Genomic DNA, 55,428 nt, shown 5'->3' with positions numbered 1-55,428 from the left:
TGGCTGGCGGCACGCTGATTGCCACGCCGCTGCTTGGCGCGGACGGATCGGTCTATGCGGTGGCGCAAGGGGCTGTGGCCGTTTCAGGGTTTTCCGAAACAGGCCAAGCCGAGAGCCTGCGCCAGGGCATTCCGACAGTCGGGCGCATTCCCAATGGCGGCATGATCGAACGCAATCTGCCGGACCGTTTCGCCAATATTCCCGGACTGGTGCTGGAACTGTCCAACCCGGACTTCCGCACGGCGGTGCGGGTTGCCGATGCCATCAACCGCTACACCAAGACCACCTATGGCGTTTCGTCGGCCCGTGAAAGAGATCACCGCTCCATCGACCTGACCCCGCCTGCGAAGGTCAGCCTCACCCGTTTCATGGCGGAAATCGAGGGGTTGATGGTGCAGCCGGATCAGTCGGCGCGCGTTGTCATCGACGAGCGGACGGGAACGGTGGTGATCGGCCGCGATGTGCAGATTTCAACCGTTGCCGTCACCCATGGCAATCTGACGGTGCGCATCACCGAGGCGCCGGAGGTTTCTCAGCCGCAGGCCTTTGGCAATGGTGAAACGGTGGTGACGCCGCGCACCTTCATTGATGCGGCTGAAAATGGCGGGCAGCTTGCCATCATCGGCGGCACAGACCTGCAGACGCTCGTGCGCGGTCTGAACCGCATCGGCCTCAAGCCGACCGGTATCATCGCCATCCTTCAGACGATCAAGACGGCAGGCGCCCTGCAGGCGGAGCTGGTGATCCAGTAGGCCCTGCACGGTCAGCAATCCCGAATTCTCCCGGCAGCCCCCTGCCCACACAGCTCCGGGGGAGGGCACGGTCCGCAGCCAGATGGCTGTGGACCGTGCTGCATTTCAGCCTGCCGCTCCCGTCCGCAAGCCTGTCTCTTCCGCAAGCCTGCGCTGCCTTCACGGTATCTGGCCAAGCCCCGCACAAGCCTCGGCCATCATAGTCGGGCCAACAGCGACTGGAAGGATTTCCTGCCCATGATCCCGTGCATGACCCCGGCTGGAGCCCTGCGCCCCCTGTTCCGGCGTTCTGTCTGCCGCATCCTGACTGTCTCCTGCGTGCTATCGCTGGCAGTGCCGGGCGTTGCGGTCCCGGCTGGTGCCCAGACGGCCTCCAACCTGCGCAACGCATCGGCTGCAGCTCTCCCTGTGCCGGCCCCCGCCGAACCTGGAGACGCGGGGGCGCCGAGCGATGCGGCGCTCTACTGCCAGAACATGGGGGCAGCTGCGAGTGATGCCCGTCTTGCCTGGCAGACATGGAATCTCATTGCGCTGGAAGAACGGCTTCAGAACCGCATCCGCGAGCTGGAGCAGAAGCGCGCCGAATACGAGGAATGGGTGCAGCGGCGTGAGAAGGTCCTTGGCGAAGTCGAGGGGCATGTCGTGTCGATCTTTCAGCGCATGCGGCCCGAGGCAGCTGCAGCCCAGCTGGCGACGCTGGATGAAGATACGGCCGTTGCCGTGCTTGTGAAGCTCAATGCCCGCGCCGCCAGCCAGATCCTGGATGAAATGGACCCCGCCCGCGCGGCCCAGCTGACCCATTCCATGGCCGGCCTTTCGAAATCCGAAGCACAGGGGAGCCTTTGATGCGCCTGTTGATCCCTTTCGCACTTTGTCTTGTGTCAGCAGGTTGCGCAGGTCAGATGAACGATGTTGGCCGCGAACCGGCGATGACGCCCGTGGGCTATGGCCTCGCGTCGCAGCCAGCCGCTGTCTATCCGCTCAACACCTTCAATCCGAGCGGCCGCAAGGACTACAACTCGCTCTGGGTTTCAGGCCGCGATGATTTCTTCTCCGATCCCCGCGCCCGCCGTGTCGGGGATGTCATCACCGTGCTGATTGCCATCAACGACAAGGCAACGCTGAACAACAATTCGGCGCGCGGTCGCGACGGCAAGCTCGGCGTCGGTGGCGGCTTCTCGGCCAATGCCGGCGGTTCCGGAACCTCCGCAGACATTTCCTTCGACACCAAGTCCGGTTCCTCCTCCAACTCGCGCGGGACCATCGACCGCAAGGAGGAGATCAAGCTGCAGGTGGCCGCTGTCGTCACTGACCGCCTTCCGAACGGCAACCTCGTCATCTCCGGTTCGCAGGAAGTCCGGGTCAACTACGAGATGCGCGTTCTCAACGTGGGCGGCATTGTCCGTCCGCGTGACATCGGCGGTAACAACACCATCGATTACAGCAAGATTGCAGAAGCACGCGTGTCCTATGGCGGACGCGGGCGCATCTCGGAGATCCAGCAGCCTGCCTGGGGTCAGCAGGTCATCGACAATATTTCACCCTTCTGAAGACCTGTTGAGGAGGCGTTTCCATGGCTGATCTTGCCAATGATCCTGACGGGCGGGAGGGCTCATCCGGCGGCTCCATCGGAAGCTTCATCCTGATCCTGCTTCTTCTGACGCTGCTTGGCGGAGGCATCGGAGCTGTTGCCGGCCTGCATTTCACGGAAACGGTCCGCAACGCTGTCGCCGGTAAGGCGGCGGCTGCTGCGAAAGAGACTGACGTTGAGCAGATTTATCTTGCTCCCGTCAGGCTCAGGGCGCTCAAGCCGCTGGTGACCAATCTGGCCGCCCCGCGCGAGGCCTGGGTGCGGCTTCAGGCCTCCGTGGTGATCGATCAGGAAGGCATCGACGATGTCATCGTTCTCCTTGGCTACATCGAGGAAGACGTCCTGGCTTACATGCGCACCGTCACACTCGCCCAGATCGAGGGAGCCGCAGGCCTTCAGCACCTGCGCGAAGATCTCAATGAGAGAGCCCATGCCCGTTCCGGCGGCAAGGTGCGCGAACTGATCCTTGAATCCCTGGTGGTGCAATGACACGCAGGCTGCTGACCGCCGTTCTTCTGCTGCTTGCAGGCACCGTTGCCGCCGGTGCGCAGGCCTTGCCGGATCTGTCTTCGCTGCTGCCCGCCGGGGAGGCCAGCGCCAGCGGCCGCATCGTGCAGGTGATTGCGATGCTCACGGTGCTGTCGGTTGCTCCGGGCATTCTCATCATGGTGACGAGCTTCACCCGCTTTGCCATTGCCCTGTCGTTTCTGCGCTCCGGCATCGGTCTGCAGACGACGCCGGGCAACCTGATCCTGATTTCCCTTGCCCTGTTCATGACCTTCTATGTCATGGCACCCACGTTCGACCGGGCGTGGAACGAAGGCGTCAAGCCGCTTCTGGCCAACGAGATCACCGAAGAGGTTGCCTATGAGCGGATCACCGATCCGTTCCGCGACTTCATGCTGTCGCAGGTGCGCGAGGCGGATCTGGTGCTGTTCGATGATCTGGCGGCCGGGCGGGTGACCAATGAAACCGCCGTGACGCCGGACAAGGTGGAACTGCGGGTCCTGATCCCGGCATTCATGATCTCGGAATTGCGCCGGGGCTTCGAGATCGGCTTTCTGATCGTGCTGCCTTTCCTGGTGATCGACATGATCGTGGCCACCATCACCATGTCCATGGGCATGATGATGCTGCCGCCCACGGTGATCGCCCTGCCGTTCAAGGCCTTGTTCTTCGTGCTGATCGATGGCTGGAATCTGCTGGTGGGCAGCCTCGTGCGGTCGTTTTTCTGAGAAAACGGACAGACGTGCTTCAAGGCATGGCGCGCCTCGCGCCGTGCCTTTTTGGTCTGAAGCGCGTGTTTTTGCCTCTTGGCAACGGTGCTTTTGTGGTGCTAGCTTCTGGTCAGCTTCACGCAAGCCACATGGTCTAGCGTGAAATTCACAGCAGGTTGAGCCGTCCCACACTTTGGGCTCAAAGGCATGAAGCCGCCCTGCTGTACCGGTGAAAACCCGGTATGTCCCCTTCAACTTTCGATATGAAAGGGACTTGCTATGTCCAGCCTTCTGACTAATGCCTCCGCCATGACGGCGCTGCAGACCCTGAACAAGACCAACGCGTCCATGTCTCAGGTGCAGAGCCGCATCTCCACCGGCCAGCGCGTTTCTACCGCTCAGGACAACGCCGCTTACTGGTCGATCGCGACCACGATGCGTTCCGACAACATGGCTATTTCGGCCGTGAAGGACGCTCTGGGTCTCGGTGCTGCTACTCTCGACGTGCAGTATACCGCCATGGACAAGGCCAAGGATCTCGTCAACGACATCAAGAAGAGCCTCGTTGCTGCACGTCAGCCGGGCGTTGACCGCGACAAGATCCAGCAGGCCATCACTCAGGCTCAGGGCCAGCTCAAGACCTTCGCTGACGGCGCAACGTTCAACGGCGAAAACTGGCTGTCTGTGAACTCCGGTGCAGCTGACTACAACGCCACGAAGTCGACCGTTGGCTCCTTCACCCGTGTCGCCGGTGCGATCGCGATCGACACCATCGACATCAACATCGACACTACCAAGCTGTATGACAGCAATGGTCAGATCGGCATCATCGACAAGGATCGTACCCTCGCCAGCGGTGGTACCATCAAGGTCTCGACGATCAACATTTCGGCTCTGACGGACTCCGCAGCTGACGTGACGACCCTGGAAGAGACGATCGCTGCTGTTGACGATGCTCTGAAGGAGATCACCGACGCAGCCACCCTGCTCGGTTCGGTCAAGACCCGCGTTGACGGCCAGAAGAGCTTCGTCGGCGCTCTGAGCGACGCGATCGACCGCGGCGTTGGCCAGCTGGTTGATGCTGACATGAACGCTGAATCGACCCGTCTGCAGGCCCTTCAGGTCCAGCAGCAGCTCGGTATCCAGGCTCTGTCCATCGCCAACTCCTCCACGCAGAACATCCTGTCGCTGTTCCGCTGATTTCAAGCCGCCAGCCGGCCTGAAACAGGAAGCCGCATCCTCCCGGATGCGGCTTTTCTGCTTTTGCGCGCCCGCAAGCCTCACGCCAGCCAGACCCGCGATAGTCAGGGCACGATCTCATCGACCTAGCACAGGGGTGTCGAATGCCGGGCCGTGAACATGCAGAAAAACTCTGGGCAAACCTTATGGAACTGGGCGTCAGGCGCCTCGTTGCCCTTGCACTCATCGGCATTGCCACGGTCGTCACGGTGGGGCTGGGGGCCTACTATCTCAGCCGCCCGCAAATGACGCCGCTCTATACCGGTCTTGAAGGGGACGACGTGAGCCGCATGGGCCAGGCCCTGCAGGACGCCGGCATCCTCTTCGACGTCAGCGCGGACGGGACCTCAGTCCTCGTGAGCCCCAGTTCGGCACCGCGCGCCCGCATGCTTCTGGCAGAGCGCGGCCTGCCCCGCGGCACAGGAACCGGTTATGAGCTGTTCGATAATCTGGGGTCGCTGGGCCTCACCTCCTTCATGCAGGACGTCACCCGCCTGCGCGCCATTGAAGGGGAACTGGCCCGTACCATTCAGCTGATGCAGGGTGTGCGGGCGGCGCGCGTCCACATCGTCATGCCGGAAAAAGGCTCCTTCCGCCGCGATCAGCAGCCGCCGTCAGCCTCTGTGGTGATCCGCGCGGATAACCGGGACGATGTGCGCACGGCAGATGCCATCCGGCACCTTGTGGCTGCAGCCGTTCCTGGGCTGACCTCGGACAAAGTGACGGTCCTCGATACCTCCGGCACGCTTCTGGCCTCGGGCGCCGATCCTGCCAATGCCTCCGCCGGCCAGATGGCCAGCCTCGAGACTGCTGTCAGTGCCCGCATTCAGGAGAGCATCCGCAAGACCCTCACTCCTTACCTCGGTCTGGACCATTTCCAGGTCAGTGTCGCAGCGACCCTCAACACTGACAGGCGCCGCGTGGCCGAGACGATCTTTGATCCGGACTCCCGCGTCGAGCGCTCCACCCGCAGCATCCGCCAGAGCGAAGCCTCGCAGAACGCCAGCACCCAGACCCCGACAACTGTGGAGCAGAACCTGCCCGACGAGCAGGTCCAGGCCGATGGCGGCGAGCGCTCGAGCGAGGAAAACCAGCGCCGTGAAGAGACGGTCAACTATGAGATTTCCAGCAAGGTGATCGAGACTTCTCAGGAGGGCTACCAGGTGGAGCGCCTGTCCATCGCCGTTCTGGTGGACCGCGCGCGCCTTGTCGAGGCACTGGGCGGCAATCCGGATCAGAACCAGATTGATGATCAGCTGCAGGAAATTCAGGAACTGGTCGCTTCCTCGGCGGGTGTCAGCTCAAACCGCGGGGACACCATCAAGGTGTCGATGGTCGAGTTCTTTGCCGGTGCGCGTGACATGCAGTCCGCGCCGCCGCTGTCGATTGCCGAACTTCTGATCCGCCAGTCTGGCAATGTCATCAATGCCATCGCCATTCTGGGTGTTGCCGGGCTGCTGATCTGGTTCGGCCTGCGTCCGGCGCTGTCCGTCCTGATCCCGCAGAACAGCGAAAAGCCCGCAGAGATTGCCGAAATGGCCATGGACGGCTCTGCGGAAGCACTGGCTGCGCAGTTCGGCGGACAGGCGGCTCTGGGTGGTCCGGACCACTCTCTGCTGCTGGCTGATCTGACCAACAAGATGAACCAGTCGCCGATCAAGAAGCTGGAATCCCTGCTTGAGCTGAATGAGGAACAGTCCGCTGCCATCCTGAAGCAGTGGATGTATGAGGCGGAGCGCGCCTGATGACCCCGAAACCCATCGCCTCGCGCCTGCCGGTGCTTTCCAGTCCCGTGTTCCAGCATCTCAGCAGTGCCGAAGTCATCATGGCGGAGGTGATGCCGGTGGTGGAACGCGCGCCGGAGCCCACAATCGAGGAACGGCTTGCCGCTGAATATGCGCGCGGTGTCCGCGCCGGGCGGGAGGAGGCACGCCTTGCTGCAGCCGAGGATCTGGAGGTCCAGGTAACCGCCCTGCGCTCGGAGGCAGCTGCCGCGCGTGAGGATTTCGAGGAAGAACAGGCAAGTCAACTCGCGGATGGGATTGCCAATGCGGTCGCCAGCCTGTCGCTCCGCATGTCCGAGTCCGTCGAGCAGGTGCTTCTGCCGTTCCTGAAGGACGCTGTCCGGGAGCAGGCGGTCAGCCATTTTTCCGCAACGCTCAAGGAGCTGCTGACGGGCAGCGCTGCCACATTCGAGGTCAGCGGTCCGCGTGATCTTCTTGACCGGGTCATGCAGCAGCTCGGGCCGCTGGCTGGCTCGGTTGTTGTCAAGCAAGGCGATACGCCGGAACTGCAAGCCGTGCTCGGCGATACCATCATCGAGACGCAGATGGCCGACTGGCTGAGACGCCTCAAGACGATCCGGGAGACCGAAGAATGAGTGCAGGTCTGCAGGCAAACGAGATCATCATCGTCCGCCGCCGTGCGTCGCTTGAGACAGATACCGTTAAAGGCGGTGTCTGGAAGATTGCCTTTGCGGACTTCATGACCGCCATGATGGCCTTCTTTCTTGTCATGTGGCTGATCAACGTCACGGACGAGAGCGTGCGCAAGGGCGTTGCCCAGTATTTCAATCCGGTGAAGCTGGCCTCCACGACCCAGACCCGCAAGGGATTGAACGATCCTGATGTGCCGGGGCCCGAGGTTACCAATCCTGCCAAGATCGATGCGCAGATGGAGACCACGCCAGATCCGGATGGCAGCCCCGGTGCTGCAAACGGCTCGGACGCGACCGGTTCAATGCCGCTGCGCGACGGCCTTGTTGCAGGCCGCAGGGCCGGAGAGTTCAATCCCACGCTCTCGGAGGCTCAGCTCTTCAGCGATCCCTATGCCGTGCTGGACGAACTGGTCGGCACGCTTGGGGATCAGCTTGAGGCTGGAGTTGCGCCCGAAACCGAAGGCATCGGGCAGCAGCAGACTGAAGGTGCCCTGGGCGGCGACGCATTCCGGGACCCGTTTGACCCGATGTACTGGCAGTTCCTTCCCGGCCGCAAGACGTCGGTGCAGGAGGGGGGGCCGGCAGCTTCAGTGACGGGCCAGACCGCCATTGGCACGGTTGCCTTTGAAGCCCCGGCCACGGATGAGGAGGGGGGGACCCCGGCCCAGCCGCAGGGATCGGCCGCAGGGCAGATCCCGGAATCCGAGCCCGACGCCCCGCTGACGGCAGCCGCCGTTCCCCAGCCGAAGGAGGGCGTTGCGCCTGCGACAGTGACGGAAGCCGTGGCTGTTGCGCCGCAGCAGGCTCCCGTGGCGGAGGCGTCCACACCGGCGGCGCCGGAAATGGCAAAAGCTGAAACGGCAAAGGTTGAAACGGCAGAGGCAGAACAGGCCGCATCAAGCACGGAAGCGGCCGCTGCCGAAATCCGCGAGGCGATTACCTCGTCTGCCAATGGTCCGCTCGCCGAGACGGCCAGCCGCATTGAAGTTTCGAGGCAGGACGGCGGTGTCCTGATCAGCCTGACGGATGCCGAAAACTTCGGCATGTTCGCTGTCGGCTCTGCAGAACCACGGCCTGAGCTTGTGAAGCTGATGGAACGGATCGGTGCCGTCCTGTCGTCCCGTCCGGGCAAGATCATCATTCGTGGGCACACGGATGCACGGCCCTTCCGGTCGGCCAGCAATGACAACTGGCGCCTGTCCACCTCGCGCGCTCACATGGCTCTCTACATGCTGGTGCGGGGCGGTGTGGAGGCCAGCCGCATCGAGCGCGTGGAGGGCTATGCCGACCGTGAGCTGAAGCAGGCGGAAGATCCCTATGCCCCGGCAAACAGGCGCATCGAAATCTTCCTGATGGAGGAGGGGGCGTGATGGCGGTCTTGTTTCCGTCCGGCCGCCGCCTTGCCCTTGTGCGAAGCACGGCACTGACCCTCCTTCTGGCGCTGCCCCTCGCATTGGCCCTTGACGCGGCAGGCACTCAGGCTGAAGCGCAGGAGGTTGCGGCGCTGCCTCAGGAAAATGCGCCCTACGAGATGGTTCGCACACTGCAGATGCTGCAGGGACAAGTGGCGCAGGGCAACACGCAGGCCCATATGGCGCAGCGCACCCTTCTGCAGCATATGAATGAGGCGTTTCTGGCAGCCCCGCCATCCACATGGGCAGATGCCCGCAATGCCCGCGCTGCCGTCATTCATCTGTTGAGCGGAGGGCATCCCAATGTCATCCGCAAGCTTCTGACGCTGAAGGCTGCACCGGCCGTTGAGGAGGACCTCATGCGCGGCGCGCTGGCCTATGTGGACGGCCGGCCCGAAGAAGCCCGCCGCCTGCTGTCCGGCTACGATCCCATGGACATGGCGCCCAGTCTGGGCGGACAGGTTGCCCTGGTGCGTTCGGCCCTTGAAGTGGCAGACAATCCGAAAGAGGCAATGCGCCTGCTCGCCATCGCCCGGCTGCTCATGCCTGGCACGCTGGTTGAAGAAGCTGCATTGCGCCGTGAGGTCTTTGTTGCCGGCAAGCTGGGCGACATCGAAGGATTTCAGTCGCTTTCCATCCGCTATCTGCGCCGCTTCCGTGGCTCGATCTATGAGGGTGACTTCCGCCGGCGTTTCGGGCTGGCGCTGGATTCGCTCGGCTTCAGCGAGAATGACGACCGCTTTGCCTTGCTGGAAAGTCTCCTCGCGGAATTTGATGAAGACACGCGCCGCGGCTTCTATCTGCGCCTTGCCCGCCGGGCCGTGGCGGGCGGCCATCTGTCGATCGCCCGCAAGGCGTCCGAGCGGGCCATGCCGCTGGCCATGCCCGGCACCTATGACGAGACCCAGCTGAAGCTCTATCAGGCTGCCGTGTCGCTGCGCCCTGAAGACATTCAGAGCACACGCCAGCTGCTCTGGTCGATCGACCGCAAGAGCCTCACGCCGCAGGACCGGGATCTGATGGATGCGGCCTATATCGTTCTCAATCACGTGCGCCATTGGCCTGAGCCGCCACGCGGTGTGATCGGCGAGTTCGGAGCCTATGCCATTCTGCCAGCTCCTGCCGATTCCTCCTGGAGCAAGCCGGTCATGGTGCAGGCAGAGCGGCTGCTGAAGCAGACGGAAGATCTGATGAGCAAACAAAAGGGGAGGTTCTGACCATGGCCATGATTGCAGCTACAGTGGCGGCGCCGGCAGCAGCTTCACCCGCCGCTGCGGGCAAGTCCGGAGCGCAGGAAGATGCCGGCAATGGCTTCTCCGATCTCATGCGCAAGATGACCCCCAAGGACGGCAAGCAGGAAAAGGGCGGTGAGCAGACGCCTGCTCCTGCGGATGGCACAGCCGCCGGGGCCGCGGCTCAGATGCAGGGCGAGCCTGCCCTGCCGGATCTGCTGGCGGGCCTGTTCGACCTGCCGGGTCAGCAGGGCACCGAAGAGGGGCCGGCTCAGCCCGGCAGCGCTGCATCGCTGATGGCTGCGCTGGTACAGCCGGCTGGCGCCGCTGCAGGACAGATGGTGCCCGCCTCCGTGACGGCCGCGCAGACCCCGGCGCCTGTTGCTGCGCAAGGTGGCATGACGCCTGACCTGGCGGGCGCCTGGACACAGGCGTCACAATCCGCCCTGCCGCAAGGAACGGCCCAGATTCAGCCGCAGCCAATGTCCCAGCCTCAGGCGCAGCAGGCCATGCCCTCCGGCCCTGTCATGCCCACCAGCGAGGAGCTTGCGGGGCTGGATGATGCAGGTCTCATTTCGCGCCTGATCCGGTCCGATGGTGCGGCAGAAGGGGAGCCGGTGGATGATGCCGGTGCTCTCAGGGTTGCTGCAGGCATGGGCAAGATCAATGTGACGCGCGAAGAAACGCATTTTGCGCCGTCCTTGCGCCTGTCGCCGGCGCAGCAGATCGGAACCGCAATCGCGTCTGCACTGAATACGCCGCAGCAGCCTGACACGGCCCGCAGCGACGCTGCTGCGGCCGGTTTCCGGGTCCGCCCGGATGCGCCAGCGGTGAAGATGCTGGAGATCCAGCTGCAGCCGATGGAACTTGGTTCGGTGAAGGTGACAATGAAGCTCACCGGCGACACCGTGCAAGTGGTCATGACGGCAAGCAATCCCGACACGGCAGAGCTTTTGAAGCAGGACCGGCAGCTGCTGGATCAACTGATGCGTGCCACAGGTCAAAGAGCGGACAGCATCACCATTCAGGCCGCAGGCGATGACCGCCCGGCCTTTCAGGTGACCGGCGCACAGCCAGGGCAGGGCACGCAGGGCCAGGCCAGCGGCGATGGCCGGGGCGCCATGGCACAGGGCCAGTTCGGCGAAGCCATGGGGGGCAGCAAGGAGGGTCAGGGCGGCAGCTCCGGCTCATCCGCCCGGACGGACAACAGCAACGACGGCACGGAGGGACAGCAGCATGCAACGGCGGGTGATGGCCGCAGCGGCGCTTTGTATCTTTGAGCTTCTTGAGGGCGGCGGCCAGTTTGCCGCCCCCGCGCAGGCGGCCCCAGGGCAGGCCATATGCGAGCGGGAAATGGCTGCTGCAGCAAAGGCTTACCAAATTCCGCTCGGCGTGCTCTATGCCGTCGGGCTGACGGAGACGGGCCGGCGGAACTCGCTCTCGCCCTATGCCCTCAACATCGAGGGAGCGGCGAGGTTTCCCGAGAACGCAAAGGCCGCCGAGCGTGAGGTGGCGGCGGCCCGGTCGCAAGGCAAGAAGCTCATCGACGTGGGCTGCATGCAGATCAATCACCACTACCACGGCGATCAGTTCCGCTCCGTTGCGCATATGCTGGAGCCGCAGGCCAACGTGCGTTACGCGGCAAGATTCCTGAATGAACTGCATGCCCGCCAGGGCACCTGGACCATGGCCGTTGCGCGCTACCATGCCGGGCCCAACAACAATCCGGCGCAGAAGCGTTACGTGTGCAAGGTCATCACCAACATGGTGGCATCCGGCTTTGGCAAGTGGACGCCGGAGGCAAAGTCCTTCTGCAAGTAGCCGCCATTGCGGAGCGGCATTACGAGGCCCGGGAGCTTTTCCGGGCCTTTTTTCCTTCTGGGCCGGGTCAGCCCGCAACCCGGAAAACACGCAGGTTGCCCGGCAACAGCCTCACGCAAGATTGACGCCGTTGAATGGCAGCCGAGAGAGTTGGAAACGGGAGACGTTCCATGAGTCTTTACGGCGTTATGCGCACCGGTGTGTCCGGCATGAACGCGCAGTCCAGCAAGCTTGGTACTGTTGCTGACAACATCGCGAACTCCAATACGACGGGCTACAAGCGTGCTTCGACCGAATTCAGCTCCATGGTGCTGTCGCAAGGGTCGGGCAAATACAATTCCGGCGCGGTGAAAGCCCAGACGGTCTACTCGATTTCCAGTCAGGGTCCGGTGAGCTACACCAGCTCAGGCCTGAACCTGGCCATCGATGGCAACGGCTTCTTTGTTGTTGCCGACGGGGATGGCACGCCGTCCCTGACCCGCGCAGGTGCTTTCGTTGTCGACAAGGAAGGCTACCTGGTCAACACGGCCGGTTACCGGCTGCAGGGCTATCCGGTGGCCAATGGCGCAGAACCCGGCATCGTCGCCAATGGTCTCGGCGGACTGGAAAGCATCAACGTTTCCCAGAACCAGCTTGTGGCAACCCCGACCACCACGGCCAAGCTCTGGACCAACGTGCCGGAAGATGCTGCGATTGTGCCGGCTGCAAATTTGCCTTCCGGCAATACGGCCGGCGCGGCCTACACTTCCAAGACCTCGCTCGTTGTCTTCGACAACCTCGGCAACGAAGTGAAGCTGGATGTCTACTATTCAAAGACGGCGCAGACCGCCGGTGACTCCACTTGGGAAGTCACAATCTTCAACTCTGCCGATGCAGCTGCAGGCGGTGGCTTCCCCTATGCCTCCGGACCGCTGTCGACCCAGACGCTGACCTACAGCCGCACCACCGGCAAGCTGGATGCGGCAAGTGCCACGGCCATCAACGTCGCCATTCCCAACGGCGGTACGTTCGACATTGACCTGTCCGGGTCCACCTCCGTGGCGGCTGGCTTCAGCATCGCCGAAGTGGGCCGCAACGGCAATGCTCCCAGTGCCGTGGAGAAGGTGGAGTTCAGTTCGGATGGCACCCTGAGCGCTGTCTACGGAGACGGCACCCGCCGTGCGCTGTACCGCATTCCCCTGGCGACGGTTCCGAGCCCGGACAAGCTGACGGTTCTGTCCGGCAACATCTATTCCGCATCGAACGACTCCGGCGAAATCCGGGTTGGCTTTCCGGATGAGAGCGGCCTTGGAAAGCTTGAAGTTGGCGCCAAGGAAGACTCCAACGTCGACATCGCCACCGAGCTCACCTCGATGATCGAATCCCAGCGTGCCTTCACGGCCAACTCCAAGGTCTTCAAGGCAGGGTCCGATCTGCTGGAAGAGCTTGTGAACCTGGCGCGCTGACCGCCAGATCAAGGATGGAACTTCTGCCATGAGCCTGTCCGTAGCCCTGAAGGTCGCGCAGTCTGCACTGAGTGCAAGGCAAATCGAGACCTCGACCATCTCGCGCAATATCGCCGGCGCCCAGCAAGCGGGTTTCACCCGCAAATCGGTGATGCTGAGCACCGTCATATCCCAGGGCGGCACCGGCGGGGGCGTGCGTGTCGATGGCATCGCGCGCTCCACGGACAGCGGGCTTTACAAGGCGCTGTCGGGAGCAACATCCATCGCCACGTCGCAGTATGCGATCGCCAACGGGCTGGACAAGCTGGCAGGCACGACGGGTGACACCGAGCTCCTGCGTTCTCCGGCCGCTCAGCTGGGCAAGCTGGAAACGGCGATCCAGAACTATGCTGCAGAACCGGGCAATTCCATCCAGGCGCAGGCCATGCTTACGGCTGCCAAGGATACGGCAAAGCTTCTGAACGACTATACAAGTCTTGTTCAGGGCGTGCGTGCAGACGCAGACGCAGAGATTGGCACATCCATCAACAGGGTGAACGATCTGCTCGGTCAGATCGAGACCCTCAACTCGGTGATCGTCAAGGGCTATGCGTCGGGGGCAGATGTCACCGATGCCATGGACAGCCGCGATCAGGCCCTGCTGTCACTGTCGGAAGAGATCGGCATTTCCACGCTGACCCAATCGGATGGCGGCGTCGTGATCTATACGGACAGCGGCGTGACCCTGTTTGAAACGTCCGCCCGCAAGGTTTCCTTCGAGCCGACGATTTCCTTCATGGCGGGCACGGTGGGAAATGCCATCTACATTGATGGCGTCCCGGTGACAGGCGCTTCGGCCATCATGCCGGTTTCAACTGGACGCCTGCATGGACTGACGCAGCTGCGCGACAATGTGGCGGTCACCTATCAGAACCAGCTGGACGAGATTGCCCGTGGTCTCGTCGAAGCTTTTGCGGAAAGAGACCAGACCGGTGGCGGCGGCCCGCTGCAGGCTGGTCTCTTTACCTGGTCAGGCGGCCCTGCCGTTCCGGCAACGAGCACTCTGTCCACGGGTCTGGCAGGCAGCATCCGCATCAATGCAGCCGCTGATCCCGATCAGGGCGGAAGCCTTGACCTGCTGCGGGATGGCGGCATGGCTGGCGCCAACTACGTCTACAATCCGGCTGGTCTTGCAGGCTACACCGGACGTTTGAACGAATTCGTCAGCGCCATGAACGATCCCTCCCGCGTCTTTGATGCCGGGGTCGGACTGGATCCGACGTCTTCTCTCAAGACCTTCGCCAGTTCCTCGGTGAGCTGGCTGGAGGCCGGCCGAAAGACGGCAGCGGCCAATGTTAAATTTCAGTCCGTCATCGTATCCCGCTCGGCAAGTGCCTTGTCGAACGTCACTGGCGTCAATCTCGATGAAGAGATGACGCTCATGCTCGACATTGAACGAGCCTACGGCGCAGCGGCCAAACTGATGACTGCTGTTGACCGAATGCTTCAGGATCTGCTGGACTCTGTGAGGTAAGCCATGACTACGACCCGTATTTCGACCTACTCCATGGCTGATTCAAGCCGCAGCCAGCTGATGCGCCAGACGACACTGGTCGACAGGTTGAAGCAGGAGATGTCCTCCCAGCGGCATTACGACATTGGTCTTGAGCTGGGGGGGCGGACTGGAGAAGCGGTAACCGTCCGTTCAGAGTTCCAGCGGCTCAAGGGGCTCGTCGATACGAACGCCCTGTTGTCTTCGCGCCTCGGCGTGACCCAGTCTGCCCTCGGCGATGTCCTGAGCTCTGGACAGGACATGCTCAAGACGCTGATCGCCGTGCGCGATGCCGGCGGCGCGAGCATTGGCGCTCAGAATATGGGGCAGGGCAATCTGAAGCTGCTGATCTCCCGCCTCAACTCGCAGCCGGGCGGGGTCTATGTTTTCGGCGGCGTCAACACGGGCGAAGTCCCGGTCACGGATTACTATTCAGATTCCGCACCAGCCAACAAAGCCGCGCTGGACGCTGCATTTCTCGCCGAATTCGGCTTCAGTCAGTCCGATCCTGCTGCGGCAGGGATTTCGGCAGCCGCCATGCAGACCTTCCTCGACGGTGCCTTTCAGACGCTGTTTGATGACCCGCAGTGGGGCAATACCTGGTCTTCGGCAACCGATGACGTGATGAAGAATGCCATTTCGACCGGCGAAACCGCGGATACCACGGTCAGTGCGAATGACAAGGCATTCCGCCAGCTGGCCGCCGCCTACACCATGATCGGCGAACTTGGCATAACGAACCTGAACGCCGTGACTTTGCAGGTGGTTGTCGACAAGGCCATTTCGGTTCTGGGCGGTGCGGTTTCCGGCGTGACGCAGGTCAAAGGCGGCCTGGGCCTTGTCGAGGCCCGTGTGGCCGCTTCGTCCGAACGGTTGAACATGCAAGCCGATGTCCTCAACAAGCGCGTGCTGAACCTTGAGAACATCAATCCGGAAGAAACTTCGGTGCGGCTCAACACCGCGATGACTCAGCTTGAAACCACCTATGCGGTCAGCGCCCGCATGCAGAAGCTGAGCATCCTCAACTATCTGTGATCCATTTTACCGGCGCGGCCGCTTGCGGCCTGCCGCCGGACGGCAGCCAACACCAGAGAGGTGCCATGTACAAGTCCTCCTATGCCCAGACGATGGATGAGTTCGGTAACGATCCGCGTCAGGATGAGCGTGAGGCGCTCGGTGTCGTCATCAGCCAGCTCGAACTGGCACGTGAGAATGGGGTCAGGTCCCGGGAGGCTGTCGAAGCCATTTTCAATGCCCGCCGGGTCTGGACGTTCCTGCTGGAAAGCCTGTCCGAGAACAGCAACGAGCTGCCGGTGGAAATCCGCGCCGATCTGATCTCCATCGGTATCTGGGTGCTCAAGGAACTGGAGCGCCTTCGCCGTTACGAGACGGAAAGCTTTGACGCCATTATCGAGATCAACGGGATCATCCGTGACAGCCTGAGGGGGTGACTGCCATGCACATTGCCCTGAAAGCCGGAGAACGGCTCTACATCAATGGTGCGGTAATCCGCTTTGACCGGAAGACCTCGGTCGAACTGCTCAACAATTGCGTCTTCCTGCTCGAGAACCATGTTCTGCAGGCGCATGAGACGACGACGCCGCTGCGCCAGCTCTATTTCGTGCTGCAGTCCATGCTCATGGATCCGGCCGGAGCTCCGCAGGCGCGTGATCTGGCCAACATGCTGCTGGCCTCCACCCGCAGGACCTTCACAAATCCGGACATTGTCTCGGGTCTTGGGCAGGTCGATGAGCTGATGGCGGACGGGCGGCTGTTCGATGCCCTGAAGACCATCAGGAACCTTTATCCGGTAGAGGCGTCCATCATGTCGGGCAGTCTCCCGAAAGAACCGGCAGCTGCCGGCTTTGTTGCAGCCTGAGGAGGCTAACATGACCACAGTTCCGGGCGTCGGCGGCGCCAGCGCAGCCCAGTCCCAGTCTGCCAGCACTGCAGCACGGGACCAGCTGATGCTGGACTACAATGCCTTCCTGCAGCTGATGATGGCGCAGATGAAGAACCAGGACCCGACCGAGCCGGTGGACAGCACCCAGCAGCTCGCCCAGCTTGCCAGCTTCTCGCAGGTGGAACAGTCCATCAAGATGAACACCAAGCTGGAAACCATGCTGGCGAACATGTCCTTCGGCCAGGTCGACGACCTCATCGGCCGCACGGTGACTGATGCATCAGGCACGACCGGCATCGTCAAGTCGGTGGAGGTCTATTCCGACGGGACTGTTCTCGGCCTCGACAATGGCAAGGGCATTCTGCTCGGCCCTGGCGTGAAGATCACCTGATCATGAACGAGGCCGATGCCCTTGATCTGGTGCGGACTGCGATCTGGACGATCATCACCGGGTCCGCACCGGCCATCATTCCGGCCATGGTTGTCGGGGTCGGGATCGCCCTGATGCAGGCCCTGACGCAGGTGCAGGAAGTGACGCTGACCTTCATTCCGAAGATCGTCGCCATCCTCGCCATGATCGTCATTGCCGGTCCCTTCATCGGGGCCCAGATCTATTCGCTCACGGCCCTCGTCTATGGCCGGATCGAAACCGGTTTCTGACACCGGAAGCCGCTCAGTGCCGGAGCCCTGAACTGGGCTCCAGCCTTGCAGATGCCGTGCTCCGGCGGTCTGCTTCCCGGCGCACCATGTTCGCGCAAGCTTCACCGGGCACAGTTGCTCCAGCGATACAGTGACCGGGAGTGGGTATGTCCGAGACAGTCGTATCAACGAGCGGACCGGATAAGCCGGAAAGCCGCCGCGATATCGGCTTTGCGATTGGCATCGCGCTGATCCTCGCCGTTCTCTTCCTGCCGATCCCGGCCTTCATGATCGACACCGGTCTTGCCCTGTCGATCGCCCTGTCGGTGCTGATCCTCATGGTCGCCCTGTGGATCCAGAAGCCGCTCGATTTCTCGTCCTTTCCGACCATCCTGCTGATCGCCACGATGCTGCGCCTGGCGCTCAACATCGCCACGACCCGTGTCATCCTGTCCGAAGGGCATCAGGGTGTGACGGCCGCAGGCCACGTGATCTATGGCTTCTCGCAGTTCGTGATGAGCGGCGACTTTGTTATCGGCCTCATCGTCTTTGCCATTCTGGTCACGGTGAATTTCCTCGTCATCACCAAAGGCGCGACCCGTATCGCCGAGGTGGGCGCTCGCTTCACGCTGGATGCGATCCCCGGCAAGCAGATGGCGATCGATGCGGATCTGTCCGCCGGTCTCATCGATGACAAGGAAGCTCAGTCCCGCCGCCGGGAACTGGAAGAGGAAAGCTCGTTCTTCGGCGCCATGGACGGTGCATCCAAGTTCGTGCGCGGTGATGCCATTGCCGGTCTCATCATCACGGCCGTGAACATTCTGGGCGGCATTGTCATCGGCACCACGCGTTATGGCATGGACCTGTCAACGGCAGCGGATGTCTTCGTCAAGCTGTCGGTCGGCGATGGTCTCGTCTCGCAGATTCCGGCCCTCATCGTGTCGCTGGCTGCCGGTCTGCTGGTCTCCAAGGGCGGCACCCGCGGCACGGCCGAGAAGGCCGTTCTCGGGCAGCTGGGTGCTTATCCGCGAGCCCTTTTTGTCGGCGCGCTGCTGATGGGCATCATGGCGCTGATGCCGGGGCTCCCGACCATTCCCTTTGCCCTTCTCGGCGGCCTCATGGCCTTCATCGGCTACACCATCCCGCGCAAGCTGGAAGAGAAGCGCAAGATGGCCAAGGCCATGGCAGATGCCGAGGAAGCCAAGGCGCAGCGTGAGAGCAAGGAATCCGTCAAGGAATCCCTCAAGACGGCGGAGATCGAACTTTGCCTCGGCAAGCAGGTCGCCGCTCAGCTTCTGGTCGGCCACAGCGAGCTGGCGCGCCGTGTCGCACGCATGCGCCGAAAGTTCGCCGAGCAATATGGATTTGTCGTGCCCGATATCCGGGTCTCCGACAGCCTGACGCTGCCGCCGAAAGGCTATCAGATCAAGATCCACGGCACGGTGGTGGCAGCGCAGGAGGTGAAGGTCGGCGAACTTCTGGTGATGGCCAGCGACGATCATCCGCTGCCGATGCTGGGCGAGCCGACGCGGGAGCCTGCCTTCGGCATGCCGGCCTATTGGGTGCCGATGGCCTATCAGGACGAGCTGAAGCGCGATGGTTTCATGCCGGCCGACAACAACACGGTGATCCTGACGCATCTGTCGGAAGTGATCCGCAACAACCTGCCGCAATTGCTCTCCTACAAGGACATGCGCAATCTGCTGGACCGGCTGGACCCGGAATACCGCAAGCTGATCGAGGATATCTGCCCCTCGCATATCTCCTTCTCCGGCCTTCAGGCGGTGCTGAAGCTGCTCCTGTCCGAGCGTGTCTCGATCCGCAACCTGCATCTGATCCTGGAAGCCGTCGCGGAGATCGTGCCGCATGTGCGCCGCGCCGAGCAGGTGGTGGAGCATGTGCGCATGCGGATTGCCCAGCAGATCTGCGGTGATCTGGCCGAAGGCGGCCCCTTGCATGTGCTGCGGCTTGGCAACCGCTGGGACCTGGCGTTCCACCAGAGCCTGAAGCGCGACAGCAAGGGCGAGGTCATCGAGTTCGACATCGAGCCGCAGCTGGTCGAGGACTTTGGCACCCAGATGTCCCAGACGGTCAAGGCGCTGGTTGCCGCCGGCAAGCGCTTTGCCGTTGTCGCAGCACCTGATGCCCGCCCCTATGTGCGCATGATCGTGGAACGCATGTTCCCGACCCTGCCTGTGCTCTCACATCTTGAAATCGCGCGAGGGGTGGATGTGGAAACAATTGGCAGCGTGTCCTGACCATGGCGGGGGCGGTCCTTTCCCAGTTCGGCGTCGAAGCGCTGCTGGCCACCTTCATGCTGTTCTGCCGGATTGGCGCCTGCCTGATGGTGGTGCCGGGCTTCGGCAGCGACCGCGTGCCGGTGAAGGTGCGGCTCTTTGTGGCGGTCTCGGCTTCGCTGGCGCTTGCGCCGATGCTGGCGCCTGTGATTCAGGCGGCGATGCCGGCCTCAGATCTTGAGACGGTGGGGCGCTTCATCCTGAGCGAACTGTTCACAGGTCTGCTGATCGGCATCATGGGACGCTGCTTCATTGCCGGGCTGGAGATGATCGGCACCTTCATTGCCATGTCCATCGGCATGTCGAACATGCCGGGGATGGCCATCGAAGGCAACGAGGGTCTGCCACCGATGGCCAGCCTGATGACGCTGACGGCTACAGCGATGATCTTCATCACCAACCAGCACTGGGAGCTCTTCCGGGCGCTGGCGCAAAGCTACAACGCCCTGCCGCCGGGAGCCCCCATCGACCCCGCGGCCGGGCTGGCACAGCTGACGGACCGGCTGTCCGAGGCATTCTGGCTTGCCCTGCGCATCGGCAGCCCTTTCGTGATCTACGCCGTCGTCATCAATTTCGCCCTCGGGCTCCTGAACAAGCTGACGCCGCAGATCCCGGTCTATTTCATTGCCACCCCGTTTCTGATCGCGGGCGGCATGTACTTTCTCTACGTCGTCCTGGGTGAAGCGATCACGATCTTTCTGGACGGCTATGCCACCTGGCTCAGATTCGGTTGAGGCAACAATGTCGAAGAACAGCAAGGAAATCGGGCGCATTCTCAAGCTGCAGCGCCAGATCCATCAGTTATCAGCCTGGATGCTGGTCAATCTCGACCGTCAGGACGAGCAGCTTTCCGAAAAGCAGGACCGCGTGCTGCGCGCCCTGTCCGAGGGCGATCTTGCCCTGCATGACCGTTTCATCCGCAATGCCTCGCAGCGCCTGAAGACCATCGCCGAGGAGCAGGCCCAGCTCTCCGCTGCCAGGGAGAAGGTGGAAACGGAAATGGCCCGCCAGGGCCGGATGCTGAAGGTCACGGAGCGGCGCCTTGAAACGGTGGCCAAGCTTGAGCGCCAGGCGGACGAGCACCTGAGCCTTGCCGAGATTCTGGAGCGTCATGTGGGCGGGGCAACGCAAGCCTCCCGCAAGCTGGACGACCTAGTCTCAAAGGCAATGAAGGCGTAACGAGGACCTTTGCCATGGCGATTTCTCCCATTTCCGACATCGTCCTCGATGTCGCCCGCGCCGCGGATCCGCAGCAGATCCGGGCGGCGGCTGCCAAGCTCGAGAGCCTTGGCTATGCCGCGTCTGGTGACAGCGGCCTGTTTGAGGATGCCATGGCGGCTGCCGGCCTTTCGGGCGGGAGCGGGCAGGATCATTCGCAGTGGCCTGACGACGGCTTTGCGCCTGCCATCGGCTCCACCGGTTCGGCGCGCGTGGCGATGCTGAACGATACGGCCCTCAACGCGCGGACGCTGTCACCCGCCCAGAAGTTTGAGGCGCTGATGATGCAGCAGATGGTGGAAGGAATTCTGCCGGAAGATGCGGAAAGTGTATTTGGCTCCGGCACGGCCGGAGGCATCTGGAAATCCATGCTGGCTGAGCAGATCGGCAATCAGATGGCCGCACGTGGCGGCATCGGTATCGCCGAGCTTATCGCCAAGACCCTCGGCCAGCGGGAAACCGCCTGATGGAGCTGCAGCCTGACATGTCTGATGAAGAAAATGCAGAGATTGCGCCGCCTGCTGCCCTGGCTGCCTATGTGAATGACACATTGATCATGGCCATCATCAAGGCGCATACGGTGGTTGAGGCGGAGACAGAAGCTCTGCGGGAGCAGGGCACTGCCGATCTCCGTGCCTTTGAGTTCCGCAAGAGCCAGGCCCTGCTGGAGCTTGCCCGCGCCAGCCGGACACTGCTTGCGCCCGGCGGTGATGGCGAGCGTGACGTGGCTGTCGCGACGGAACTGAGGCGCCTGCGTGCCGCACTGGAAGCCAACATGCAGGTGCTTTCGCTGCATCTGGACGCGGTTCGCGAGATTGCCGGAATGATTTCCCAGGCGATGCTCGAAGCCGATTCTGACGGCACCTACTCCCTGGATCACGTGAGGGTCCGCCCATGATGCGGCTCCTCTTTGCCGGCCTGTGGGTTTGCCTGACGACGCTTGGCGCCTCCTATGCCGCTGTCTACTGGATGACGCAGGACGGCAACGTGGCAGACGGGGACGAGCGCGTCATGGTCGGCATCGATTACGAGCAGCTTCGGGCTATCAACGTGCCGATCATCGAGAATGGCGCCCTGCAGGGATATGTGGTGGTGCAACTCGTCTTCACGGCGGATGGCGACGCCCTGCGCAAGAGCCCGGTGAAGCCGCAGCCCTTCATCATCGATGAGGCCTTCCGTCTTCTCTACTCCGACGAGACCCTGAATTTCCGCAGGCTCGAACGCTATGATATCGAGGGTCTCAAGACGAAGGTCCGGGATGCGGTGAACACGCGGCTTGGCAACAAGCTCGTGCAGGAAATTCTGGTGGAAGAGTTCAATTACTTCACGAAGTCCGACGTCCTGTCGCATTGAGGCAGAGGCCGGAGCTGTTCAGGCTCCGGGTTACCGGCAAGGCCGCCGGGCCATACTGCCGCCGGCCTGCCCGCATTCGCGGGCCGTGGAAGAGCGCAGCCAAGTCTGCAGGCAATGCCCGCTCCGCTGATACCCAGACTTTGAGATGCCGGCCCGCTACGCCTTGAAGTTTCTCAGGCGCCGCCCTGGCCGAAATCGCCGGGTGCTTTGCCGTCTGGGCCTGGTGGCGGCTGGACAAGCCCGCCCTGTTGCTGCTGCCGGGTGCGCTTGCGCTTGCCATCTTCGCTTTCCTGCTGGCGCGGGTGGTGGGATATTGTCGGCGCAATTGTCATTTTGCCCGGCAGCGCACTGATCATGGCAGGTCCGAGGGGCGCCTGAGAAAGCTCAAGGGGTAATTCTTCCGCGCTGGGAGCCCTGGCCCTATTGAGGCAGCGGCTTCAGGCGTGCATCCGCGAGCGCCTCGATAAGGCGCCGGGTGTTTTCTTCCGGATCTTCCGACGGGTCGGCAAACTCGATGTGGTGGATCTCGACGCTCGATCCGCGCGCGTTCAGCGTCAGGCTGAAATAGATCCAGACGCCGTTGTTGCGGAATTCAAGGTCCAGCCGGACATCGGGCGTCGTGTCCCAATCGGCTTCGACATGAGCGCCGAGGCCATAGCGCAGCGTTTCGTTCTTGAAGAAGAGTTCGGTCGAAGACTTCACAAGGTCAGAGATATTGGCGTGCTTCTCCGTGCGCACAAAGGCGATGAAGTCGGTCACGTCGATCAGACGCAGCTCTTCGGCAACGTCAGAAACGGCCTGTGCAAGAGCTTCTTCCCGCAAGCGCACCGAGCCCGGAATCCGTGGCATCTGGCTGAAGGATCCCATGCTCATGTTGAAGCCCTCAAAACTCTCGTGCATCACACGACCTTCACTGTCTTGCGCGAATACACGTAACAGATGATTTCCGCAACCATTCTATAGAATTGCGGCGGAATCATTCTTTCCAATTCGGTACTCGCATAAAGTGAACGGGCCAGTTCCCGGTTCTCTACGACGGGAATGTTGTTCTCTTCCGCAATCTGCCGGATCTTGAGCGCGATCAGGTCTTGCCCCTTGGCAACGACAATCGGGGCAGCCGTTTCGTCGCGCTCATAGCGCAGGGCCACGGCAAAATGGGTCGGATTGGCGATCACGAGCGTTGCCTTCGGCACGGCCGCCATCATCCGGTTGCGTGCCCTGTCACGGGCAAGCGAGCGCTGGCGGGCCTTCACCAGCGGGTCGCCTTCGGCCTGCTTGAATTCGTCCTTCAGCTCCTGCTTGCTCATGCGCAGGTTCTGCCGCCAGTGCATGCGGGCCCACAGAAGATCGAGGGCGACAAGGAGAATGGTGGCGATACAGATGCCCGAAAGCAGCTTCATCGATAGATGGAGAACGGTTTCCGGCAGGGCGGATGGGTCGGTGAACATGGCATTCACCAGCGCATTGGCGTTCGAGCGCAGCAGCAGGAACGCGACCAGGCTGATGGCTGTGAACTTGAAAACGGACTTGCCGAATTCGACGAGCCCCTGCATGCCGAAAAGGCGGCTCCAGCCCTTCGTGAGCGAAAGGCGCGACAGCTCCGGCTTGATACGGGTGAGAACCACTTTCGGGGCATTCTGGAAGAACGATGCCGCAAGGCCGGCGACCATGAGCATCGCCACGATGGGCGCGAGGAACAACCCCAGATCGAGGCTGAGAGCGTGGGTGAGCTGAATTGCATCCGATCCATTTCCAATGCTGTATCCCCCCGCATTGTCGATGAAACCCGAGAGCCCGGCGCTGAGGCGCTGGACACCCGGCGAAATGACGAAACTTCCAATCAGCAAAACAGCCAGAAAGGCGGAGAGGATCGAGGCCTCCTTGGAAACAGGTATGTTTCCCTTGTCGATCGCATCCCTGATTTTCTTCTCTGTCGGTTCCTCAGTTTTTGAGTCCTTGTCGTCCTGATCTGACATTTACGCGTCCACCGGTTTGCCAGTCTTGTGCCTGCCGCAGGGCAGGGCCATTGCCCCGGCTTCTGCCGGGGAGTATGCGCCGGGCTTACCGGAAGACGGCGCTGTCTTCCTGCTTCGGATTGAGGTCGATCTCTCCGCGGCCTGCCATCTCGAGGGCAAGATCCGTGATGGAGGAACGCGCCTGAAGCACTTCGCGCTGTCCCGCCGGTTCGCCGCCGGCCAGCTCGTGTTCGACGATCTTGCGCGTGCGCGACGTCATCGACGACAGAATGACCTCGCGGAAGGCGCGGTCGGTTCCCTTCAGCGCCAGCACAATCCGGTCCGTCGGGATCTGGTCGAAGATGGCCATGCGCGTGCGGGCATTCAGGTTGATGATGTCGTCGAAGGTGAAGAGCAGACCCTTCAGCAGTTCCGCCGACTTCGGCCGCGCATCCGTCAGGCTCGACAAGGCATCTTCCATGTGGTCGCGGTCCATCTTGTTCAGGATGTCCGCCATGCGCGCATAGGAATCGGCTTCCATCGTGCCCGAAAGATTGAGCATGAAGTCTTCATGCAGCGTCTTTTCCACGTCGCGCATGATCTCCTGGACGATGGCCTTGATCGACAGCATCCTGCGCATGAGCTGGTTGCGCAGATCCGGCGGCAGCTGGCTGAGCACCTTTGCTGCGGCAGCCGGCCTGATCTTCGACAGGATCAGCGCCGCCGTCTGCGGATGCTCCTTCATCAGATAGTTGGCGAGAACGGTCTCGGACACGGTCGCGATCCGGTCCCAGATCGAACGGTTCGAATTGCCCAGAACATCGGACATGATGTCGGAGAGCTGCTCCTCGGGAAGCACACCTTCCAGCATCTTCTCCACTTCATTGGGCGTGCCATACAGGGTGGTGCCGTTGGAGAACTGCGTGATGAAGTCTTCGGCGAGCTGATCGAGTTCCTCCGCCGCCACCGTGCCGAGCTGTGCAGCGGCAACGGTGATCATGCGGATCTCTTCCTGATCGAAATGCTGCAGCAGGCGGCGTGAACTGGGCTTGCCAAGCGCCAGAAGAAGCGCCGCGACCTTCTGCGTTCCCTTCAGGGTGCGCGTTGGCAAAAGCGTTTCGGCAGATGTGCTCGCATTCATTTTTGCGGTCTCTCCTGCAGCTTAAGTCATGCCAAGGCATCTGAGACGCTTGCGCGCCATGCCTTGAAATTGCTCATGCGCCGCACGGGCTGGTGTCAGGCGTCGAGCAGGCTGTTCTGGGCGCTGATGATTTCGGTCAGCGACACGCCGAAGCGGGAGTTGTCGTCTTCCACGACGACCACTTCGCCACGGGCAACCACGCGGCCGTTGACCACGATATCGACCGGCTCACCGACACGGTGGTTGAGCGGAATGACGGCACCGCGGCCAAGCTTCAGCAGATTGGCGACCAGCATCGTGGCCGAGCCCAGCACGACCTGAATATTGACCGGAATGCCGAGGATCGTGTCGAGGTTGCGCTCGTCGCCCATCAGGTCGGAGCTGGTCAGCTTTGCGCTCTTGGATCCGCCGGTTTCAACCTTGGCGAATTCAGCCGCACCTGCGGCCTTGGCGGAAGGGGTCTCGTTCATATCATTGCTGCTCATGTCAGATCATCCTTGCGGTGGATGGAAACGGATCGGAACGGGCCGGTGGCCAGGTCATCGAGGCGGTGCACCTTCATTTCCGTTGGTGCGGCGGGCTCTTGGGGCTCGCTCACCGGCGATGCGGTGTTGCGCAGAACCGTCTCGGCAACCGTTGAACCCATGTCGCTGGCGGGCGGCTCGATATGGCCGGCCTTGGCGCGCATTGCGACTTCGGTCGACAGCTGCTTCAGTTCGGACTTGAGCACCGCCTGCTGGCGCTTGGCCTCCCGGGTGAGGGCGTCAATCTCGGCGATCAATTCCCGAGCATCGTCCATTCTGGCACCAAGCGCGTTGAGCACCTGAGCCCCCCGGACATTGAGCTCCTTCACCGACACCTCGATGCCATCGAGGGCAAGCGCTGTCTGGTCAAAGATCCGCTGGTAGTCCTCATGGTAGGATCCCAGCCGGCGCAGTTCCCGGTACATGGTCACCATCTTGAAGCTCGTGATCGCCAGCGCGATCAGCAGAACTGCATCAACGAGATAGGAGATCATCAACGATGTCCTTTTCCAGATGGATCAGGTCCTCGACCTGAAGGGTGTAGGAGCCATCCAGCTGGCCAAGACGGCAGTTGAAGATGGGCTGCTGGTTGCACTCCAGCTTCACCGGGCTGCGGGGGGTGGCCTGCAGCTCGATGATCTGGCCAATCTTCATGTTGGCGATTTCGCCCAGCGTCAGCTCCCGCTCCTCCAGCACCGCCTGCAGCTTCACTTCCGTGCGTTGGATCTCGGCCTGGAAATGCTGGGTCCACTGCTTGTCACGCCCCGCCATTTCGCCTGACAGCACCTGCGAAAGGCGCTGGCGCAGCGGGTTGAGGGTGGAGTGAGGCATGACCACGAAGATCTCGCCGCCGCGGCCGATGGCCTGCAGCAGAAGGCGTGCGACGACAGCCGGGTTGTTGCGGCGGCCGATGATGGCAAAGTCCATGCGGCTTTCGACACGCTCGATCTTCAGCGTTGTCTCGGCGATGGGGCTGAACGATTCCTGAAGCGCATTGGCCGCCACTTCAAAGACCGTGCGGGCGATACGTGTTTCGATGGAAGAGAAGGAGCGCTCTTCGTCGATCGGCGGCTCGGTACCGTCAGCCCCGAACAGCACGTCGATCATCGTGAAGATGAAGTCACGGTCAAAGCCGATCAGCAGGCGCGTGTCCCATTCCGGCGAATAGAGCACGGCGACCAGGGCGTTGGATTCGTAAACATCCAGCACGTCGCCGATACGCTCGTTGCCGATATCGGAGACGGAAATGTAGGAGGGCGAAGCCGACTTCTGGCGCATCGCATCGGCAAAGACGCGGGCCATGCGGTCGAAGAGCACCGGCAGCATCGGCAGCCGGTCAACGGAGATGCCTGCGGCATCCAGCAGCCGGTCCGTAATCTGGGCGCGTTCCGAATGGAACGAGTTGGCAGCGTGATCCAGCATGACTTACGCCGCTCCCTTCATTTCAGCGGCGCTTTCGCCCACGCCGCCGGAGTTCATGGTTTCGTTCTCGACTTCATCGATGGTGGGGCGGTCCGAGGCGGAGATGGTCTTGCGGCCATGCTCAAGCGCGATCTGGGGAGGTGCGCCATTCATGAAGGCCAGCAGAGACTGCTTCACGATCACGTAAGGGCGCAGCCGCGCTTCACGCACGCCCTTCACCTTGTGGGCAACGGGCGCCACCAGCGCATAGGAGAGGAAAATCCCGAGGAAGGTGCCGACGAGTGCGGCGCCGATCAGCGCGCCCAGGATCTGCGGCGACTGGTCGATGGCACCCATGGCCTTGATCACACCGAGCACCGCAGCAACGATACCGATGGCGGGAAAGGCTTCGGCGACGGCGGACAGGGCGTAATAGGGTTTCATCTGGTCGCGGTGGACCGTCTGCAGTTCCTCATCCATCAGCGCTTCAATCTCATGGGCGCGGGCGTTGCCGACAATGATCAGTCGGAAGTAGTCACACACGAAGGCCGTGAGGTTCCGGTTGCGGTAGACGGTCGGAAATGCGCGGAAAATCTCGGATTCCTGCGGGTTTTCGATATGCGGTTCCACCTCGTTGCGGCCCTTGGAGCGCAGCTCGCGCATCAACGCATAGAGAAGAGCCAGAATATCGAGGTAGTCGCGCTTCTTCGGCACCGAGTTCAGCACCGCTTCCTGCACGGCGCGCATGGTGTCCTTGATCGTCTTCATCGGGTTGGCAACGAAGAATGTGCCGATTGCAACGCCAACGATGATCAGCACTTCGAAGGGCTGCCAAAGAACCAGCACCTTTCCCCCCATGGCGTAGAAGCCGCCAAGGAGTGAAGCCATTGCGATGATGAGACCCAGCATGATTGTCACGAGCCAGCTCCTGCTTGGTGCGTGTGGGATGTCGATGCCCTCACGCTAGGAGACGAGGCTTGCCCGAGGCTGTTGAATTTTGCCGGGTTTTGGCGCTCAGGGATTAACCATGGCTCTCCCGGCAAGGCCAGGTTGCGGCGCGCTCAGTCAGCCCGGCGCAAGCCTTGAGGGCAACACTCTCCGCAAGAGGTGCGCCCTGCGCGCCGATTCCTGTTGCCGAGCTGTCCAGGCGCACCAGAAGGATGCGGCCGGGCACAAGTACTCCGGAGGGGCTGCGCCGATGATAACCACATTGTTCCAGTATCAGATGGTGTCGAGGGATCTGAACCGTACGCTCGAGACCACCGCCAAAGATCCTCAGGTCAAGCGTGAGACAGAATATTATCTGAAGAACATCGGGAACATCAAAACAATTGATGATCTTCTGAAGGATACGCGTATTTTTAAATATGCGATGAAGGCGTTTGGTCTTGAGGATATGGATTATGCCAAGGCCTTCATGAAGAAGGCACTTAAGGAAGGTGTTGATGACAGCCGGTCATTTGCCAACAAGCTTTCCGACAAGCGCTATGCCCAGTTTGTGACGGCGTTTGACTTCAAGGTTTACGAGGAACTCACAACCACTCGTCCTGAGGTGAAGCAGCCGGTTGTGGATGCCTACGTCCGTCAGACGCTTGAAGTGAATTCCGGGAACCAGAATGAGGCCGTGCGTCTTGCGCTCTATTTCAACCGCAAGTCCAGCAGCATCAAAGGGCCATTCGACATTCTTTCGGACCGGGCGCTTACAAAGGTGGTCTACACCTCGCTCGGCCTGCCGGAAAACTTTGCCATGGCAAACATCGACAAGCAGGCGGATTTTCTGAAGCAGCGCCTGAACTTCGATGACTTCAAGGATCCCGCAAAGCTCGACACTTTCCTGCGCCGCTTTGCCACCATGTGGGACTTCCAGAACGGCACCCCTGCAACCTCTTCCATTGCCACCCTCATCATGGCCGGGCCCGGAGCTTCGGCCTCCATCAGTGAGGGCCTGCTCTCCCAGATCCAGTCGCTCAGGCTCGGAGGACGTTGATCCATGCAGTCTGCACTTTATGTTGCCCTGTCGGCCCAGGTCGCTCTTTCCAACAGGCTGGAGACAGTCGCCCGGAACCTTGCCAACATGAATACGGCCGGCTACCGGGCGGATGAGGTGAAGTTCGCCGAAGTCCTGTCCAAGGCAGGGGCTGATCCGGTGAGCTTTGCCACGGCTGGTGAAACCTATATCTCCCGTCAGGCGGGCGGGGTGACCAAGACCGACAATCCTCTGGATCTGGCCGTCGATGGCGATGGCTGGTTTGCCATCCGCGCCGGAGAGACGGTTGCCTACACCCGTGACGGGCGCATGAAGATCGATGTGGATGGCGTTCTGCGCACACTGAATGGCCACGACCTGCTGGATGCCGGCGGTCTGCCGATCCAGCTCGATCTCAATCAGGGCATGCCGCGCATCAGCCCGGATGGAACGGTGACACAGGGCCAGGATATTGCTGGTGCTGTCGGCCTGTTCCGCATTCCCGATGACGCAAAGCTCCGCCGCTTCGAAAACTCGGGTGTCATCCCGGACCAGCCCGCAGAGCCGGTCCAGGCCTTTGATACGGCAAGTATCGTGCAAGGCTACACGGAAAGCTCGAACATCAATCCGATCCGTGAAATGACCAAGCTGATCATGCTGACCCGCGCCTTCGACAATGCGACGAAGATGATCGACACCAGCAATGACACCCAGTCGCAGGCTGTGCGCGATCTGGGAGCAACCTCGTGACGCCGCTGGGCGCTGTGCCCCCGGTCAAGCCGCAAGGCTCTGCTGGCAGCGTCAATTCACCCCGTCAGACCGCAGATGCCGCCACCGCTGAAGCCGGCGGCGGCCTGGGGTTTCGTGATATCGTCGATATCATCAATATCATCAATCCTCTCCAGCATCTGCCTGTCATCGGTGAGGTTTACCGGAATGTGACGGGAGACGGGATCTCGGACGGGGCCCGGCACGCAGGGCATGCGCTTTATGGGCTGGCCCTCGGCGGTCCGCTAGGCATGGCCGGAATGCTGGGCTACGCCATGGCTGGCTCTGCCGTGAGCAACGCCCTGCAGGCGCCTGATGCAGCACAGGACGCAGACGCGGCTGTTGTACCGGTTCCTGATGAGCCGGTGATTTCTTCGGTCAAGCCGCAGACTCCTGAGCTGGCTAATGACAATGCCTCCGCGTCTTCGAAAGCCATCGGCACGGACGATCTGCTGGGCATGCGTGTGGCCCGTTCGCGCGATGAGGCGGCTGCAGCTTCCGCGAACCTCACGCGCTTTCTGACGGATCCGGCAAGCGTTTCCATGCCCCTGTCCAAGCCGTCTTCCGGCTCCGGGACGCCGGAGGCGCGGCCTCAGGATCAACCGCCCGCACTGGATGCGGTTATCCAGCATCCGGCGAACCGTTTGCCGCTCGATGTACTGGAAACCTTGCGCAACCGTCACAAGGATCTGACCCGCGATGCCCGCGCTTGACCGGCTTGCACTTGCCGTCTCGGCAGCTTCCAAGGAAGTTGATCCGGTCCGCATCGGCGGCCGGGTCATTCAGGTGACACCTGGCGTCATCCGTGTCACCGGTCTGTCGCGCTCCGTCTGCATCGGTGATCTAGTGTCACTCGAAGGCAAGGGCGGCGAGCGGCGCGGCGAGATCATCCGTCTCGATGAGGATGATGTCTATGTGAAGCCCTACGGCAATCTCGCTGATATCGGCATCGGCGCCCGTGCCTGGCGCAAGGGCGCACTGACGGTGCATCCGCATCAGGCCTGGAAGGGCCGTGTTGTCAATGCGCTGGGGCAGGCGGCGGATGGCAAGGGGCCCTTGCGCACCAGTGCAGCGGCCATGTCCCTCGACAACGAGCCGCCGCAGATGCTGGAGCGCGCCCGTGCCCGCAAGCCGGTGCGCACGGGCGTCAAGGTCATTGACCTGTTCACGCCGCTTTGCGTTGGCCAGCGTATCGGCGTCTTCGCCGGGTCTGGCGTTGGCAAGTCCACATTGCTGGCCATGCTGGCGGGATCGGGCGATTTCGACACTGTCGTCGTCGGCCTCGTGGGCGAGCGTGGGCGCGAGGTGCGCGAGTTCGTCGAGGATGTGCTGGGCGATGCGCTGGAGCGGTCCGTCGTGGTCGTGGCAACAGGTGACGAGAGCGCCATGATGCGGCGTCTTGCCCCGCGCACGGCGATGAGTGTGGCCGAATATTTCCGGGGCCTCGGCCAGTCCGTGCTGCTGATCATCGATTCCGCGACACGCTTTGCCCATGCGGCCCGCGATGTCGCCATGGCCGCCGGCGAGCCGCCTGTCGCCCGCGGTTATACGCCAAGCGTGTTTTCCGACCTTACCCGCCTGCTGGAGCGGGCCGGCCCCGGAGCCGAAGGGGAAGGGGCGATCACCGGCGTCTTTTCGGTGCTGGTGGATGGCGACGATCATAATGACCCGGTGGCCGACACGATGCGCGGCGTGCTGGACGGGCATATCGTTCTCGACCGTGCGATCGCCGACGCCGGCCGCTATCCTGCGGTCAACATTCTGTCATCCGTCTCCCGCTTGTCCCAGCATGCCTGGACGCCGGAGGAACGGGAGCTGATCCTGCGGCTGAAAGCCATGATTTCCCGCTTCGAGGACACCCGGGACCTTCGATTGATGGGCGGATACCAGGCGGGCAGTGACCCGGCGCTCGACAAGGCCGTCCAGCTTGTGCCCCGGATTTATGAATTCCTGAGACAGGATGCACGCGGGCTGCCATCGCCAGATCCGTTCGGTGATCTGGCAAGGTCGTTGTCCTCGTGAGGTGAACTGCCGCTACGTAAGAAACTGTTCTGCAGAACACTTGCGTTTGACAGTTGGCGTCATTATAACTTCACAAATCGAATGAGATCCTCCCGCTCTGGGCAGGCGAATCAAAATATCTCATTGAGATGGATGTTACGGAGATTGCGATTCTTCCCCCGTGAATTGGCATTTATCTAAAATATTCAACTCCGATATTATGGATTATGCACCAAAAACACGGCTTTCTGAGTCGCCAATGGCACGATACGTTTGACGTAGGCGTCTTATCCCCATACGAATTAATCGCAAGGCTGTGTTGGGGAAAACACCATGTTTGTTATTGTCGACTCGCGTGAAATCGTCACGGCAGGTTATGCCGCCGGTTTCGAGCGTGAAGGTTTTGCCTGTATGGCATTGACCCCGTCCGAGCTTCCGGAATGGGTGAAAACCGCATCAGAAGATGATCTGGCCTCGATTGAGGCCTTTCTTCTCGGCGAATGTGAGGAGCGGCCCGATTTCCCGCGGCTGATCCGGTCATACTGTGATCAGGCTCCGATCCTGGCGCTGGATGAGCGCCCGAGCCTCGACCAGACGCTTGAGCTCTTTGCCTGTGGCGTCGATGACGTGCTGCGCAAGCCGATCCATGTGCGCGAGATACTCGCCCGTGTCGGAGCCATCCGCCGCCGCACCATGACCGAAGCCGACAATCTCGAAGTTGGCCGCATCAAGGTCTTCTTCGATGGCCGGGATGCCTTGGTTGGTGGTGAGGTGTTCGAACTGCCGCGCCGTGAGCGCCGCATTCTGGAATATCTTGCGCGCAACCATGGCCGCCGTGTCACCAAGACCCAGATCTACAACGCCGTCTACGGTCTCATGAATGAGGAAGTCGACGAATGCGTTGTCGAAAGCCACGTCTCCAAGCTTCGCAAGAAGCTCAAGGCGCGCCTCGGGTATGATCCGGTCGAATCCAAGCGCTACATCGGCTACATGCTCAAGGCTCAGCCGCAGGAAACCGCAACCCGTTCCGCCCAGGATGTCCGCCGCAGTGCCACTGCTCCGATGGAACGCGTCTGATTTCTCTCCCTTTTTTCCTCTACACGCCTTATGGCTGCAGGTTGTTAACGGCAATCTGCAGCCGACAGCTTGTGCGAGCCTGATCAGTTTCGCAAACCCCGGCGGGTTGTCCCCAGACCGCTGGTGATTTCCACAGAGCCCTTCTATTTTCTCTCAGCCACAAACAGGGGTTCGATCACGCATGTCTTCCATCCTGATCATTCAGACCGGCACACCGCCCGCGGACCTGCGCTCGCAATGGGGCGAGCAGGGCGACTGGTTCCGCTCTGCGCTGGAAGGGCTGGGGCTGGATGTGTCCGTGGTGCAGCCGCATCTGGGTGAAGCGCTGCCGGAACCTGCTGAGGTGCGGGGCGCCGCCATCACCGGCTCATGGTCCATGGTGACGGACCGCGAGGACTGGAGCGAGCGCACGGCGGATTGGATCCGGCGGGCCATGGCGCAAGACCTGCCGCTCTTCGGCGTCTGCTACGGACATCAGCTCATGGCCCATGCGCTGGGCGGCCGGGTGGATTATCATCCCGGCGGGCCGGAGGTGGGGCAACTGCCGGTGACGCTCTCGGCGGCAGGGCTTGCCGATGCCGCCCTTGCCGGTGTTCCGCAGCAATTCGACGTGTTTCTCACCCATGAGCAGAGTGTCATCGAGCTGCCGGCCGGTGCTGAAGTTCTTGCACGTTCAGCCCATGATCCGCATCAGATCCTGCGCTATGGCCGCAATGCCCTGTCCGTGCAGTTTCATCCGGAGTTCTTTCCGGATCTGATGCGCAGCTGCATCAAGCGCCGCCGTTCGTCCTTCGAGGCGAAGGGAGCCGATGTCGAGGGGCTGATCGCGGCCGTGTCGGAGACGCCGGTGTCCCGGCAGATGCTGCGCCAGTTCTGCGCCGCCGCTGCCGGGAGAGATTGACGGACTGCCGGACGCTTCAGGCGTGCACGTAATGCACGCCGGTGAACTGCCGCCGCAGGGCAGCTGTTTCCGCTGCCAGCGTTTCCGGTTTGCCACCGGTCAGCGCGGCAGCGATCAGTCTTGCGAGGTCCGGAGCGGTGGCTGGCGTCACGCCCCGGCGCACCAGTTCCGGCGTGCCGAAGCGCAGGCCGTTCATGTCCCCCTCGACCGGGGCAACCGGAAGCCCGATGCCGCTGGCAAGGAAGCCTGCCTTGCGCAGTGTCTTGGACGCGGCCTGTCCGCCGCCGAAGCTGGCTGCCTCCAGCGCGAACTGATGGCTCTGCGTCATGCCGCGCGAAGTTTCGAACACGGGCAGTCCTTCTGCCTTCAAGGCTGTGGCCAAGGCAAGTGAAAGCTCCGCCATGGCGCGGGTGTAGGCGGGGCCGAAGTCGCGCCAGTCCAGCATGGTCAGCGCCAGCGCGGCGGATTTTCCGGCATCGAAATTGGCGGTCATGCCGGGGAAGGCGATGTGGTCCAGCCGCTCGGCAATCTGCGCGTCGCGGGTCACGATCAGGCCGCCGGCCGGGCCCCCGAGGCTCTTGTAGGTGCTCATGGTCATGAGATGCGCGCCTTCGTCCAGCGGATTGGCCCAGACGCCGCCGGCAATCATGCCGCATTGATGCGCGGCATCAAAAAGCACATGCGCCTCCACCTCGTCGGCAATCGCCCGGATTTCCCGCACCGGATGGGGAAAGAGGTTGAGGCTGCCGCCGATGGTGATCAGTTTCGGGCGCACCTCCAAAGCGAGTTTGCGCAGGCCTTCCAGATCCACCGTGTAGCCATCGGCCAGCACGGGCGCGGCATGGGTCACAAGACCATAGAGCCCGGCGCAGCCTGCCGCGTGGTGCGTGACATGGCCGCCGATGGAGCCGGGTGGAGCAATGATCACATCACCCGGCTTCGTCAGCGCCATGAAGCCATAAAGGTTTGCCATGGCGCCGGAAGCGGCGCGGATCTCCGCATGGGAGGCCTTGAAGATTTCAGCGGAGAGTTCGGCTGCAATAACCTCGATCTCCTCAATGGCCTCAAGCCCCATTTCATATTTGTCACCGGGGTAACCAAGGGAGGGCCGTCCGCCGAGGCCGCGGGCCTGGGCGGCTTCCGCACGCGGGTTCATCACGTTGGTGGCCGGGTTGAGATTGAAGCATTCCTCGTCGTGGATGGCGAGGTTGCGGCGGATCAAGGCCTCGATCCGTTCTGCCGTTCCGGCGGAAGTTTCCCCGGCCGTGGCGGCTGCGATTTCCAGGACGCGGGTTTCGCAAGGCGCGGGAACCCAGGGGCGGCGGACAAGGCTGGTCATGCTGATATCCTGTGAAGGGACTTCGGTAACCCGAGGCTAGGGCGTCTTGCGGCTTGACGGCAACTCAGATCGAGGAAAATCTAGGCTTAGAAAAATTGAGGCTCAGTATGGCTGTTACGCCGCCAAAACCACGGGATTTGCCGCTCAATGCCCTGCGTGCCTTCGAGGCGGCGGCGCGGCTGGGCTCCTTTGTCGCGGCCGCACAGGAGCTTGGCGTCACGCCCGGTGCCGTGACCGCCCATGTGAAGGCGCTGGAAAAGGCACTGGGGGCAGACCTGTTCGAGCGCTCGCCGCGCGGCGTGAAGCTTACGCGGCTGGGAGAGCGGGTCAGCCCAGCCTTCACGTCGGCCTTTGATGCGCTGGCGGATGCATCCCGAATTCTTCAGGCGGAAGCTGCGCCCCGGCAGGTGCATATTGCCACCTTGCCATCGCTGGCCCAACTCTGGCTCTCCCCGCGCCTTCCGGCCTTGCGCGCGGCGGCGCCCGAAATCTCGATCTCCATCACCGCCATGGAGGAGCCGCCCAATCTCAAGCGCGCACCCTATGATCTGTGCCTCTTCTATGGCGGGGAGGCTGGCGGCTGGCTGGTGCAGGACGTGATTTTCCCTGTCTGTGCGCCTGCTCTCGCTGCGAGACTTGAGGGGGTGGACAGCCTTGCCGGAGTGCCCTGCCTGCAGGATGCCAGCTGGGCGGATGACTGGAGCCTTTGGGCTGGTGCCCATGCGCCGCATGTGCCCTTGCGGGCTGGTCCGGTCTTTTCCCTTTATGCCCTGGCGCTGGAGGAGGCCATCAACGGCGCGGGGGTTCTGATCGGGCATGAGGCGCTGGTGGCGCGGCAACTGGCAGCAGGCACGCTGGTTGCGCCTTTTGCTGGAAGGGTTACTCTCCGGCGCGGGCTGAGGCTGTGGTCCGCCCGCCGCCCGGCACCACGCAGCCCCGCCGCGCGGGTGCGGGACTGGCTTCTTTCCAGCCTTTGAGCGCCTTCGGCCATGCGCATTTACCCTTAAAAACCGCTATGAGAATAAACTGTTCACTGCTATAACAATCTCGATCCACATGGATCGGGAGGGAGGACCCGATGCGTGAAGCAGTGAATGGAACGGATGTCATGTGCGTTGAGGAGCGCGAGGGCATTGCTGTTCTGACATTCAACCGGCCCGAAAAGCGCAATGCCATGAGCGATGCTCTGGTGGATGCGCTGGACCGGTTCTTTTCAGCGCCGCCTGCCCATATCCGGGCCGTGGTGCTGACAGGCTCGGGCGGCCATTTCTGCTCCGGGCTTGATCTGGCCGAGCACAAGGCGCGCTCCGGCGAGGACACGGTCTATCATTCCCGCAACTGGCACCGGGTTTCCGATCTGATCGAATATGGCCGTTTGCCGGTCATCTCGGCGATGACGGGAGCTGTCATTGGCGGCGGACTGGAGATTGCCGCCTCGACCCATGTGCGCATTGCCGAGCCTTCGGTGCGGTTCCAGTTGCCGGAGGGCCGCCGCGGCATCTTCGTTGGCGGAGGCGCAACTGTGCGCATCGGCCGCCTGATCGGCGCAGACCGCATGCGGGAGATGATGCTCACCGGCCGCAGCTATGGTGCGGAAGAGGGGCTTGCCCTCGGCCTTGCCCATTATGTGGTTGGGGAGGGTGAGGCGCTGGACAAGGCGATGGAAATCGCCGCCCGCGTTGCCGCCAATGCGCCGTTCTCGAACTATCTGATGATTCAGGCGCTTGGCCGCATCGATGACATGTCGCGCGGCGACGGCCTGTTCGTGGAAAGCCTGGCGGCGGCCATGTCGGTGACGACGCCGGATGCGCAGGAAGGCCTCAAGGCCTTCCTTGAAAAGAGAGCCCCCAGCTTCCGCTGAGGGTTCAGGAGGAGGAATGCGCCGCAGCCGGGGTCCGGCTGAGGTGAAACGGGAGGAAAGACATGAAGAAGCGTGGACTTGTTGCATTGATGGCCGCCGGGCTCATGGCCCTTTCGGCTCTGCCTTCTGCGGCACAGGAAGTGACCCTGCGTCTGCACCAGTTTCTGCCGCCGGCTGCTCCGGTGCCGTCCAAGATCCTCAAGCCCTGGGGTGAGGAACTGGCCAAGGCCTCCGGTGGGCGCATCAAGATCGAGCATTTCGACGCAATGTCCCTCGGTGGCCGCCCGCCGGAGCTGATCGACCAGGCGCGCGACGGCGTCGTGGACATGATCATGACCGTCGTGGGTTACACGCCGGGCCGCTTCCCGCGCACCGAAGTGTTCGAACTGCCGTTCATGATGACCGATCCGGTCGCCACCTCCGTTGCCTTCTGGACCATGGTCGACAGCGACTTCCAGAACAACGAATATCAGGACGTCAAAGTTCTGGGTGCATGGGTCCATGGCCCCGGCGTCATTCATTCCGTCGATCCGATCGCCAAGCTGGAAGACATGAAGGGCAAGACGATGCGCGGCCCGACCCGCGTCATCAACGACCTGCTGTCCGAACTTGGTGCAACGCCGGTCGGCCTGCCGTTGCCGGGCATCCCGGAAGCGCTCTCCAAGGGTGTCATCAACGGCACGGTGATCCCGTGGGAAGTGACCGCTTCCATCCGCCTTGCCGAACTGGTCAAGAACCACACGGAATTTGGCGGCAAGGAATCGCTCTACACCGCAACCATCGTCCTTGCTATGAACAAGGACAAGTACGACGCGCTGCCGGATGACCTGAAGGCGATCCTGGATGCAGAGTCCGGCGCCAAACTTTCGGCTTTTGCCGCCAAGATCATGCATGAATACGACGCTCCGGCGCGTGAAATTGCCGTCAAGGCCGGCAACACCATCATCACGCTCGATGAGACGGAAGTTGCCCGCTGGAAGGAAGCATCCCAGCCGGTGGTCGGCCGCTGGGTTGCCGACATGCAGACCAAGGGCATCGACGGTCAGGCTCTCATCGATCAGGCCAAGAAGCTGATCGAGGAAAATACAGCCAAGTAACCCTGTTGGACCGGGCGGTTTCCGCCCGGTCCTTCCCCGCCAGCAGGATGACGCACCGTGTATTCTCTCTTCTTCAAGACCGCTGACTGGGTTGCGCGCGCGATGGCCTATCTGGGTGGTGGCGTACTCATCATCCTGACAGTGCTGGCCTGCGTCTCGATCATCGGCCGTATCCTGATCCCTTTCGGCCTGCAGCCGGTCAGGGGTGACTATGAGTGGATCGAGATGGGCGTCGGCTTTGCCATTTTCGCCTTTCTGCCCTGGTGCCACCTCATGAGGGGGCATGCCAGCGTCGATCTGCTGCAGCCCGTCTATCCGGCCGTCATGAACCGGGTGCTTGATGTGCTCATCGACCTGGCGATGCTGGGGGCGGCGCTCGTAATCACCTGGCGCCTATGGCTCGGCATGCATGACAAGATGCGTTATGCCGAGACCACCTTCATTCTGCAGTTTCCTGTCTGGCAGGCCTATGCGGCCGGTGTCGCCGGATGTGCAGCCTTCATCTATGTCGCCGTGTTCTGTGTTCTGCGCTCTGTCCGGGCGCTGACGGGCAGGACAGGGGGAGAAGCGGCAAATGTCTAATGTTGAGCTGGGGCTCTGGTCCTTTCCGGTTTTGCTGGTCCTGATCTTTCTGCGCTTTCCCATCGCCCTTGCCATGCTGGCGGTCGGGCTGGGCGGTGCCTGGATGGTGACGGGCAGCAACATGATGATGCTGAACCAGCTGAAGAACCTGACGTTTGGCACCTTCTCGAACTACTCGCTGTCCATCGTGCCGCTGTTCCTGCTGATGGGCCAGTTTGCGACCCTGTCGGGCATGTCGTCATCGCTCTTCAGTGCCGCCGCCTCCTTCCTGGGGCACCGGCGCGGAGGCGTTGCCATGTCTGCAATCGGTGCGTCCGCCGGCTTCGGCTCCATCTGCGGATCATCGCTCGCCACAGCAGCGACGATGGCACAGGTCGCGCTGCCGGAGCTGCGCCGCTATGGCTATCCGGGCTCCCTGTCCACCGGTGCGCTGGCGGCTGGCGGTACCCTGGGCATCCTCATCCCGCCGTCGGTGATCCTTGTCATCTATGCCATCCTGACCGAGCAGAACATCGCCAAGCTGTTTGTCGCGGCGATGATCCCGGGCATTCTGGCTGCTGTCGGCTATATCATCGCCATCGCCATCTGGGTCCGTGTGTCGCCCAATTCTGCCGCCGTGCAGGAGCGTGTGCCGTGGTCCGGGCGTCTTGCTGCGCTGGCGAGCGTCTGGCCGGTGCTGACCATCTTCCTCGTGGTTGTCGGCGGCATCTATCTGGGCTTCTTCACCCCGACTGAAGCGGCCGCCGTTGGCGCGGCTGGCACCGGTATCGCGGCCGTCGCATCCGGCGGCATGAGCTGGCAGAAACTGCGCAAGGCCATTCTGTCCACCGCGTCTTCGACGGGGATGATCTTCCTGATCGTTCTGGGTGCTGCGGTCTACAACGGCTTTCTGGCCCTGACCCAGCTGCCGCAGATTTCGGCGCAGTGGGTCAGCAGTCAGGGCTTCTCGCCCTGGTTCGTGCTCACCATCATCCTGCTGATGTATCTGGTTTTCGGCTGCATCATGGACTCCCTGTCCATGGTTCTGCTGACCGTGCCGATCATCTATCCGGTGATGGTTGGGCTCGACTTCGGCATGTCGCCGGATGATTTTGGCCTGTGGTTCGGCATTCTGGTGCTGATCGTCGTCGAGGTCGGCCTGATAACGCCACCGGTGGGGATGAATCTCTTCATCATCAACGGGCTCGCCAAGGACATCCCGATTGGCGAGACCTTCCGCGGTGCCATGCCCTTTGTGATTACCGACCTTGTGCGCACGGTCATCCTCGTGCTGTTCCCGCCCATCACGCTGGCGCTGGTCTGGCTCATCTACTGACGGGACCGGCACCTGCCGGACTTGCAAGGACGAACGGCGCGGAGATGATCCGCGCCGTTCGTCTTTTTCCAACGTGGAGCTGACCGGAAGCGTCAGCCGCCTTCGACAGACCGCCGCACCCGCATCAGCACCTCAAGCAGGCTTGCCTGTTCCTCTGGCGTCAGAACCGAGAAGATCCGCTCTTCATGGCTGAATACAGCGGCCAGTGCGCGCTTGTAGACCGCCCTGCCTTCCTCAGTGGTGTGCAGGGCCTGGGCGCGCCTGTCGCCCTCCACCGGCATGCGGCTCAGGAGGCCGCGCTTCTCCATGTCGTCGATGATGGACACAAGGCCCGACCGCTCGATGCCCAGTTGCCGGGCAACTTCGCTCTGCGTGATGCCAGCAGATTCCACGCTCATGGACAGCACGGAGAACATTCGCGGGGAAATGTCGTCATCCGTCAGCACCTGGCGGAAGTCATTCTTAACGAGAATATAAACCCGTTTCAGATTGTAGCCGATCAGCTGGTCAAGCTTTTCCATTGGCTCGGCGGTGCCGGCAGCTGGTTCTGCCCCGCCGTTGCTGTTCTCCCCGTCGCCTGCCATGGGGCGGGTTTCCTCCGGTTCCCGGGCTGCTGCATCCCTTGCGTCTTGCAAGTAAAAGCACCGCCTGCTTATGTTGTTTATGAGGTTAACAATATACACTTCAGCGGAGGAAAGTCCATGCCCCAGCCAGCCAGCGCGCCCGTTGTCCTGCCGGTTCCGCAACTCGTTCATGTCTGCAATCTTGAGGTCGAACTAGCCCCCATCATGGAGATGGGCGCGGGGCGAGCGGGCAAGCGGCGGATCATCCCCATCACCGGCGGAAAGGTGACGGGCCCGCGCCTCAATGGCCGTATCCTGAACCTTGGAGCCGACTGGCAGACGATCTTCGCCGATGGGCTTGCCGAGCTGGACACGCGCTATGCGATGGAGACGGATGATGGCGCGGTGATCGAGATCATCAACTACGGCTTCCGCCATGGTCCGGCCGAAGTGCTGGCCGCCGTTGCGCGGGGAGAAAGCGTGCCGCCGGGGTCCTACTACATGCGCACGCAGGCAAGGCTGGAAACGGGGGACCCGCGCTATGGCTGGGTCAACCGCACGCTGTTCGTGGGCACCGGCGCCCGTCATGCGCAGGCCGTCACCGTTTCTCTCTATGCCCTCGAATAGGCCGAAGTCCGGACCGTCCGGACACCGGCGTCAGAAGCCGCCAGCCTTGCGTTTGACGGTTGCCACCCTGTCAGCCTCGAAGGCAACCTGCCTGAACATCTTCAACAGGCTCTGGTCGATCTTGCGGCCCATGTCGACCAGAATGCCATAGGCCTGACGGGGGCTGAGGGCGGGCTTGTAGGCCCGTTTCTCGGTGAGGGCCGCATAGATGTCGCAGATGGTCAGCATGCGCACGCTGCGGCTGATCTCTTCGCCTTTGAGCCCGTCCGGATAGCCGCTGCCATCGAGATACTCATGATGGTGGGCGGCAATGTCGACCACTTCGTCAGAAATGCCCGGCTGACCGGTGAGCAGCTCGCGCGACTTGACCGGGTGCATCTTGATGGCTGCAAACTCCTCATCCGTCAGCTTGCCGGGCTTGTCGAGGATGGAGAGAGGGATGAAAACCTTGCCGACGTCATGCAGCAGCGCCGCTGCGCCGAGCCGGGCCCTTTCATCTACCGTCATGCCCATCACATCGGCAAAGGCCAGCGCATAGCCCGTCACCAGCATGGAGTGGCAATAGGTATGGCTGTGGTGCATCTGCACGGCGGCCGTCCAGGCGTCCAGTCCTTCCACCCGGAAGGACGACAAGGTCTGGTCGACAGCCCGGCCTATCTGCGCAACCGGAAAGGGCTCATCCGAAATGGCGGAGGTGACGCAATCGCCGAGCGCCCGGCTCACGGCCTGCACAGACTTGCGCGTTGCCGGTGGCACGTCTCCAGGGATCACGGGCGTGCTGTAGGAGCCGAGCAGCCGCTCGACATCCTGCAGGACGGCCTTTACCGGACGGATGCGGGACCACACGAGCTTGGTGCCAAGCGCATTTGCCTGCACTTCGTCCCGGCGGTTGTTGGGCCGCACGAGGGCGGCACTGGTCACATTGCGGGTCTCGGACAGCGCCTGGCGAACCGTTTCCGTGTCGGCGTCGTCTGCCTCCGAGACATCGATGAGCACAAGGTCGGCCGCAAACAGGCCCGCGCGGTGGGCGTCGGCATGCTCAAACAATTCGGCTGGGTACAGCTGACCGAGCTTGTGCATGATAAGGGGGCAATGATCGAGATTTTTAACTAGCAAGACTAGCTTGAACACAGCCCGTCTCTCCCAAAAATTTGCAATCTTTTGTAGATTGGGACTTCTAAATTTCAGTAAATTCGCTTGATGAATTCAAGGTTTCCCCAACGTTCATCCCGCTCGGAGGCTCGTGCATTCTGTGTCGTGTGGCGGGATGCCGGCTGGGGTCACCCGGTCTGCATGCAGGCGATGCAAGCAGCGGGAGCAGGGTCCCATAAGCAGAAAAGCTTCAACGGGCATTGATGCTTGTGCGCGAGATTGGCCCATTGCAAGGCAATGGCTGCAAGCTGCAGATTTGAAGGGAAAAATGCGTTTGCCTCGGCCGGAAGCTTCATGCTGTATCGTCAGGCTTCGCGAAGAGGAAAATCAACCGGAACGGGTTCTCCTCTGTGCGGCTCTGTCCTTGAGAGAGGTGCAGCACAGGGAGTGCGGCGCTTTCGGATCCAGGGGACCCCGGCTTCATAGTTTTGCTGCATCGGTTTGACATGACATCCAGCCAGTTTCAGCTCCAGTTCCTTTCCCGGTTCAGGACGGTCCTTTCCCTTGAAAACGCGGCAGGCCGGGTCAGGCAGGCGTGGTCATGAAAGAGCATATGCGATCCGTCACCGCCGGTCTGACGGCAGGTCTCGACAATCTGGGCACGGGCGTTGCCTTTGCGGCGCTGCTCTTTGCCGGGCCGCTGGCCGCCGGGCTTGGCATGGGGGTGGCTGTGCTGCTGCTCAGCGGTGTCATCCTGTCGGTCTACATCGCGCTGCGCAGTCCCTATGTGGGCAATGTGGCGCTGGTCCAGGAAACCAGCATCGCCATTCTCTCCGCCTCCATGGCCGGCATTCTTGCGGGCATGGAAGGGCAGGAGACGGACCGGCAGATTGCGACCATCCTTGCCATTCTGGGCGTCAGCACTCTGGTGACAGGGGTGATGTTCCTGCTGTTCGGCCGGCTGCGGCTCGGTACGCTGGTGCGGTTTCTGCCCTATCCGGTCATTGCCGGGTTTCTCTCGGGCACCGGCTGGCTGCTGATCGAGGGGGCGCTCGTCATGGTGACGGGGGAGCACAGCCTTGCCGCCATCGCGTCAGTCTTCGCGGCGGATCTGTCTGCCAGCGTGAAAGACCCCGTATTCCTCGGCGCCCTGTTGCCTGCCGTGCTGATGGCACTGGTGCTTGCAGTCAGTCTCGCCCGTCTGCCGCATCCCCTGACCATGCCGCTGGCGCTGGCCGGAGCCATGGCAGCCTTTTTTGCCGTGCTGGCCACTGCCGGAATCTCGACGGATCAGGCTCGTGCCTGGACATGGCTGCCGGATATTCCGGCCGATGCCATGGTCAGTCTGCCGTCACCGCTCTGGATCGCAGGGCAGGCTGACTGGGCAGCCGTCGTTCAGGCGATCCCGCTGATGCTCGGCATCGCCATCCTCAACATCATTGGCCTGTTGCTCAACACCAGCGGGCTGGAGGCGGCTTTCGGCCGGGAGGTGGATGCCAATGCGGAGCTGCGCGAGAGTGGCGTTGCCAATCTTCTGGCCGGGTGTTTCGGCGGCGCGCCGGGCTACACCGGTCTCAGCCTCACCTTGCTCGCTGCCAGGATGCAGGCGGCAACCCGGCTGACGGGCATTGCTGCCGGGGTGATCCTGCTCATCAGCCTCGCCTTTGCCGGGACGCTCGCTGCCGCCATGCCCGGGTTCCTGGCTGCCGGGCTGATGATGTTTCTGGGCGCGGAACTGATTTACCATTGGGCCATCGCAGCCCGCCGCAAGCTGCCGCAGGGCGAATGGCTGATCGTTCTGGCCATTCTGGCCTCCATTGCCGTGCTGGGCTTCCTCTATGGCCTGATGCTGGGGCTCGCCTTCTCGGTGGTCATGTTCGTCTACAATTATGCCCGCCTGCCGGTGGTGCGCATGGCTGCCGATGGCCGCCAGCTGCGCAGCGGCGTGGACCGTTCGGCGGAAGCCGTGCGCGCTCTCGACCGGGAAGGGGAGCAGATCCATGTGCTGCGTCTGCAAGGCTATCTCTTCTTCGGCACGATGGAGCAGGTTGTGGCCCGTGTGCGCAAGCGGGCCGGTCAGGTATCCGGCACACCGCTGCGGTTTCTCATCATCGACCTCAGCGGCATGAGCGGCATGGACTCCGCCGCGGCTGCCGGCTTTGCCAAGATCCACGGCATGACGGAGCGGGCGGGGGTGCGCCTGATCTTCAGCGCCATGCCGCAGAATGTTGCCGCAGCGCTGGCCCGTTCCGGTCTGAACACGGGAACCGGAGCGGAAGACGGCGCACATTGCGTCACCTGTGCCGCCGATCTCGACCATGCACTGGAGCTCTGCGAGGACGTGCTGCTGGTGGAGGAAAAGCTGCTCCCTGCCGGGGCGGAGATATCCCACCATCTGGAATCGATCCTTGGAGCGCATCCGCGCCTTGCCGATCTTGCTGGCGCCATGGAGCGGCTGGAGCTGGAGCCGGGCACGGCCCTGATACGGGCGGGCGACCCGGCGGACGACGTTTTCCTCGTCGGCGAAGGCCGCGTGCGTGTGGAAATGACGCTTCCCGATGGCCGCAGCCTGCGCCTGCGCACCATGACGGCCGGTGCGGTGGTGGGTGAGGTTGGCCACTGCCTCAACGGCAAGCGCACCGCCGATGTGGTGGTGGAAAGCCCCGCCACCGTTTACCGTCTTTGCCGCGCGGATCTCGAGAAGCTGGAGCGCACCGACAGCGAACTCGCCCTCCTCTTCCACCGCCTGCTTGCCGTCACCCTTGCCGAAAAGCTGGTGCTCGCCAACCGGCTGGTGCAACTCGCGCACGGATAAGACAAGAGGTGGCCCCCAAACGCGCGTTTTGAGGCCACCTCTGGAAATGTCCCGTTCCTTCTTACTCTCCGCCGGCCGGAGCCGGTTTGGCAGCTTCCGCCACAAGGGCGGCGAGGCGGAAGAAGCCGTGCACCATCTTGGAGAAGGGCATCAGCAGGAACAGCACCATCACGCAGGCCAGATGAATGGCAAGCAGCGGTCCGGTCAGGTCCGTGCCGGTGGCGGCATAAAGCGCAAGCCCGGTGAGAGCCACGGCCCCCAGCAGCAGGATGAAGGCCATTTCACCGCCCCAGACCCGGACCGCACCAAGCGTGGCATCGGCCCGCAGCTTCAGCCAGGCCAGCCCGGCGGCGCCTGCCACCATCATAACCCCGCCCGGCACGCCGAGCAGTTTGGGCAGGGAGAACAGCGGGTAGGGCGCTTCCCAGCCGAAGGCATAGTGCATGACGGTTCCGCTGGCGGTTGCCGCAAAGCAGAGCATGAAGCCATACATCATCAGCTGGTGGAACACCCGGCGCCGGTTGCTGAAGCGGTCGCCATCCTCGAAGTTGCAGCCTTCGCCGTGGCCGCCTGAGAGGTTCTTCATCCGGGCGGCATTGTCAAAGGCCCGCAGCACATGGATCAGCCGGAAACGGCCACCGCCGGTCTCGCGCCAGTAGTCACGCACCGACAGGGCAATGAGCCCGAGCGGGGCCAGAAACGCGGGCACGAAGATCGCCACCATCGTATTATGCGCCAGATGGGCGTAGAAGCCCGCGCCATCCTGCGGCTTCCAGGCGGCAAGAGCCCAGAAGAAGAAGGCCAGCGCGGCAGCCAGAAGCCCGGCCATGGCAACGCCATGGGTCTGGAACAGCCGTGCGATTGCCTGCGGGCGGGCCAGCCGTTCCCAGCTTTCCACCCTGACTTCGGCCAGAGCCGCCGGGATGTTCAGGTTGAACTCATGCGGCGCGGTGTACTGGCAGGCATAGTAGCAGCCCCGGCAGTTGTGGCAGAGATTGGCCAACTGCGTCAGGTCGCCATCAGCAAAGGCCTTCTGCCGGGTCATGGCCGGAAAAACCGAGCAGAACCCCTCACAGTAGCGGCAGGCGTTGCAGATTTCGATCTGACGGCGTGCCTCGTCGAAGGAAGATGTGGTGTCAAGCGGCATGGGCGGCGGCCTCCTTGCCCGCAATACGTCCGAAAACAGTACCAATTGTCATGCCAAAGCCGGCCAGATAGCCCTGGCCAAGAATGGAGCCAGCCATGATCTCGCCGGCAGCCCAGAGATTGCTGATGGGGCCGGCTGCGCTGTGCACCTGGGCACGGCTGTCAACCTTCAGGCCGAGATAGGTGAAGGTCACGCCGGGGCGCAGCTCGTAGCCATAGAAGGGGGCCGTATCCAGCGGCCGCGCCCAGTTGGTCTTGGGCACATTCAGCCCTTCCGTACGCAAACCGTCGAGTTCGGTCGGGTGGAAGGACCCGGGGCGGCATGCGGCGTTGAACGTGTCGACGGTGCGGCGCACGGCTTCCGGCTCCAGCCCCATCTTTGCGGACAGTTCCTCGATCGTGTCCGCCTTCACCGGCGGGAAGACGGAGGGCATGAACAGGTCGATCGATTTCGCATCAATGAGCGCATAGCCGACCTGATCGGGCTGGGCGGCCACCAGACGGCCCCAGATGGCATAGCGTTTCGGCCAGACATCCTCGCCTTCATCGTAGAACCGCTCGCCATCCTTGTTGAGCACGATGGAGAAGGGCACGCAGTCGAGGCGGGTGACGATGCCGCCGTCATATTTCGGGGCGCGGCCGTCAATGGCAACGGCATGGCACTGGGTCGGGTCGCCAACGGATTCCGCACCCTGATCCAGCATGTCCCGCAGCACGGTGCCGCGATTATAGGGTGTGCCACGGATCAGGAAGTTGCGGGCCGAAGGCCCCCAGGCGCGGGCCAGCCAGTCGATGTCGGCCTGAAAGCCGCCCGAGGCCAGAACGAAGGTGCGGGCCTGCACGGTGACCGGCTGTCCGGCGATCTCCACCTCCAGGTGGCTGATGCGGCTGCCGTCCAGATGCACGTGCTTGACCTGCGCCTCATAGGCGATCTTCACGCCAAGGTCGCTGGCGGTGTTGTAATAGGCGTTCACCAGTGCCTTGCCGCCGCCCAGGAAAAAGGCGTTGGTGCGCGACAGGGACAAGGTACCGGAGAGCGAGGGCTGAAACCGCACGCCATGCTCCTGCATCCAGGGCAGGCACTCCTCCGAGGTGCGGATGGCAAGGCGCGCCAGGCCTTCATCCGTCTTGCCCTTGGTCACCAGCATGAGGTCGTGGAAATATTCCTCTTCCTCGTAGGTGCCGGTGAGGGGAAAGGCGGGTCCCTTGTGCATGCAGCGGAAATTGCGTGTGTGGCGGGAATTGCCGCCCCGGTAAGGCTTTGGAGCGCCTTCCAGGATCAGAACGCTGCAGCCCGCTTCCGCAGCGGTGATGGCAGCGCAAAGCGCTGCATTGCCGCCGCCCACAACAGCAACGTCAAATGTGCCGGGCCAGTCTTTCATACGTCATCCTCCAGCGGAATTTCGCGGCCACGCATGCTGCGGATCCGGGCCGACAAGGCAGCTTCCACATGCGCACGCATTGCCGCTTCAGCGCCCGCGCCATCGCGGGCCTCAAAGGCGGTCAGCACCGCCGCATGTTCGGCCACGGCCAGCGCAGCGCGCTCCGGGTCTGACAGGGTGCTGGGGCCGAGAATGAGCAGGGTCTTCTGCAGGGCACTGATCGACTTCAGGAGAAACCGGTTGCGCGCTGCATCGAACAGGGTGCGGTGAAACTGCCGGTTCAGTTCACGGGCCTGCGGGCCTGCGGGCGCAGCCGCCAGCTCGTTGTTGAGGGCGGCCAGTTCCGCCAGCTCGATGCTGGAAGCCGCGCGTGCGGCCAGCCGCGCCGCCGTGCCTTCAAGCACCGCCCGCATTTCATAAAGCTCGACTACTTCCGCATGGTCCAGCGTGCGGATCGAAGCGCCCTGCCGGGGCAGGTGAACGACGAGGCCGTCGGCTTCCAGCTGCCGGATCGCCTCACGGACCGGCGTGCGGCTGATGCCCAGCCGCTCGGCCAGCTCGGTTTCGCGAAGGCGCATGCCGGGAACCAGGCCGCCATCGCGGATGTCTTCCAGCAACCGGCGGTAAGCTGCCTGGCCCTGCGGGATTTCATTGTCCTCAGCCATGAGGTAAACTCGCTTGTGTCCTTTTGTATCCGGTCGTATACATCTGGATACAAGAAAGCGCAAGGAGGGAAATGTGCCGGCGGACCTGACAAAAAGGATGATGACGCTCGCCATTGCGGGGCTGGGTGTGGCGGTGTTTTACGCGCTCGGCCTGCCGCTGCCTTTTCTGTTTGGCCCGATGGCCGCATGCCTGCTGGCGGCCCTGTGCGGTGCGCCGCTGAAGGGCATGGGCACGGTTTCCATCCTGGCGCGGACGGTCCTTGGCGTCGCCGTGGGTGCCTCCATTACCCCGGAGGTGGTCGGGCGCATTCCCCAGATGGCTGGCAGCGTTGCGCTGGTGCCGCTTTATGTGGCGATGATCGGGGTTGTTGGCGTGCCCTTCTTCCGGCGCCTCGGGTATGACCCGGTGACAGCCTGGTACGCGGCGATGCCCGGCGGCCTGCAGGACATGGTGATTTTCGGTCAGGAGGCCGGGGCGAATGTCCGGGCGCTGGCCCTCATCCATGCCACCCGCGTTCTGGTCATCGTCACCCTTGCACCCATCATTCTGACGACCTTTTACGGGGCCAATATTTCGGGTGCCGTCGGCGCTCCGATGCGGGATCTGCCGGTGAACGAGCTTCTTTTGATGGCAGCGGCAGCTGTCATCGGGTGGAAAGGCGGGGAGCGGATCGGGCTTTTCGGCGCAACGATCCTGGGGCCGATGATCGTGACCGCAGTCCTGTCGCTGAGCGATCTCATTCACAGCCGCCCGCCCGCTGAAGCCATTCTCGGCGCCCAGTTGTTCATCGGCATCGGGATCGGTGTTCAATACATGGGGGTGACGCTGCGCGAGCTGCGCAGCTTCATCCTGTCCGGCCTTGCCTTCGTCGTGCTGCTGGCCGGGCTTGCGGCCCTGTTCACGGAGATTGTGACGCTCTCAGGCCTGGCTCAGCCGGTGGAAGGCTTCCTTGCCTTTGCGCCGGGCGGACAGGCGGAGATGACGGTGCTGGCGATCGTGGCCGGTGCGGATCTTGGTTTCGTCATCCTGCACCATCTGACCCGCATCGTCATCGTGATCCTGGGCGCGCCGTTTGCGGCGCGCCTCTTTGGGGTCAAAGCACCTCCGGATTGACCAGGTGCACCGGCTTGCCGGCGGCAAAGGCATTGACCTGATCGAACACGTCGGCGAACTGCAGGTCAAACTCCTCCTCGGTGACGAAGCCGATGTGCGGCGTTGCGATCACGCGTGGATGTGACAGAACCGGGTCGCTGGCATCGGTCAGCGGCTCTTCGTCGAACACATCCAGCGCCGCAAGTCCGGGACGGCCCGCATCCAGTGCCGCGCGCAGGGCGCCGGGGGCGATCAGGCCGGCCCGTGCGGTGTTCACCAGAATGGAGCGGGGCTGCATCAGGGCGAGGTCTGCGGCCGTGATGATGCCCTTGGTCTCAGGCGTTAGGCGCAGATGCAGGGTCACGATGTCCGATCCAGCGAAAAAGGCCTCACGGCTTGTCGCGACTTCACCACCTTCTGCGGCGGCTCTCGCCCGTCCGGCCTCCGATCCCCACCAGATCACTCTGGCACCGAAAGCCGCAGCATAGCCGGCGATCAGCCGGCCTATCCGGCCATGGCCATAGATGCCGATGGTCTTGCCCTGCAGCGTGCGTCCAACCCCGGCCTGCCACTGCCCAGCCTTGGCACTTGCCATCTGCTCCGGCAGGCCGCGCAGCGCTGCCAGAATGAGGGCCCAGGTCAGCTCGGCCGCGGCGTGGTTGGGAACCTCAGCCGGTTTCATGGAGGCAAAGGCCACACCGCGGGCCGTGCAGGCGGCAACATCCACATGCGGCCAGGCGCCCCGCCCGGAAATCAGCTTCAGGCCCGGAAGGGCCTCAAGCAGATCAGCGGTCACACGCGTCCGCTCGCGGAAGAGGCAGACAGCTTCCGCTTCCTTGAGCCGCTCGGCCAGCGCAGGCCCTTCCACGTGATCTGTCCAGACCGTCACCTCATGCCCCTTGAGCCGCTCAAAGCAAGGCAGGTGGCGCAAGGTATCGGACCAGTCGTCCAGAATGTGGACCTTCATTTGCCGCCCCACACCTCAGCCGGAACCATCACCTCTCCCTTGGCGAGCAGGCGCGCCGTGCGCAGCAGCCCGGCCGACTTCAGCGCAAAGCCGCCGGGGCCGTTTTCATAATCGACGGTCACGTCAATCACGCCGCCGGGATGCTCGATGAGCACCAGCGCAGGCATGCCCTGCGGAGCGGTGAACAGTCCTTCGGCCACGGTGCCGGGGGTGAGCACGCAGGAGGCAAGGCACTGCGCGCCGGTGACGGCCATGGTGGGATGGCAGTTCCAGGGCATGAAGTAGCGCGCCGTAATCGTGCCGCCATTGCGCGGGGGAGACAGAAGGGCAAACTTCGGCGTCACGGACTTTTCCACATTGCCCATGCCCATCAGCTCGCCCGCCTTGCGGCGGACCGGCTCCATCCGGTCATAGAAGGCGCGGTTGGCGTCCAGTTCCTCGACTGTCTCCGCGCCGCTCAGGCCGAAATCGGAAGCGCGGGCGATGACGATCGGCATGGCCACGTCCATGCAGGTCACTTCGATGCCGTCAATCACGTCCCGCAGATTGCCGGTCGGCAGCAGCGCGCCGGTGGCGGAGCCCACCACATCCATGAAGTTGAGATAGATGGGCGCAGCCGTGCCCGGAACGCCGTCGATCGCGGCATCGCCCGCATATTCGACCTGCCCGCCGGAGGTGCGTACAACGGCCTCCACCTTGGCTCCGGTGTTGACCGAGAGGATGCGGATGCGGGTTTCGTCACCCTGCGGGGCAATCAGGCCCATCTCGATGGCCGCCGGGCCGACGCCCGAAAGGATGTTGCCGCAGGTGGGCTTGAAATCAACGAGACCGTCCTCGACGCTGACCTGAGCGAAGAAGTAGTCGATATCGCAGCCGCTCGTTTCGGAGCGGGAAAGCATGGCGACCTTGGTCGTCACCGCGGCGCCTCCGCCGATGCCGTCAATGTTCAGCTTGTGCCCTGAGCCGAGCGCCGCCACGAGAACCCGGGCCAGCGTCTCGCGGTCCTGCGGCAGGTCTTCCCGCCGGAAATAGGGGCCGCGCGAGGTGCCGCCACGGAAAAAATGGAAGGGAATGGCTGTCTGCGCCATCTTGATCTCCTGAAGCCGAAGAGAGGCTGACCCGCCCGTTTGTTTTGGGCGGGTCAGGTTTTGCTTAGCGGAATGGCCAGGGCAGGTCCACCGCGTCCTGCAGCATGCCTGACGGGAAGTTGAGGGACAGGGCCCATGCGAGGATGAGGATGATGCCGGCGGCCCCTGCGGTCATCAGGAGGGTTGCGAGCAGCCCTGCCCTTGCCCTGACGATGAGGAAGAAGGGGAAGAACAGCAGCAGCGCGGCATAGAAGCCGATGAGGGCTGTGAGGCCGACGAGGCCACCGATCCAGGCAAGGCCGCCCCACAGGCTGCCGATGCCCGGCTGGCCGACATGCTCCCCTGTCAGTTCCGCATCGAAATGCGAATGATGCCCGGCCTTGCCCCGCACCAGCTGCGGGATCAGGATGGCCAGCATCACCAGCCCGATGATGGAGACGGACAGCGGGAAGACCTGGGCGAGGAAGTCATGCTTGAGCGCGTCGTTGAGGGCGATCAGCAAGGCCCCTGCCATGGCCACGGCGAAGGTGATCTGGGGCAGATGCGCACGCAGGGACGGCACGTCCGGCGCATCGTCCTCGTTGGGCACCACATGGCCGTGCTCGTCGATGCGGTTGCGCAGGCCGAACCAGATGGAGGCCAGCGTCATCACGGCGATGACGATGACGCCCGGGCGGAAGACGAAGTCCCAGCCGTTGAACTGCAGCGCCTGATAGAGATAGGTCTCGGCCTGGGGGGCGAGCACATAGCCGATCAGCAGCGCCGGGCGCGGCCAGCCGAAGCGCTTCATCAGCACGCCGAGGACGCCGAGGCACAGCAGCGCGACGAGATCGGCGAGCGAGCGGGTGGCCTGGAAGGCGGCAAAGCAGATCAGCACGATCATGAAGGGCGCAAGGCGCTGGAACGGGATCTGGGTCAGCCGCGAGATCGGAATGGCCAGCGCCAGACAGATGCCCGCGCCCATGACATTGGCGAGCGCCAGCGACCAGATCACCGAATAGGTGATGTTGAGGTCCGCGCCCACCATGGAGGGGCCGGGCTGGATGCCGAGCAGGACCATGCCGCCGAGGAAGACGGCCATGGCGCCGGAGCCGGGGATGCCGAACAGCATGGTGGGCAGCAGGGCGCCGCCCTGCATGGCGTTGTTGGCGCTTTCCGGGGCGATGACGCCGCGAATGTCGCCCTTGCCGAACTGCGGGTCCTTCTTGACGGTCTGGACCGCATGGCCATAGGCGATCCAGTCGACGACCGAGCCGCCAAGGCCCGGAATGGCGCCGATGATGCAGCCAAGGCCCGAACAGCGCATGGACAGCCACAGGTTGCCCCACCAGTCGCGGAAGCCCTGGAACCAGCCCGAGCCAAGGGCACTGCCCGAGGCGATGGCGGAGTTCTTGCGCAGGAGATCGGCGATCTCGGGAATGGCGAAGAAGCCGAGGCCGATGATGACCAGCGGAATGCCGTCATACAGATAGTCGAAGCCGAAGATCATGCGGAACTCGCCGGTGGCGGGCGCCCCGCCGATGGAGCCGATGATCAGGCCGATGCAGCAGGCCGCCAGCCCTTTGGCAAGGCTGCGCCCGGCCAGCACCGCCACCATGGACAGGCCGAAGAGCGCCAGCATGAACAGCTCCGCCGAGCCGAAGGAGAGGATCAGCGGCCGGGCGATGACGACAAAGCCGGTCAGCACCACTGCCCCGAAGACGCCGCCCGCCATGGAGGAGATGAAGGCGGCCGACAGGGCCCGCGCCGCCTGCCCCTGCCGGGCCAGCGGAAAGCCGTCCAGCACGGTGGCCTGGCTGGCGGAAGAGCCGGGAATGCCCATCAGCACCGAGGAGAACGTGTCCGAGGTCGGGATCACGGCCACAAGCCCGATCAGCATCGCCAGCGCGCTGATCTCGTTCATGCCATAGAGAAAGGGGATCAGCAGCGACAGCCCGGCGATGCCGCCAAGGCCGGGAATGACACCGATCACAAGCCCAACGGACACACCGATGAGCATGTAGAACAGGTGCTGGAAAGACAAAAGCGCGCCTAGCGCAGACAGTAACGTGTCAATCACGGCGGATGCTTCCGTGTTATGCCATGGCGCAGAAACATGGGCGTATCATGCCCCGGCAGGCTCAGGCTGCAGGCGCCCGGAAGGCAAGAGAGGCCTGTGCACTGCCCGGTGCGCCGGGCTCATACAGCCCTGTCACGGGGGCCGCGCTGCCGCCAAGGATGCGGCATCCATAAAAAGATGAGAGACGGACCCCGGGCGGGGTCCGTCTGATGCGAGGCGGTGGGAGGCGTTACTCGGCGCCCAGCTTCACGCCGTATTCGCTGGCCAGCATGTCGGCCACCTGCGTGCGCAGGTCCGGAGCGATGGTCGTGCCCTTCTCGAACAGAGCCTGCGCGAGCGGACCGGTCACCTGCTCGTAGGTGCCCAGAACGGCCTCGGCATTGGCCTTGTAGTCCGGGTCCGCCTTCATGTCCTCGAAGGCCTTCTGGTAAGCGGCAACGATATCGTCCGGCGTACCCTTCGGCAGGAAGACCATCTTCTGGGCCGGGAAGCCGGCGGTGAAGAAGGCGAAGTAGGCGTCATATTCCGGGCCGGACGGCTTCTGGCCGGTCAGGGTCTCGTAGGCCTCGACGAAGGACGGCAGGTCCGGGAAGGTCGGGTCACGCACCACGTCGCCCGCTTCATTCAGGACACCCCAGCTGAACAGCGGAACGGCCTGGCCTGCATCGACCAGCGGCTGCACGTTCTTCAGATAGGCAGAGGAGGTCTGATAGTCGATGTTCACTTCACCGCGCTCAAAGGCGAGGCGGCCATCACCGCGGCCCTTGAAGCCGAACACGTGCTGCACCTTGAAGTCCATCAGACGGAAGCCGAGCAGCGGCACAAGGTCGAGCGAGGTCGCGCCCTGGCTTGCATAGACCAGGTCCTTGTCCTTGAGCATGGCAATGTCTTCCGGGCCCTTCAGGCCCAGCTTCGGCGTGGTGTAGACGACGCCGCCGGTCGGGCCGGCCATGGCGATCTTCCAGTCCTTGTATTCGTAGCGTACGCGCGGGTCGCCCAGCAGATAGGGGAACTGGGTCGAGCCGGAGGTGCCGAGGATCATCAGGCCATCCGGCTTGCCGCGGGCTGCGAACAGGTTGGTGCCCTTGGTGGAGCCGCCGCCCGGCTCGTTCACCACGACAACCACCGGGTTGCCAGGGAGATACTTCGTCAGCAGCGGTGCGTTGAAACGCGCCCAGGTGTCAGAACCGCCGCCGGCGGAGAACGGAATGATCCACTCGATCGTCTTGCCTGCGAAATTGACCTCTGCCGCTGCCGGGCCCGCCAGTCCAAGAGCCATGGCGCCAGCCGCCAGCCCCAGAGCCACACGGCGCGTGATGTTAAGGTCTTTGATCATTCAGTCCTCCCGTAGATGCGTTACAGCGCTGCCGGACATGGCCCGTGGCAAGCGTGCCACCGTGCTTGGTATCTCCTCCATAGCCCGGCAAGGCTCAGGATCATTAGGCATCTTTCCTGTCCGGAACCTGTCCGGATTGTAAAAAGATGCGCCCCATGCGTGATGTTCTCCTCAGATCATCCCGCTCTTCGCTGGAGCACCAAGAATGTTGTGAAAGATCATGCGGCCAAGGTCAAGCATCTTCAAGGCCTCGGCCCGGGCGGTGAAGTGCATCCGGCAGGAGTGAGGAGGGACATATTGCAGGGGTGATTCAAACATCAACGTTACCCCATGGTTATTGTTGAGCCCAGCAGGCAGGAAAGCCCCGTTACGTTTCCTTAGCCAGTCTTGGGACGGGAGCTGACGAGCCTCCCTCACCGGAATGCGCTCAAGCCCATGGGCCGGCTGAGCAATTTCAGGATATGACGCCGCAGCACCGCAGCATCCCGGCGCCAAACGGCTCCACCCGCGTCCAAGCTGACGCAGCGTGGATCGATTGGTTCCGGCTGGACCGCGGTTTCTGAACTGATAAGCTGTTCGC

Annotated in this window: 58 protein-coding genes (1 of these 58 running past the window's edge); 40 read left to right on the top strand and 18 right to left on the bottom strand. The window is 62.7% G+C overall.

Going from position 1 to position 55,428, the window contains the following annotated elements; all coding sequences use genetic code 11:
* The 26 genes from flgI to H163_RS23920 all read left to right on the top strand — a co-directional run.
* Positions 1-752, top strand: partial view of a flagellar basal body P-ring protein FlgI gene (gene flgI, locus H163_RS0105455; RefSeq protein ID WP_019963546.1) — the 3' portion only. It extends 361 nt beyond the left edge of the window; 752 of the gene's 1,113 nt are visible here — the last part of the coding sequence; the start codon falls outside the window, past its left edge; its stop codon occupies positions 750-752.
* Between the two features lie 249 nt (positions 753-1,001).
* Positions 1,002-1,598, top strand: a complete 597-nt coding sequence (locus H163_RS0105450; protein ID WP_019963545.1) for a MotE family protein — start codon at positions 1,002-1,004, stop codon at positions 1,596-1,598.
* A complete protein-coding gene (flgH, locus tag H163_RS0105445) occupies positions 1,598-2,302 on the top strand; it encodes a flagellar basal body L-ring protein FlgH (RefSeq protein ID WP_026355489.1) in 705 nt (234 codons plus the stop codon). The genes H163_RS0105450 and flgH overlap by 1 nt, the downstream gene beginning before the upstream one ends.
* Positions 2,303-2,325: 23 nt before the next feature.
* Complete coding sequence (locus tag H163_RS0105440) at positions 2,326-2,832, top strand: flagellar basal body-associated FliL family protein (protein ID WP_019963543.1); 507 nt, start codon at positions 2,326-2,328, stop codon at positions 2,830-2,832.
* A complete protein-coding gene (fliP, locus tag H163_RS0105435; protein ID WP_019963542.1) occupies positions 2,829-3,578 on the top strand; it encodes a flagellar type III secretion system pore protein FliP in 750 nt (249 codons plus the stop codon). Before H163_RS0105440 ends, fliP begins: the two co-directional genes overlap by 4 nt.
* 261 nt (positions 3,579-3,839) lie before the next feature.
* Positions 3,840-4,760, top strand: a complete 921-nt coding sequence (locus tag H163_RS0105430; RefSeq protein ID WP_019963541.1) for a flagellin N-terminal helical domain-containing protein — start codon at positions 3,840-3,842, stop codon at positions 4,758-4,760.
* A gap of 143 nt (positions 4,761-4,903) precedes the next feature.
* Positions 4,904-6,544, top strand: coding sequence for a flagellar basal-body MS-ring/collar protein FliF (gene fliF / locus H163_RS0105425; protein WP_019963540.1), 1,641 nt, complete (start codon positions 4,904-4,906; stop codon positions 6,542-6,544).
* Positions 6,544-7,179 (top strand): FliH/SctL family protein, encoded by a 636-nt coding sequence (locus H163_RS23620; protein WP_019963539.1) that lies wholly within the window; start codon positions 6,544-6,546, stop codon positions 7,177-7,179. The genes fliF and H163_RS23620 overlap by 1 nt, the downstream gene beginning before the upstream one ends.
* Positions 7,176-8,606: a MotB family protein gene (locus tag H163_RS0105415; RefSeq protein WP_019963538.1), complete on the top strand. Its 1,431-nt coding sequence runs from the start codon at positions 7,176-7,178 to the stop codon at positions 8,604-8,606. The genes H163_RS23620 and H163_RS0105415 overlap by 4 nt, the downstream gene beginning before the upstream one ends.
* Positions 8,606-9,865, top strand: a complete 1,260-nt coding sequence (locus H163_RS0105410) for a hypothetical protein (protein ID WP_019963537.1) — start codon at positions 8,606-8,608, stop codon at positions 9,863-9,865. The genes H163_RS0105415 and H163_RS0105410 overlap by 1 nt, the downstream gene beginning before the upstream one ends.
* 2 nt (positions 9,866-9,867) lie before the next feature.
* The gene (fliK, locus tag H163_RS0105405) at positions 9,868-11,160 is read left to right on the top strand and encodes a flagellar hook-length control protein FliK (protein WP_019963536.1); all 1,293 of its coding nucleotides are present in this window, start codon (positions 9,868-9,870) and stop codon (positions 11,158-11,160) included.
* Positions 11,117-11,701, top strand: coding sequence for a transglycosylase SLT domain-containing protein (locus tag H163_RS0105400; protein WP_425594370.1), 585 nt, complete (start codon positions 11,117-11,119; stop codon positions 11,699-11,701). Before fliK ends, H163_RS0105400 begins: the two co-directional genes overlap by 44 nt.
* A 170-nt stretch (positions 11,702-11,871) precedes the next feature.
* Positions 11,872-13,146 (top strand): flagellar hook protein FlgE, encoded by a 1,275-nt coding sequence (locus tag H163_RS0105395; protein ID WP_026355487.1) that lies wholly within the window; start codon positions 11,872-11,874, stop codon positions 13,144-13,146.
* 28 nt (positions 13,147-13,174) lie between these two features.
* Positions 13,175-14,659 carry a flagellar hook-associated protein FlgK gene (gene flgK / locus H163_RS0105390; RefSeq protein ID WP_019963533.1) on the top strand — a complete coding sequence of 495 codons (1,485 nt, stop codon included), beginning with the start codon at positions 13,175-13,177 and terminating at the stop codon, positions 14,657-14,659.
* 3 nt (positions 14,660-14,662) lie between these two features.
* The gene (locus H163_RS0105385; RefSeq protein WP_026355486.1) at positions 14,663-15,712 is read left to right on the top strand and encodes a flagellar hook-associated family protein; all 1,050 of its coding nucleotides are present in this window, start codon (positions 14,663-14,665) and stop codon (positions 15,710-15,712) included.
* A gap of 65 nt (positions 15,713-15,777) precedes the next feature.
* Entirely contained in the window at positions 15,778-16,128 is a 351-nt protein-coding gene (flaF, locus tag H163_RS0105380; RefSeq protein ID WP_019963531.1) for a flagellar biosynthesis regulator FlaF, read from the top strand.
* Between the two features lie 5 nt (positions 16,129-16,133).
* Complete coding sequence (gene flbT, locus H163_RS0105375; protein WP_019963530.1) at positions 16,134-16,556, top strand: flagellar biosynthesis repressor FlbT; 423 nt, start codon at positions 16,134-16,136, stop codon at positions 16,554-16,556.
* Between the two features lie 10 nt (positions 16,557-16,566).
* Positions 16,567-16,971 carry a flagellar hook assembly protein FlgD gene (gene flgD / locus H163_RS0105370; protein ID WP_019963529.1) on the top strand — a complete coding sequence of 135 codons (405 nt, stop codon included), beginning with the start codon at positions 16,567-16,569 and terminating at the stop codon, positions 16,969-16,971.
* A gap of 2 nt (positions 16,972-16,973) precedes the next feature.
* Complete coding sequence (gene fliQ / locus H163_RS0105365) at positions 16,974-17,240, top strand: flagellar biosynthesis protein FliQ (RefSeq protein ID WP_019963528.1); 267 nt, start codon at positions 16,974-16,976, stop codon at positions 17,238-17,240.
* 146 nt (positions 17,241-17,386) lie between these two features.
* A complete protein-coding gene (gene flhA / locus H163_RS0105360; protein WP_019963527.1) occupies positions 17,387-19,477 on the top strand; it encodes a flagellar biosynthesis protein FlhA in 2,091 nt (696 codons plus the stop codon).
* 2 nt (positions 19,478-19,479) lie between these two features.
* Positions 19,480-20,250, top strand: a complete 771-nt coding sequence (gene fliR / locus H163_RS0105355) for a flagellar biosynthesis protein FliR (RefSeq protein WP_019963526.1) — start codon at positions 19,480-19,482, stop codon at positions 20,248-20,250.
* Between the two features lie 7 nt (positions 20,251-20,257).
* Positions 20,258-20,695, top strand: a complete 438-nt coding sequence (locus tag H163_RS0105350) for a hypothetical protein (RefSeq protein ID WP_019963525.1) — start codon at positions 20,258-20,260, stop codon at positions 20,693-20,695.
* Between the two features lie 14 nt (positions 20,696-20,709).
* Positions 20,710-21,201 carry a rod-binding protein gene (locus tag H163_RS0105345; protein WP_019963524.1) on the top strand — a complete coding sequence of 164 codons (492 nt, stop codon included), beginning with the start codon at positions 20,710-20,712 and terminating at the stop codon, positions 21,199-21,201.
* A gap of 17 nt (positions 21,202-21,218) precedes the next feature.
* Positions 21,219-21,632, top strand: a complete 414-nt coding sequence (locus tag H163_RS22265; RefSeq protein WP_147290382.1) for a hypothetical protein — start codon at positions 21,219-21,221, stop codon at positions 21,630-21,632.
* Positions 21,629-22,087 (top strand): hypothetical protein, encoded by a 459-nt coding sequence (locus H163_RS0105335; RefSeq protein WP_019963522.1) that lies wholly within the window; start codon positions 21,629-21,631, stop codon positions 22,085-22,087. The genes H163_RS22265 and H163_RS0105335 overlap by 4 nt, the downstream gene beginning before the upstream one ends.
* Positions 22,088-22,272: 185 nt before the next feature.
* A complete protein-coding gene (locus H163_RS23920; RefSeq protein WP_425594371.1) occupies positions 22,273-22,482 on the top strand; it encodes a YnfA family protein in 210 nt (69 codons plus the stop codon).
* A gap of 25 nt (positions 22,483-22,507) precedes the next feature.
* On the opposite strand, the gene H163_RS0105325 is transcribed toward H163_RS23920, so the two are convergent.
* The 7 genes from H163_RS0105325 to motA form a co-directional block, all read right to left on the bottom strand.
* A complete protein-coding gene (locus H163_RS0105325) occupies positions 22,508-22,987 on the bottom strand; it encodes a hypothetical protein (protein ID WP_019963520.1) in 480 nt (159 codons plus the stop codon).
* Entirely contained in the window at positions 22,987-24,063 is a 1,077-nt protein-coding gene (gene flhB, locus H163_RS0105320; RefSeq protein WP_019963519.1) for a flagellar biosynthesis protein FlhB, read from the bottom strand. The genes H163_RS0105325 and flhB overlap by 1 nt, the downstream gene beginning before the upstream one ends.
* Before the next feature lie 85 nt (positions 24,064-24,148).
* On the bottom strand, positions 24,149-25,183 hold the full coding sequence (locus tag H163_RS0105315) for a flagellar motor switch protein FliG (RefSeq protein ID WP_019963518.1): 1,035 nt from the start codon (positions 25,181-25,183) through the stop codon (positions 24,149-24,151).
* A gap of 95 nt (positions 25,184-25,278) precedes the next feature.
* A complete protein-coding gene (fliN, locus tag H163_RS0105310; RefSeq protein WP_371328666.1) occupies positions 25,279-25,554 on the bottom strand; it encodes a flagellar motor switch protein FliN in 276 nt (91 codons plus the stop codon).
* Positions 25,555-25,664: 110 nt separating this feature from the next.
* On the bottom strand, positions 25,665-26,201 hold the full coding sequence (locus tag H163_RS0105305; protein ID WP_019963516.1) for a hypothetical protein: 537 nt from the start codon (positions 26,199-26,201) through the stop codon (positions 25,665-25,667).
* Positions 26,182-27,129 carry a flagellar motor switch protein FliM gene (locus H163_RS0105300; RefSeq protein ID WP_019963515.1) on the bottom strand — a complete coding sequence of 316 codons (948 nt, stop codon included), beginning with the start codon at positions 27,127-27,129 and terminating at the stop codon, positions 26,182-26,184. Before H163_RS0105300 ends, H163_RS0105305 begins: the two co-directional genes overlap by 20 nt.
* A 3-nt stretch (positions 27,130-27,132) precedes the next feature.
* Positions 27,133-28,026, bottom strand: coding sequence for a flagellar motor stator protein MotA (gene motA, locus H163_RS0105295; protein ID WP_019963514.1), 894 nt, complete (start codon positions 28,024-28,026; stop codon positions 27,133-27,135).
* A 79-nt stretch (positions 28,027-28,105) separates the two neighbouring features.
* On the opposite strand from motA, the gene H163_RS0105290 reads away from it, so the two are divergent.
* The 6 genes from H163_RS0105290 to H163_RS0105265 all read left to right on the top strand — a co-directional run bounded on the left by H163_RS0105290 (position 28,106) and on the right by H163_RS0105265 (position 33,821).
* Positions 28,106-29,095 carry a DUF1217 domain-containing protein gene (locus H163_RS0105290; RefSeq protein WP_244296032.1) on the top strand — a complete coding sequence of 330 codons (990 nt, stop codon included), beginning with the start codon at positions 28,106-28,108 and terminating at the stop codon, positions 29,093-29,095.
* Between the two features lie 3 nt (positions 29,096-29,098).
* Positions 29,099-29,824 (top strand): flagellar basal-body rod protein FlgF, encoded by a 726-nt coding sequence (gene flgF, locus H163_RS0105285; protein WP_019963512.1) that lies wholly within the window; start codon positions 29,099-29,101, stop codon positions 29,822-29,824.
* Positions 29,821-30,555 (top strand): hypothetical protein, encoded by a 735-nt coding sequence (locus tag H163_RS23615; protein WP_019963511.1) that lies wholly within the window; start codon positions 29,821-29,823, stop codon positions 30,553-30,555. Before flgF ends, H163_RS23615 begins: the two co-directional genes overlap by 4 nt.
* A complete protein-coding gene (gene fliI / locus H163_RS0105275; protein WP_019963510.1) occupies positions 30,542-31,864 on the top strand; it encodes a flagellar protein export ATPase FliI in 1,323 nt (440 codons plus the stop codon). The genes H163_RS23615 and fliI overlap by 14 nt, the downstream gene beginning before the upstream one ends.
* 312 nt (positions 31,865-32,176) lie before the next feature.
* Positions 32,177-32,920 (top strand): response regulator transcription factor, encoded by a 744-nt coding sequence (locus H163_RS0105270; protein ID WP_019963509.1) that lies wholly within the window; start codon positions 32,177-32,179, stop codon positions 32,918-32,920.
* Positions 32,921-33,101: 181 nt separating this feature from the next.
* Positions 33,102-33,821 (top strand): glutamine amidotransferase, encoded by a 720-nt coding sequence (locus H163_RS0105265; protein WP_019963508.1) that lies wholly within the window; start codon positions 33,102-33,104, stop codon positions 33,819-33,821.
* A gap of 16 nt (positions 33,822-33,837) precedes the next feature.
* On the opposite strand, the gene H163_RS0105260 is transcribed toward H163_RS0105265, so the two are convergent.
* Positions 33,838-35,160, bottom strand: coding sequence for a serine hydroxymethyltransferase (locus H163_RS0105260; protein WP_019963507.1), 1,323 nt, complete (start codon positions 35,158-35,160; stop codon positions 33,838-33,840).
* 107 nt (positions 35,161-35,267) lie between these two features.
* On the opposite strand from H163_RS0105260, the gene H163_RS0105255 reads away from it, so the two are divergent.
* From H163_RS0105255 to H163_RS0105235, 5 genes are all read left to right on the top strand, one after another.
* Positions 35,268-36,137, top strand: a complete 870-nt coding sequence (locus H163_RS0105255) for a LysR family transcriptional regulator (protein WP_040678135.1) — start codon at positions 35,268-35,270, stop codon at positions 36,135-36,137.
* Positions 36,138-36,238: 101 nt separating this feature from the next.
* Positions 36,239-37,021 (top strand): crotonase/enoyl-CoA hydratase family protein, encoded by a 783-nt coding sequence (locus H163_RS0105250; protein WP_019963505.1) that lies wholly within the window; start codon positions 36,239-36,241, stop codon positions 37,019-37,021.
* Positions 37,022-37,083: 62 nt separating this feature from the next.
* A complete protein-coding gene (locus tag H163_RS0105245) occupies positions 37,084-38,118 on the top strand; it encodes a TRAP transporter substrate-binding protein (protein ID WP_026355483.1) in 1,035 nt (344 codons plus the stop codon).
* A 57-nt stretch (positions 38,119-38,175) separates the two neighbouring features.
* Positions 38,176-38,700: a TRAP transporter small permease gene (locus H163_RS0105240; RefSeq protein ID WP_019963503.1), complete on the top strand. Its 525-nt coding sequence runs from the start codon at positions 38,176-38,178 to the stop codon at positions 38,698-38,700.
* Complete coding sequence (locus H163_RS0105235) at positions 38,693-40,015, top strand: TRAP transporter large permease (RefSeq protein ID WP_026355482.1); 1,323 nt, start codon at positions 38,693-38,695, stop codon at positions 40,013-40,015. Before H163_RS0105240 ends, H163_RS0105235 begins: the two co-directional genes overlap by 8 nt.
* Positions 40,016-40,107: 92 nt before the next feature.
* Here H163_RS0105235 and H163_RS0105230 read toward each other — a convergent pair whose 3' ends face one another.
* Positions 40,108-40,599, bottom strand: coding sequence for a MarR family winged helix-turn-helix transcriptional regulator (locus H163_RS0105230; RefSeq protein WP_019963501.1), 492 nt, complete (start codon positions 40,597-40,599; stop codon positions 40,108-40,110).
* A 117-nt stretch (positions 40,600-40,716) separates the two neighbouring features.
* Between H163_RS0105230 and H163_RS0105225 the strand changes: the two genes are divergently transcribed.
* Positions 40,717-41,205: a DUF3237 domain-containing protein gene (locus H163_RS0105225; RefSeq protein WP_051105327.1), complete on the top strand. Its 489-nt coding sequence runs from the start codon at positions 40,717-40,719 to the stop codon at positions 41,203-41,205.
* A 30-nt stretch (positions 41,206-41,235) separates the two neighbouring features.
* Here the strand turns inward: H163_RS0105225 and H163_RS23610 are convergent, their stop codons facing one another.
* Positions 41,236-42,336, bottom strand: a complete 1,101-nt coding sequence (locus H163_RS23610) for an HD-GYP domain-containing protein (protein ID WP_155975128.1) — start codon at positions 42,334-42,336, stop codon at positions 41,236-41,238.
* A gap of 574 nt (positions 42,337-42,910) precedes the next feature.
* Between H163_RS23610 and H163_RS0105215 the strand changes: the two genes are divergently transcribed.
* Positions 42,911-45,112, top strand: a complete 2,202-nt coding sequence (locus H163_RS0105215) for a SulP family inorganic anion transporter (protein ID WP_208975331.1) — start codon at positions 42,911-42,913, stop codon at positions 45,110-45,112.
* Between the two features lie 61 nt (positions 45,113-45,173).
* On the opposite strand, the gene tcuB is transcribed toward H163_RS0105215, so the two are convergent.
* From tcuB to H163_RS0105200, 3 genes are read right to left on the bottom strand one after another with little or no spacing between them, the layout of a single operon-like run.
* On the bottom strand, positions 45,174-46,259 hold the full coding sequence (tcuB, locus tag H163_RS0105210; protein WP_019963497.1) for a tricarballylate utilization 4Fe-4S protein TcuB: 1,086 nt from the start codon (positions 46,257-46,259) through the stop codon (positions 45,174-45,176).
* Positions 46,249-47,640, bottom strand: coding sequence for an FAD-dependent tricarballylate dehydrogenase TcuA (gene tcuA, locus H163_RS0105205; RefSeq protein ID WP_019963496.1), 1,392 nt, complete (start codon positions 47,638-47,640; stop codon positions 46,249-46,251). Before tcuA ends, tcuB begins: the two co-directional genes overlap by 11 nt.
* Positions 47,637-48,305: a GntR family transcriptional regulator gene (locus H163_RS0105200; protein ID WP_019963495.1), complete on the bottom strand. Its 669-nt coding sequence runs from the start codon at positions 48,303-48,305 to the stop codon at positions 47,637-47,639. The genes tcuA and H163_RS0105200 overlap by 4 nt, the downstream gene beginning before the upstream one ends.
* Before the next feature lie 73 nt (positions 48,306-48,378).
* On the opposite strand from H163_RS0105200, the gene H163_RS0105195 reads away from it, so the two are divergent.
* Entirely contained in the window at positions 48,379-49,419 is a 1,041-nt protein-coding gene (locus tag H163_RS0105195; protein ID WP_208975330.1) for an AbrB family transcriptional regulator, read from the top strand.
* Here the strand turns inward: H163_RS0105195 and H163_RS0105190 are convergent.
* From H163_RS0105190 to H163_RS24690, 5 genes are all read right to left on the bottom strand, one after another.
* A complete protein-coding gene (locus H163_RS0105190; RefSeq protein WP_019963493.1) occupies positions 49,400-50,365 on the bottom strand; it encodes a D-2-hydroxyacid dehydrogenase family protein in 966 nt (321 codons plus the stop codon). The genes H163_RS0105195 and H163_RS0105190 overlap by 20 nt on opposite strands.
* Positions 50,362-51,453: a 4-oxalomesaconate tautomerase gene (locus H163_RS0105185; protein ID WP_019963492.1), complete on the bottom strand. Its 1,092-nt coding sequence runs from the start codon at positions 51,451-51,453 to the stop codon at positions 50,362-50,364. The genes H163_RS0105190 and H163_RS0105185 overlap by 4 nt, the downstream gene beginning before the upstream one ends.
* 64 nt (positions 51,454-51,517) lie before the next feature.
* Positions 51,518-53,512 carry a tripartite tricarboxylate transporter permease gene (locus tag H163_RS0105180; protein ID WP_026355480.1) on the bottom strand — a complete coding sequence of 665 codons (1,995 nt, stop codon included), beginning with the start codon at positions 53,510-53,512 and terminating at the stop codon, positions 51,518-51,520.
* A gap of 229 nt (positions 53,513-53,741) precedes the next feature.
* A complete protein-coding gene (locus H163_RS0105175) occupies positions 53,742-54,848 on the bottom strand; it encodes a type 2 periplasmic-binding domain-containing protein (RefSeq protein WP_019963490.1) in 1,107 nt (368 codons plus the stop codon).
* A gap of 171 nt (positions 54,849-55,019) precedes the next feature.
* Positions 55,020-55,428: hypothetical protein (locus H163_RS24690; protein WP_208975329.1), on the bottom strand; the 409-nt coding region annotated here is incomplete at its 5' end.

It is taken from the genome of Pannonibacter phragmitetus DSM 14782 (genome assembly GCF_000382365.1).
Taxonomy (GTDB): Bacteria; Pseudomonadota; Alphaproteobacteria; order Rhizobiales; family Stappiaceae; genus Pannonibacter; species Pannonibacter phragmitetus.
This window is presented reverse-complemented; position numbering and strand designations above follow the sequence as displayed.

Bases quoted from the DNA above. Each gene is read 5' to 3' on its own strand.
- H163_RS0105430 (WP_019963541.1), top strand. From the start codon at position 3,840: ATGTCCAGCCTTCTGACTAATGCCTCCGCCATGACGGCGCTGCAGACC.
- H163_RS0105225 (WP_051105327.1), top strand. From the start codon at position 40,717: ATGCCCCAGCCAGCCAGCGCGCCCGTTGTCCTGCCGGTTCCGCAACTC.
- tcuB (WP_019963497.1), bottom strand. From the start codon at position 46,259: ATGCCGCTTGACACCACATCTTCCTTCGACGAGGCACGCCGTCAGATC.
- flaF (WP_019963531.1), top strand. From the start codon at position 15,778: ATGTACAAGTCCTCCTATGCCCAGACGATGGATGAGTTCGGTAACGAT.
- H163_RS0105410 (WP_019963537.1), top strand. From the start codon at position 8,606: ATGGCGGTCTTGTTTCCGTCCGGCCGCCGCCTTGCCCTTGTGCGAAGC.
- flgF (WP_019963512.1), top strand. From the start codon at position 29,099: ATGCAGTCTGCACTTTATGTTGCCCTGTCGGCCCAGGTCGCTCTTTCC.
- H163_RS0105215 (WP_208975331.1), top strand. From the start codon at position 42,911: ATGCGATCCGTCACCGCCGGTCTGACGGCAGGTCTCGACAATCTGGGC.
- fliF (WP_019963540.1), top strand. From the start codon at position 4,904: ATGCCGGGCCGTGAACATGCAGAAAAACTCTGGGCAAACCTTATGGAA.
- H163_RS0105325 (WP_019963520.1), bottom strand. From the start codon at position 22,987: ATGCACGAGAGTTTTGAGGGCTTCAACATGAGCATGGGATCCTTCAGC.
- flgD (WP_019963529.1), top strand. From the start codon at position 16,567: ATGACCACAGTTCCGGGCGTCGGCGGCGCCAGCGCAGCCCAGTCCCAG.
- H163_RS0105175 (WP_019963490.1), bottom strand. From the start codon at position 54,848: ATGATCAAAGACCTTAACATCACGCGCCGTGTGGCTCTGGGGCTGGCG.
- H163_RS0105255 (WP_040678135.1), top strand. From the start codon at position 35,268: ATGGCTGTTACGCCGCCAAAACCACGGGATTTGCCGCTCAATGCCCTG.
- H163_RS0105385 (WP_026355486.1), top strand. From the start codon at position 14,663: ATGACTACGACCCGTATTTCGACCTACTCCATGGCTGATTCAAGCCGC.
- H163_RS0105185 (WP_019963492.1), bottom strand. From the start codon at position 51,453: ATGGCGCAGACAGCCATTCCCTTCCATTTTTTCCGTGGCGGCACCTCG.
- flhA (WP_019963527.1), top strand. From the start codon at position 17,387: ATGTCCGAGACAGTCGTATCAACGAGCGGACCGGATAAGCCGGAAAGC.
- H163_RS0105265 (WP_019963508.1), top strand. From the start codon at position 33,102: ATGTCTTCCATCCTGATCATTCAGACCGGCACACCGCCCGCGGACCTG.
- H163_RS0105260 (WP_019963507.1), bottom strand. From the start codon at position 35,160: ATGACCAGCCTTGTCCGCCGCCCCTGGGTTCCCGCGCCTTGCGAAACC.
- fliP (WP_019963542.1), top strand. From the start codon at position 2,829: ATGACACGCAGGCTGCTGACCGCCGTTCTTCTGCTGCTTGCAGGCACC.
- H163_RS22265 (WP_147290382.1), top strand. From the start codon at position 21,219: ATGTCTGATGAAGAAAATGCAGAGATTGCGCCGCCTGCTGCCCTGGCT.
- H163_RS0105335 (WP_019963522.1), top strand. From the start codon at position 21,629: ATGATGCGGCTCCTCTTTGCCGGCCTGTGGGTTTGCCTGACGACGCTT.
- flbT (WP_019963530.1), top strand. From the start codon at position 16,134: ATGCACATTGCCCTGAAAGCCGGAGAACGGCTCTACATCAATGGTGCG.
- fliN (WP_371328666.1), bottom strand. From the start codon at position 25,554: ATGGGCGACGAGCGCAACCTCGACACGATCCTCGGCATTCCGGTCAAT.
- H163_RS23620 (WP_019963539.1), top strand. From the start codon at position 6,544: ATGACCCCGAAACCCATCGCCTCGCGCCTGCCGGTGCTTTCCAGTCCC.
- H163_RS0105270 (WP_019963509.1), top strand. From the start codon at position 32,177: ATGTTTGTTATTGTCGACTCGCGTGAAATCGTCACGGCAGGTTATGCC.
- H163_RS0105395 (WP_026355487.1), top strand. From the start codon at position 11,872: ATGAGTCTTTACGGCGTTATGCGCACCGGTGTGTCCGGCATGAACGCG.
- H163_RS0105305 (WP_019963516.1), bottom strand. From the start codon at position 26,201: ATGATCTCCTATCTCGTTGATGCAGTTCTGCTGATCGCGCTGGCGATC.
- H163_RS0105450 (WP_019963545.1), top strand. From the start codon at position 1,002: ATGACCCCGGCTGGAGCCCTGCGCCCCCTGTTCCGGCGTTCTGTCTGC.
- H163_RS0105315 (WP_019963518.1), bottom strand. From the start codon at position 25,183: ATGAATGCGAGCACATCTGCCGAAACGCTTTTGCCAACGCGCACCCTG.
- H163_RS0105300 (WP_019963515.1), bottom strand. From the start codon at position 27,129: ATGCTGGATCACGCTGCCAACTCGTTCCATTCGGAACGCGCCCAGATT.
- H163_RS0105345 (WP_019963524.1), top strand. From the start codon at position 20,710: ATGGCGATTTCTCCCATTTCCGACATCGTCCTCGATGTCGCCCGCGCC.
- flhB (WP_019963519.1), bottom strand. From the start codon at position 24,063: ATGTCAGATCAGGACGACAAGGACTCAAAAACTGAGGAACCGACAGAG.
- H163_RS0105235 (WP_026355482.1), top strand. From the start codon at position 38,693: ATGTCTAATGTTGAGCTGGGGCTCTGGTCCTTTCCGGTTTTGCTGGTC.
- H163_RS0105190 (WP_019963493.1), bottom strand. From the start codon at position 50,365: ATGAAGGTCCACATTCTGGACGACTGGTCCGATACCTTGCGCCACCTG.
- flgK (WP_019963533.1), top strand. From the start codon at position 13,175: ATGAGCCTGTCCGTAGCCCTGAAGGTCGCGCAGTCTGCACTGAGTGCA.
- H163_RS0105250 (WP_019963505.1), top strand. From the start codon at position 36,239: ATGCGTGAAGCAGTGAATGGAACGGATGTCATGTGCGTTGAGGAGCGC.
- H163_RS0105400 (WP_425594370.1), top strand. From the start codon at position 11,117: ATGCAACGGCGGGTGATGGCCGCAGCGGCGCTTTGTATCTTTGAGCTT.
- fliQ (WP_019963528.1), top strand. From the start codon at position 16,974: ATGAACGAGGCCGATGCCCTTGATCTGGTGCGGACTGCGATCTGGACG.
- fliK (WP_019963536.1), top strand. From the start codon at position 9,868: ATGGCCATGATTGCAGCTACAGTGGCGGCGCCGGCAGCAGCTTCACCC.
- H163_RS0105200 (WP_019963495.1), bottom strand. From the start codon at position 48,305: ATGGCTGAGGACAATGAAATCCCGCAGGGCCAGGCAGCTTACCGCCGG.
- H163_RS0105245 (WP_026355483.1), top strand. From the start codon at position 37,084: ATGAAGAAGCGTGGACTTGTTGCATTGATGGCCGCCGGGCTCATGGCC.
- flgH (WP_026355489.1), top strand. From the start codon at position 1,598: ATGCGCCTGTTGATCCCTTTCGCACTTTGTCTTGTGTCAGCAGGTTGC.
- fliI (WP_019963510.1), top strand. From the start codon at position 30,542: ATGCCCGCGCTTGACCGGCTTGCACTTGCCGTCTCGGCAGCTTCCAAG.
- H163_RS0105415 (WP_019963538.1), top strand. From the start codon at position 7,176: ATGAGTGCAGGTCTGCAGGCAAACGAGATCATCATCGTCCGCCGCCGT.
- fliR (WP_019963526.1), top strand. From the start codon at position 19,480: ATGGCGGGGGCGGTCCTTTCCCAGTTCGGCGTCGAAGCGCTGCTGGCC.
- H163_RS0105350 (WP_019963525.1), top strand. From the start codon at position 20,258: ATGTCGAAGAACAGCAAGGAAATCGGGCGCATTCTCAAGCTGCAGCGC.
- H163_RS0105440 (WP_019963543.1), top strand. From the start codon at position 2,326: ATGGCTGATCTTGCCAATGATCCTGACGGGCGGGAGGGCTCATCCGGC.
- H163_RS0105230 (WP_019963501.1), bottom strand. From the start codon at position 40,599: ATGGCAGGCGACGGGGAGAACAGCAACGGCGGGGCAGAACCAGCTGCC.
- tcuA (WP_019963496.1), bottom strand. From the start codon at position 47,640: ATGAAAGACTGGCCCGGCACATTTGACGTTGCTGTTGTGGGCGGCGGC.